The organism is Parabacteroides sp. CH2-D42-20 (genome assembly GCF_003670185.1).
Lineage (GTDB): Bacteria > Bacteroidota > Bacteroidia > Bacteroidales > Tannerellaceae > Parabacteroides > Parabacteroides distasonis.
This window is the reverse complement of the sequence record NZ_RAYG01000023.1, coordinates 1-57671: the sequence shown is the minus strand read 5'-3', so window position 1 is coordinate 57671 and position 57671 is coordinate 1. Positions and strand designations below refer to the sequence as shown.

The 57671-nt window shown below is 43.1% G+C and carries 58 protein-coding genes and 5 tRNA genes (1 of these 63 running past the window's edge); 26 read left to right on the top strand and 37 right to left on the bottom strand.

All coding sequences use genetic code 11. From position 1 onward, the window contains the following. Positions 1-840 carry the 5' portion of a FecR family protein gene (locus tag D7V92_RS14330; protein WP_121773146.1) on the bottom strand. 6 nt of this gene lie to the left of the window's left edge, so only the first 840 of its 846 coding nucleotides appear in the window; it begins with the start codon at positions 838-840; its stop codon lies off the left edge, out of view. 235 nt (positions 841-1075) lie between these two features. After that, a complete protein-coding gene (locus tag D7V92_RS14325; protein WP_057319427.1) occupies positions 1076-1672 on the bottom strand; it encodes an RNA polymerase sigma factor in 597 nt (198 codons plus the stop codon). Between the two features lie 268 nt (positions 1673-1940). Between D7V92_RS14325 and D7V92_RS14320 the strand changes: the two genes are divergently transcribed. Continuing rightward, entirely contained in the window at positions 1941-3200 is a 1260-nt protein-coding gene (locus D7V92_RS14320; RefSeq protein WP_022193167.1) for a putative DNA modification/repair radical SAM protein, read from the top strand. Positions 3201-3226: 26 nt separating this feature from the next. Beyond that, complete coding sequence (locus D7V92_RS14315; protein ID WP_008772536.1) at positions 3227-3991, top strand: TIGR03915 family putative DNA repair protein; 765 nt, start codon at positions 3227-3229, stop codon at positions 3989-3991. A gap of 245 nt (positions 3992-4236) precedes the next feature. Here the strand turns inward: D7V92_RS14315 and D7V92_RS14310 are convergent, their stop codons facing one another. The 7 genes from D7V92_RS14310 to D7V92_RS14280 form a co-directional block, all read right to left on the bottom strand. Beyond that, positions 4237-5034, bottom strand: coding sequence for a DUF1080 domain-containing protein (locus D7V92_RS14310; RefSeq protein ID WP_005858436.1), 798 nt, complete (start codon positions 5032-5034; stop codon positions 4237-4239). A gap of 87 nt (positions 5035-5121) precedes the next feature. Further along, positions 5122-5586, bottom strand: coding sequence for a preQ(1) synthase (queF, locus tag D7V92_RS14305; RefSeq protein ID WP_005868655.1), 465 nt, complete (start codon positions 5584-5586; stop codon positions 5122-5124). A 9-nt stretch (positions 5587-5595) separates the two neighbouring features. Continuing rightward, complete coding sequence (queC, locus tag D7V92_RS14300; RefSeq protein WP_005858432.1) at positions 5596-6270, bottom strand: 7-cyano-7-deazaguanine synthase QueC; 675 nt, start codon at positions 6268-6270, stop codon at positions 5596-5598. A gap of 77 nt (positions 6271-6347) precedes the next feature. Beyond that, positions 6348-7082 (bottom strand): bifunctional 2-polyprenyl-6-hydroxyphenol methylase/3-demethylubiquinol 3-O-methyltransferase UbiG, encoded by a 735-nt coding sequence (locus D7V92_RS14295; RefSeq protein ID WP_121773145.1) that lies wholly within the window; start codon positions 7080-7082, stop codon positions 6348-6350. Between the two features lie 35 nt (positions 7083-7117). Then, positions 7118-7480 carry a VOC family protein gene (locus D7V92_RS14290; protein WP_005858428.1) on the bottom strand — a complete coding sequence of 121 codons (363 nt, stop codon included), beginning with the start codon at positions 7478-7480 and terminating at the stop codon, positions 7118-7120. 98 nt (positions 7481-7578) lie between these two features. Next, positions 7579-8385: a helix-turn-helix domain-containing protein gene (locus D7V92_RS14285; RefSeq protein ID WP_121773144.1), complete on the bottom strand. Its 807-nt coding sequence runs from the start codon at positions 8383-8385 to the stop codon at positions 7579-7581. 101 nt (positions 8386-8486) lie between these two features. Beyond that, a complete protein-coding gene (locus tag D7V92_RS14280; RefSeq protein ID WP_005858424.1) occupies positions 8487-8960 on the bottom strand; it encodes an Lrp/AsnC family transcriptional regulator in 474 nt (157 codons plus the stop codon). Between the two features lie 163 nt (positions 8961-9123). Between D7V92_RS14280 and D7V92_RS14275 the strand changes: the two genes are divergently transcribed. Then, positions 9124-9996 (top strand): DMT family transporter, encoded by an 873-nt coding sequence (locus D7V92_RS14275; RefSeq protein WP_036614751.1) that lies wholly within the window; start codon positions 9124-9126, stop codon positions 9994-9996. Between the two features lie 44 nt (positions 9997-10040). On the opposite strand, the gene D7V92_RS14270 is transcribed toward D7V92_RS14275, so the two are convergent. Next, positions 10041-10113 (bottom strand) — tRNA-Phe (locus D7V92_RS14270). A gap of 206 nt (positions 10114-10319) precedes the next feature. On the opposite strand from D7V92_RS14270, the gene D7V92_RS14265 reads away from it, so the two are divergent. Then, a tRNA-Pro gene (locus D7V92_RS14265) sits at positions 10320-10393 on the top strand. 66 nt (positions 10394-10459) lie between these two features. Beyond that, on the top strand, positions 10460-11134 hold the full coding sequence (locus D7V92_RS14260) for an HAD family hydrolase (protein WP_036616098.1): 675 nt from the start codon (positions 10460-10462) through the stop codon (positions 11132-11134). 5 nt (positions 11135-11139) lie between these two features. Here the strand turns inward: D7V92_RS14260 and D7V92_RS14255 are convergent, their stop codons facing one another. Continuing rightward, positions 11140-11745: an RNA polymerase sigma-70 factor gene (locus tag D7V92_RS14255; RefSeq protein ID WP_036616101.1), complete on the bottom strand. Its 606-nt coding sequence runs from the start codon at positions 11743-11745 to the stop codon at positions 11140-11142. A 135-nt stretch (positions 11746-11880) separates the two neighbouring features. Here D7V92_RS14255 and D7V92_RS14250 point away from each other — a divergent pair. The 7 genes from D7V92_RS14250 (at position 11881) to D7V92_RS14220 (ending at position 19817) form a co-directional block, all read left to right on the top strand. Then, positions 11881-11953 (top strand) — tRNA-Trp (locus tag D7V92_RS14250). A 202-nt stretch (positions 11954-12155) separates the two neighbouring features. Then, on the top strand, positions 12156-13730 hold the full coding sequence (locus tag D7V92_RS14245; RefSeq protein WP_121773143.1) for an SUMF1/EgtB/PvdO family nonheme iron enzyme: 1575 nt from the start codon (positions 12156-12158) through the stop codon (positions 13728-13730). 19 nt (positions 13731-13749) lie between these two features. Then, on the top strand, positions 13750-15132 hold the full coding sequence (locus tag D7V92_RS14240; RefSeq protein WP_005858713.1) for a Gfo/Idh/MocA family oxidoreductase: 1383 nt from the start codon (positions 13750-13752) through the stop codon (positions 15130-15132). Positions 15133-15144: 12 nt separating this feature from the next. Next, positions 15145-16083 carry a sugar phosphate isomerase/epimerase gene (locus tag D7V92_RS14235; protein ID WP_121773142.1) on the top strand — a complete coding sequence of 313 codons (939 nt, stop codon included), beginning with the start codon at positions 15145-15147 and terminating at the stop codon, positions 16081-16083. Between the two features lie 25 nt (positions 16084-16108). Then, positions 16109-16795, top strand: a complete 687-nt coding sequence (locus tag D7V92_RS14230; RefSeq protein WP_121773141.1) for a helix-turn-helix transcriptional regulator — start codon at positions 16109-16111, stop codon at positions 16793-16795. Between the two features lie 9 nt (positions 16796-16804). Then, a complete protein-coding gene (locus D7V92_RS14225) occupies positions 16805-17386 on the top strand; it encodes a LuxR C-terminal-related transcriptional regulator (RefSeq protein ID WP_012056204.1) in 582 nt (193 codons plus the stop codon). Positions 17387-17492: 106 nt separating this feature from the next. After that, positions 17493-19817 carry a TonB-dependent receptor gene (locus tag D7V92_RS14220; RefSeq protein WP_121773140.1) on the top strand — a complete coding sequence of 775 codons (2325 nt, stop codon included), beginning with the start codon at positions 17493-17495 and terminating at the stop codon, positions 19815-19817. Between the two features lie 168 nt (positions 19818-19985). Here the strand turns inward: D7V92_RS14220 and D7V92_RS14215 are convergent, their stop codons facing one another. From D7V92_RS14215 to D7V92_RS14145, 15 genes are all read right to left on the bottom strand, one after another. Further along, positions 19986-20834 carry an NAD-dependent epimerase/dehydratase family protein gene (locus tag D7V92_RS14215; protein ID WP_012056202.1) on the bottom strand — a complete coding sequence of 283 codons (849 nt, stop codon included), beginning with the start codon at positions 20832-20834 and terminating at the stop codon, positions 19986-19988. A gap of 10 nt (positions 20835-20844) precedes the next feature. Then, positions 20845-21990, bottom strand: a complete 1146-nt coding sequence (locus D7V92_RS14210) for a biotin carboxylase (RefSeq protein WP_121773138.1) — start codon at positions 21988-21990, stop codon at positions 20845-20847. Positions 21991-21998: 8 nt separating this feature from the next. After that, the gene (locus D7V92_RS14205; RefSeq protein WP_036616143.1) at positions 21999-22598 is read right to left on the bottom strand and encodes a sugar transferase; all 600 of its coding nucleotides are present in this window, start codon (positions 22596-22598) and stop codon (positions 21999-22001) included. 17 nt (positions 22599-22615) lie between these two features. Beyond that, complete coding sequence (locus tag D7V92_RS14200) at positions 22616-23293, bottom strand: PIG-L deacetylase family protein (protein ID WP_036616121.1); 678 nt, start codon at positions 23291-23293, stop codon at positions 22616-22618. 69 nt (positions 23294-23362) lie between these two features. After that, positions 23363-24421, bottom strand: a complete 1059-nt coding sequence (locus D7V92_RS14195; RefSeq protein WP_227805602.1) for an NAD(P)-dependent oxidoreductase — start codon at positions 24419-24421, stop codon at positions 23363-23365. After that, complete coding sequence (locus D7V92_RS14190) at positions 24393-25121, bottom strand: 2-C-methyl-D-erythritol 4-phosphate cytidylyltransferase (RefSeq protein WP_036616126.1); 729 nt, start codon at positions 25119-25121, stop codon at positions 24393-24395. Before D7V92_RS14190 ends, D7V92_RS14195 begins: the two co-directional genes overlap by 29 nt. 2 nt (positions 25122-25123) lie before the next feature. Then, complete coding sequence (locus D7V92_RS14185; protein WP_121773137.1) at positions 25124-26029, bottom strand: phosphorylcholine transferase LicD; 906 nt, start codon at positions 26027-26029, stop codon at positions 25124-25126. Continuing rightward, positions 26026-26886 carry a glycosyltransferase family 2 protein gene (locus tag D7V92_RS14180; protein WP_121773136.1) on the bottom strand — a complete coding sequence of 287 codons (861 nt, stop codon included), beginning with the start codon at positions 26884-26886 and terminating at the stop codon, positions 26026-26028. Before D7V92_RS14180 ends, D7V92_RS14185 begins: the two co-directional genes overlap by 4 nt. Before the next feature lie 217 nt (positions 26887-27103). Then, positions 27104-27619 (bottom strand): DapH/DapD/GlmU-related protein, encoded by a 516-nt coding sequence (locus D7V92_RS14175; protein WP_158593839.1) that lies wholly within the window; start codon positions 27617-27619, stop codon positions 27104-27106. Between the two features lie 130 nt (positions 27620-27749). After that, on the bottom strand, positions 27750-28754 hold the full coding sequence (locus D7V92_RS14170) for a glycosyltransferase family A protein (protein ID WP_121773134.1): 1005 nt from the start codon (positions 28752-28754) through the stop codon (positions 27750-27752). 133 nt (positions 28755-28887) lie between these two features. After that, complete coding sequence (locus tag D7V92_RS14165) at positions 28888-30069, bottom strand: hypothetical protein (RefSeq protein ID WP_121773133.1); 1182 nt, start codon at positions 30067-30069, stop codon at positions 28888-28890. Between the two features lie 132 nt (positions 30070-30201). Beyond that, a complete protein-coding gene (locus D7V92_RS14160) occupies positions 30202-31461 on the bottom strand; it encodes an oligosaccharide flippase family protein (RefSeq protein ID WP_121773132.1) in 1260 nt (419 codons plus the stop codon). Between the two features lie 15 nt (positions 31462-31476). After that, positions 31477-32796 carry a nucleotide sugar dehydrogenase gene (locus D7V92_RS14155; protein ID WP_121773131.1) on the bottom strand — a complete coding sequence of 440 codons (1320 nt, stop codon included), beginning with the start codon at positions 32794-32796 and terminating at the stop codon, positions 31477-31479. A 292-nt stretch (positions 32797-33088) separates the two neighbouring features. Further along, the gene (locus D7V92_RS14150) at positions 33089-34645 is read right to left on the bottom strand and encodes an ATP-binding protein (RefSeq protein WP_121773130.1); all 1557 of its coding nucleotides are present in this window, start codon (positions 34643-34645) and stop codon (positions 33089-33091) included. A 147-nt stretch (positions 34646-34792) separates the two neighbouring features. After that, entirely contained in the window at positions 34793-34993 is a 201-nt protein-coding gene (locus D7V92_RS14145; RefSeq protein ID WP_048928178.1) for a hypothetical protein, read from the bottom strand. Between the two features lie 109 nt (positions 34994-35102). Between D7V92_RS14145 and D7V92_RS14140 the strand changes: the two genes are divergently transcribed. The 6 genes from D7V92_RS14140 to D7V92_RS22090 all read left to right on the top strand — a co-directional run bounded on the left by D7V92_RS14140 (position 35103) and on the right by D7V92_RS22090 (position 39025). Then, complete coding sequence (locus D7V92_RS14140; RefSeq protein ID WP_008772573.1) at positions 35103-35645, top strand: BT4734/BF3469 family protein; 543 nt, start codon at positions 35103-35105, stop codon at positions 35643-35645. Further along, entirely contained in the window at positions 35642-37432 is a 1791-nt protein-coding gene (locus D7V92_RS14135; RefSeq protein ID WP_121773129.1) for a DUF3987 domain-containing protein, read from the top strand. Before D7V92_RS14140 ends, D7V92_RS14135 begins: the two co-directional genes overlap by 4 nt. An 85-nt stretch (positions 37433-37517) precedes the next feature. Further along, positions 37518-37712, top strand: coding sequence for a DUF4248 domain-containing protein (locus tag D7V92_RS14130; RefSeq protein ID WP_005868558.1), 195 nt, complete (start codon positions 37518-37520; stop codon positions 37710-37712). A 101-nt stretch (positions 37713-37813) separates the two neighbouring features. Next, complete coding sequence (locus tag D7V92_RS14125) at positions 37814-38239, top strand: D-Ala-D-Ala carboxypeptidase family metallohydrolase (RefSeq protein WP_008779379.1); 426 nt, start codon at positions 37814-37816, stop codon at positions 38237-38239. A 120-nt stretch (positions 38240-38359) separates the two neighbouring features. Continuing rightward, complete coding sequence (locus D7V92_RS14120) at positions 38360-38851, top strand: DsbA family protein (protein WP_005868556.1); 492 nt, start codon at positions 38360-38362, stop codon at positions 38849-38851. A 66-nt stretch (positions 38852-38917) separates the two neighbouring features. After that, positions 38918-39025, top strand: a complete 108-nt coding sequence (locus D7V92_RS22090) for a smalltalk protein (RefSeq protein WP_022193190.1) — start codon at positions 38918-38920, stop codon at positions 39023-39025. Here the strand turns inward: D7V92_RS22090 and D7V92_RS14115 are convergent. From D7V92_RS14115 to D7V92_RS14095, 4 genes are all read right to left on the bottom strand, one after another. Beyond that, positions 38999-40939, bottom strand: coding sequence for a nucleoside-diphosphate sugar epimerase/dehydratase (locus D7V92_RS14115; protein WP_121773128.1), 1941 nt, complete (start codon positions 40937-40939; stop codon positions 38999-39001). The genes D7V92_RS22090 and D7V92_RS14115 overlap by 27 nt on opposite strands. Before the next feature lie 16 nt (positions 40940-40955). Next, a complete protein-coding gene (locus D7V92_RS14110) occupies positions 40956-41336 on the bottom strand; it encodes a hypothetical protein (protein ID WP_005858745.1) in 381 nt (126 codons plus the stop codon). A gap of 11 nt (positions 41337-41347) precedes the next feature. Next, positions 41348-42412: a transcription termination/antitermination protein NusG gene (locus D7V92_RS14105; RefSeq protein WP_005858746.1), complete on the bottom strand. Its 1065-nt coding sequence runs from the start codon at positions 42410-42412 to the stop codon at positions 41348-41350. A 506-nt stretch (positions 42413-42918) separates the two neighbouring features. Beyond that, on the bottom strand, positions 42919-43851 hold the full coding sequence (locus D7V92_RS14095) for a site-specific integrase (protein WP_121773127.1): 933 nt from the start codon (positions 43849-43851) through the stop codon (positions 42919-42921). An 86-nt stretch (positions 43852-43937) separates the two neighbouring features. Here D7V92_RS14095 and D7V92_RS14090 point away from each other — a divergent pair, with 86 nt between their 5' ends. The 6 genes from D7V92_RS14090 (at position 43938) to D7V92_RS14065 (ending at position 49416) form a co-directional block, all read left to right on the top strand. Then, complete coding sequence (locus D7V92_RS14090; protein ID WP_005858748.1) at positions 43938-44327, top strand: DUF2007 domain-containing protein; 390 nt, start codon at positions 43938-43940, stop codon at positions 44325-44327. Positions 44328-44340: 13 nt separating this feature from the next. Further along, entirely contained in the window at positions 44341-44523 is a 183-nt protein-coding gene (locus D7V92_RS22485) for a hypothetical protein (RefSeq protein ID WP_005858749.1), read from the top strand. 165 nt (positions 44524-44688) lie between these two features. Beyond that, the gene (locus D7V92_RS14080) at positions 44689-46023 is read left to right on the top strand and encodes an NADP-specific glutamate dehydrogenase (protein ID WP_005858752.1); all 1335 of its coding nucleotides are present in this window, start codon (positions 44689-44691) and stop codon (positions 46021-46023) included. A gap of 181 nt (positions 46024-46204) precedes the next feature. Then, entirely contained in the window at positions 46205-47635 is a 1431-nt protein-coding gene (locus D7V92_RS14075) for an RNase adapter RapZ (protein WP_005868544.1), read from the top strand. Next, complete coding sequence (locus D7V92_RS14070) at positions 47632-48369, top strand: nucleotidyltransferase family protein (protein WP_005858756.1); 738 nt, start codon at positions 47632-47634, stop codon at positions 48367-48369. Before D7V92_RS14075 ends, D7V92_RS14070 begins: the two co-directional genes overlap by 4 nt. A gap of 15 nt (positions 48370-48384) precedes the next feature. Further along, positions 48385-49416, top strand: a complete 1032-nt coding sequence (locus D7V92_RS14065) for an endonuclease/exonuclease/phosphatase family protein (RefSeq protein ID WP_121773126.1) — start codon at positions 48385-48387, stop codon at positions 49414-49416. Between the two features lie 80 nt (positions 49417-49496). On the opposite strand, the gene D7V92_RS14060 is transcribed toward D7V92_RS14065, so the two are convergent. Continuing rightward, positions 49497-52451 carry a PEP/pyruvate-binding domain-containing protein gene (locus D7V92_RS14060; protein WP_005868540.1) on the bottom strand — a complete coding sequence of 985 codons (2955 nt, stop codon included), beginning with the start codon at positions 52449-52451 and terminating at the stop codon, positions 49497-49499. Positions 52452-52646: 195 nt separating this feature from the next. On the opposite strand from D7V92_RS14060, the gene gdhA reads away from it, so the two are divergent. Then, complete coding sequence (gene gdhA / locus D7V92_RS14055) at positions 52647-53981, top strand: NADP-specific glutamate dehydrogenase (RefSeq protein ID WP_121773125.1); 1335 nt, start codon at positions 52647-52649, stop codon at positions 53979-53981. Between the two features lie 98 nt (positions 53982-54079). Here gdhA and ruvC read toward each other — a convergent pair whose 3' ends face one another. Next, positions 54080-54637, bottom strand: coding sequence for a crossover junction endodeoxyribonuclease RuvC (gene ruvC, locus D7V92_RS14050; protein ID WP_005858764.1), 558 nt, complete (start codon positions 54635-54637; stop codon positions 54080-54082). Continuing rightward, entirely contained in the window at positions 54634-54948 is a 315-nt protein-coding gene (locus D7V92_RS14045) for a DUF4286 family protein (RefSeq protein ID WP_121773179.1), read from the bottom strand. Before D7V92_RS14045 ends, ruvC begins: the two co-directional genes overlap by 4 nt. Positions 54949-55034: 86 nt before the next feature. Here D7V92_RS14045 and D7V92_RS14040 point away from each other — a divergent pair. Next, positions 55035-55108, top strand: a tRNA-Ala gene (locus tag D7V92_RS14040). A gap of 449 nt (positions 55109-55557) precedes the next feature. On the opposite strand, the gene D7V92_RS14035 is transcribed toward D7V92_RS14040, so the two are convergent. From D7V92_RS14035 to D7V92_RS14025, 4 genes are all read right to left on the bottom strand, one after another. After that, positions 55558-55983: a DUF5053 domain-containing protein gene (locus D7V92_RS14035; protein ID WP_036618286.1), complete on the bottom strand. Its 426-nt coding sequence runs from the start codon at positions 55981-55983 to the stop codon at positions 55558-55560. Between the two features lie 46 nt (positions 55984-56029). Beyond that, positions 56030-56197, bottom strand: a complete 168-nt coding sequence (locus D7V92_RS22250; protein WP_008772584.1) for a hypothetical protein — start codon at positions 56195-56197, stop codon at positions 56030-56032. Between the two features lie 108 nt (positions 56198-56305). Further along, complete coding sequence (locus tag D7V92_RS14030; protein ID WP_122377459.1) at positions 56306-56599, bottom strand: hypothetical protein; 294 nt, start codon at positions 56597-56599, stop codon at positions 56306-56308. A gap of 562 nt (positions 56600-57161) precedes the next feature. After that, positions 57162-57234, bottom strand: a tRNA-Thr gene (locus D7V92_RS14025). Positions 57235-57671: the final 437 nt, after the last annotated feature.

The following is a 57671-nucleotide window of genomic DNA, read 5'->3' as shown; positions in this document are numbered from 1 at the left end:
TTTCGAGATCGTAATTTGATCCCCTTCTATCTCATATCTTATAGGTCGATTAGCGGTCATGACTCGGAGTATTTGGTCTATGTTCTCTCCTCGTACGAAATCACCGGTGAAAGCAGCCTTTCTCAAGTCATCCCCGAGTATCTGGATTCTCACGTTAAAGCTCCTTTCCAGTTGCTTAGCGATTTTCTCTAGTGGATAATTGGTGAAATAGAATTTACCACAAACCCACGCCGTATAACTTTGCAATCTCACCTCTCTCTTGATAAAGCGATGCGAGGCTTTCATATATTTTATTTGCTGTCCCGGCATTATCTGGATGAGATTTTTAGTGTCAAGTCCGACACCGACTTTCCCTTCCGCTAAAGTCACCTCTATATTATCATCGTCATCATAGGCCTTCACATTAAACTTCGTTCCTAATACTTTCACCTTAACATTTTCAGCGCTAACGATAAAGGGATGCTCCTTGTCGTGCGATACCTCGAAGAATGCCTCACCGTTCACCTTTACCTCCCTCTGCCCGGAGACGAAAGCTGTCGGATAACTCAATGTCGTACCGGCGTTGAGGATCACTTTCGTGCCGTCAGACAGGACTACGGAGGATCGCATTCCCATCGGATTCACCATCTCTACCATTTGGCTGTTCAGTTTCTTGTAGCCTTCGTGGAAAGAGATATAATTGGAGATGCTGAACAAAAGCGTGACGGAGGCGGCGACCGCAGATATTCTCAACCAAAACCTTCTGCGCAAGCTGCGTTCGATACGGTTGTTGACCTCTAGGAAGATATCTTCCCTCATTGCGTCACCCATTTGCTTTATGATCTCTTTTCTTGTCTCCATATTTCGTCTTTCTTATAATGAGGAGTAAGGATCGATGAAATTCGTTTAAAGAGAAAGACGTTTTTTTTAAAATGTTTGAAATATGTCCTAGATGCATAAAACATCCAAATAATTGTCGTGTAGAAAGTCATTTTCACCTAGTATTACTCCCTTCTGTGTAGAATATATACTTTAAGTGCTATAGGATATATACTTCAAGTGCCTTGAAATATATACTTCATTGGCTAATTTGATTTTATTGGAAAATGGATATTAATATGAAAACAAACGAAATATCAGGAAAATCCGATTTCAATCGTTTTATTAACTTCTCCACCGCAATCTTCATTTGCACTCGGACCGTACTCTCTTGGATGGATAGGATTTTAGCGACCTCCTTGGTACTTAATCCTTCCTCACGGATCATCAAGAATATTAGGCGACATTTTTCGGGAAGCTCATCAATTGCCAGATTAAAAAGTTCCCGCATTTCTTGCGATTCCAACATACCCTCAGGAGTAGCTTCTTCCTCTGGTTCAAATGAATATAACTGATCCATCTGGATTTTATTGACACTATTGCTTCTTGAAATATGACGAAGCGCTTCGTTGCGTACCGTTATATACAAGTAAGTATCTATATTGTCTATCTCTTTTAAGCGTGCTTTTGATTTCCAAATGGAAAAGAACACGTCGGACACGACCTCCTTGCAAGCCTCTTTCTCTCCAAGGCAATAATACGCAAAACGGAATACCTGATCGTAATACAAATTATAAAAGCGCTCAAATGCCCCTCTGCCGTCTGAAGAAACAGAGGATAACAAGTTCATAATATTTTGTTTAGATACTTTCATGCCCTTTTATACTTAGAGAAAAAGCGGGTTGTCGCCTACACTTCGTAAGGTATCGCCAGAGACCTATGCACACGTAGACAAGCAACCCGCAGATATAGCGAGGGCTTGTGCCTTGTGTGCTGTTAAAACTGGCGATTTCAACGAAGTAAGGCACTTCCAAAATTTTCACGATACAAATATAAGGTTTTTATCACATTTAAATCTCTTTAAAGCGTACTATTGATTTCTGTGAGATCATTATCTTTGTACGAAACATATCGGTGAAATTATGGACGAGAAAGTGCTCGAGAAATTGAAAATCTTGGCCGAGTCGGCAAAATATGACGTATCCTGCGCTTCCAGCGGAACCTCCCGTTCGCATAAGAGCGGGGCTATAGGAAGTGCCGCGGGATGGGGTATTTGCCATAGTTTCGCTGAGGACGGACGGTGTATCTCGCTTTTAAAGATCATGCTGACGAATTATTGTATGTATGATTGCGCCTACTGCATCAACCGGCGAAGTAATGATTTACCGAGAGCTACGCTTTCCGTTACCGAGTTGGTGAATCTTACGATCGAGTTTTACCGGCGTAATTACATTGAAGGATTGTTTTTAAGCTCCGGCGTGGTCCGAAACCCGGATTACACGATGGAACGGTTGGTGAGAGCCATCAAGGATTTGCGCCTCGTGCATCACTTCAATGGGTACATACATATGAAGAGTATCCCCGGAGCCAGCCAAGAATTGGTAAATGAGGCTGGGCTTTACGCCGATCGTTTAAGCGTGAATATAGAGATCCCGAATGAGGCGAGCTTGCGGACTCTAGCTCCGGAAAAGGATTTTAAAAGCGTATTTGCCCCTATGCGTTATATCCAACAAGGTGTATTACAAAGTGCCGAGGAACGCAAGCGTTTCCGGTATGCCCCGCAATTCGCTCCCGCCGGGCAAAGCACGCAGATGATCGTTGGCGCTACGGCGGATACCGACAAGGATATACTTCGTCTATCATCCGCCTTATATCAGAGACCTACGATGAAGCGTGTTTACTATTCGGGATTCATTCCGGTAAATGCGTATGATAACCGTCTTCCGGCACTTACCACGCCTCCGCTGGTCCGTGAGAATCGTTTATATCAAGCGGATTGGTTATTGCGTTTTTATCAATTCAAGGTAGATGAGATTGTCAATGACGCATATCCGGATCTGGATCTAGACGTGGACCCGAAGTTGGCTTGGGCCCTGCGGCATCCGGAGGTCTTCCCGGTAGATATCAATAAAGCGGATTACGAGATGCTTCTTCGGGTTCCGGGTATTGGCGTGAAATCGGCAAAGATCATAATCGTTTCCCGGCGTTACGCTAATCTCGGTTCAGAGCAGTTGAAGAAAATAGGAGTGGTCATGAAAAAGGCTAGCTATTTTATTACTTGCCGGGAACTCCCGACGCAGACCGTGAATGAGGTCAGCCCTGAAACCGTCCGGCAACTATTGACGAGAAAGAGCGGAAAGAAAGTAGACGATCGGCAGCTTATACTGCCTTTTATAGATTAACGCCTGTTTTATAAGAAGGATTGATAATGATTATATTTGTTTACGACAAGACTTTTGAGGGATTGCTTACCGCTGTATTCGATGCCTATTCCCGTCGAACTTTTCCGGATTTGTTAGTAACCGAGGGTGAGCCATTTCCATTGTTCTATGATGAGGCGATCCGGATTTATACGGACGACCGGAAAGCAGAACGGGTATGGAAAGGGCTTGAGAAGAAAATCTCCAAGTCTTCTCTTTCCGGGTTGACGGTAACTTGGTTGTCGGAATTACCGGAAGTAGACCTGTTGTTATTCAGATATATCCGCAAAGCGATCGACGCTCCAGCCACGATTGAGTTCAATCTTGGTGACCCGGACATATTGGAAACGGCCAAGATCTGGAAGAAAGTAAACAACGAACGCTTGCGAGTGATGCAATTCTTTCGTTTCCAAAAAGCGGCGGATGGAACTTACTTTGCTGCCATCGCACCTATATATAACGTATTACCTTTGGTATTACCTTATGCGCAAGACCGTTTCGCTGATCAGCAATGGCTCATTTACGACTTAAAAAGAGAGTATGGATATTATTATGATCTTAACGATACGATAGAAGTCCGTTTCGAAGAAAAAGATTCACATTTATTGACCGGATCGCTCAGTGAGGATATCATGGATAAGGATGAGAAACTTTTTCAAAGTATGTGGAAGGAGTATTTTAAGTCTATCGCTATCAAGGAGCGTTTAAACCCACGGCTTCATCGCCAACATATGCCGGCTCGTTTTTGGAAATATATGCCGGAGAAGAGATAATAGTATAATTGCTATTAATCAGCCAATTACAGTTTTTGTTAATTTCATTATCGAAAAACTAAAGTTTTTTCAGCAGGAAACTAGAGTTTCTCCATTGGAAAACTTTTGTTTCATCTAAGGAAAACTAAAATTTCGTGCTATAGAAAAAAATGTTTCTCTCATATAAAACCAGCCTGTTATTTAACGAAAAAGGGATGAACTTAATATCAAGTCCATCCCTTCTTATTACAATCAACACGTTTCTCTTATAGCTCACGAATCCAGATATTACGGAAGCTGATCGGCTCGCTAGGATCGCCATGGCTCTGCAGGATGATAGGGCCTGCGCCATGTTTCTTCACTTGCGGGAAACCGATCCACTCTGTCGTACCCAATATCGTCGTATGGTTCTGCAAAACCACGCCATTCTGGATAACCGTTACGGTTGGATGCGTGCGATAAGAACCATCTTCCTTGAAAGTGGGGGCGGTATAAATGATATCGTATACGTTCCATTCGCCCGGTTTACGCATGGCGTTGGCCAAAGGAATGGATTGTTTGTAGATACTACCAGTCTGGCCGTTCACGTAAGTCGGGTTATTGTAGCAGTCTAACACTTGAACCTCATACATCCCTTGCAGGAAAATACCGCTGTTACCTCTCGACTGGCTCTCACCGGTAATATTCGTCGGGACCTGCCACTCGATGTGCATCTGGAAATCGTTGAATTTCTGTTTGGTCTGGATATCACCCTTCTTCTTGTTTACGGTAAATACGCCATCTTTTACATCCCATTCGGCAGCACCGCCCTTTACGCTCTCCCAAGCGGAAAGATCCTTGCCGTCAAACAAAACGATAGCGTCGGAAGGAGCCGTGAAACCTCCACCTTTTAAGTCTGTACCCGGAGTGACAACGGGAGGAACCGGTTCGTAAAACTCGGACATCTCATGCGTGATACCGGCATAACCTGTAGGCATCTTGAACTCTTTTTTCTTGTCTTGAGCGACAACGGTAACGCAACCCGCTAAAGCGAAAGCCGCAACTGTAAGCAATCTTTTGTTCATGGTCTAAAATGATTTATTAGTTAGTTAACATTTCTTGCTGCAAATATACCGTTTTTTGCCGAGACTGATAACGATTTGTCAGAAATCTTATTGATTATGATCAAATAATCTTTTCTCGGCCAACTGCTCAAACTTGGTGTTCGGACGACCGTAATTGCAATACGGATAAATACTTATACCGCCTCTCGGTGTGAATATACCAGTAACTTCGATATATTTCGGATCCATTAATTTTATCAAGTCCTTCATGATAATATTCACGCAATCCTCATGAAACGCCCCATGGTTGCGGAAGCTGAATAAGTAAAGCTTCAAGCTCTTGCTCTCTACCATTTTCACGTCGGGGATATAATCGATATGAATCGTAGCGAAATCCGGTTGTCCGGTAATCGGGCAGAGACTGGTGAATTCCGGGCAATTAAACCGTACCCAATAATCATTTCCTTGATGCTTGTTCGTAAATGCCTCCAATACCTCCGGAGCGTAATCCTGTTTATATACGGTAGAGCCACCTAATAAGTGCAACTCTCCTTCTTGTTTTCTCTCGTCCATTTCTTTCATTTACTTTTGATTCTCTTCTTTCCTTTTCAGGTATTTCTCCAATCCGTCCTTGCGAAGTTTGCAAGCGGGGCAATGCCCACATCCCTCAGCCATAACACCGTTATAGCAAGTCAGCGTCTGTGTACGTACTAGATCAAAGACTCCCAGCTCGTCCGACAATTCCCAGACTTCGCTCTTATCCCGGTCCATAAGCGGGGTATGAATTACGAATTGCTCATCCATCGCCAGATTTAATGTTACGTTAAGAGAACGCACGAACGTATCCCGGCAATCCGGATAACCACTATAATCAGCCTCGGAGACACCCGTTACCAAATGATAAATCCCCTTACCACGGGCTAAGATAGCGGCGAAAGTAAGGAATACCATATTACGGCCGGGCACAAACGTATTCGGATAGCTATCCTCCGGCTTCTCTTGATCCATCTCTATGCTCGCATTCGTAAGCGAGCAATTGGGATCTAACTGGCTGATAAGCGATACGTCCAATAACTGAAAAGGTACGTCCGCATCCGCAGCGATCTTTCGAGCGACCTCTATTTCCAAGGAATGTTTCTGTCCGTATGTGAAGCATACGGCCTCTACACGTGAAAAATGCTTCTTCGCCCAGAAAAGGCAAGTCGTGGAATCTTGTCCACCCGAGAAGCATACCAAAGCGGCATCTTGTTGTTTCATATCTTTCTTGTTTTTAATACGTGGTTTAGCAAGCACACGGAAAAGACATCTTTTCAGCCACAAAGATACGCTTTTTTTTAATTCTTTCGAGCGGCGATAAGTAACATCATCGGACGGCGAAGTTCGTCTCGCATCCCGGGAACCGTATCCAGCATCGATTCGTCCGGTTGAGGCTCCACCAGATGGGTGATACAGAAACCCGCCTTGATCAATCCGTTCACGTAAGTCGTAAGTGTCTTATGATATTTGGTTACATCCTCTCCCAAAAAACGAGCATGCCGGACTCCCTCTTGAAAATAATAATCCACCGGCCAATGCGCAGGTTTCCCTTCCGAATCGTAAATCCAATCTTGATTGCCATAAGCAGTAAAAACGGGATGTTCCACAGAGAAGACAAAGACACCCTCTTGCGTTAAACATTTATATACCTCTGTACAAACCGTATCGAACGACTCGAGATAATGGAATGTCAAGGAGCTGATCACGATGTCAAAAGAATTTGGAGCAAAATCAAAATCCTCGATTGCTATTCTTTTATATTCGATCAACGGGGAGGGATTTATCTCCCGTGCCTTGTCTAACATCTTCCCGGAAAGGTCAATGCCTAAAGCGAAGGTCGCCCCTCGCTCTATGGCATATCGACAATGCCAGCCAAAACCACACCCTAAATCCAATACACGCTTTCCGTTAAAATCAGGCAACATCTTCTTTAGCTCATGCCATTCTCCTGCTCCTCTCAGCCCTTGTACAGAGCGAGACATCTGACTGTATTGACCGAAAAAGCGTTCATCATCATACTTATTTTCTTTCATATTATATATTGTAGGGATATCTTGGCCGAAGATACTTATTTTTCGTAGATACCGACATGATTTCCTTCGCTATCTTCTAAAACGGCGAAGTATCCTTTATTTTCCGCTTCAATCTTTGTCTTGGGTATAATAATTTTACCCCCTTTATCCAATACTTTAGATAAAGTGTCCTCGATATCTTGGCTATTAAAATGGATTAAGATACCATCCGGCGAAGGTTGATAACTAGGAGCGTAGAACAAAGCCCCAACCACTTCTCCTTGCTCGATAAAACAAGCCATCTTCTCTGTCTCACACTCGAAAACCGATAGTTTTAACCCCAAAATAGTTTCATAGAAATTGATCGCTCGATAAAAGTCTACAGTTGGAATCTCGAAAAAAGCAATTAAATTGTTCATTTTGTTTTCTTTTTATAGTTACTGTTAATGTCCTCGCGAAGACATCACAAAAGTAGAGCGTATCGTATCTATAGGATAGAAGAAAAAGGACATCTTGATCACTCCGAGAAATAATCAGAATAAGGAGCGCATAAGGAAAGATACTCTGTGGGTGTATAGCCGGAAAACAGCTTAAACTCTTTTATCATATGTGACTGATCTGAAAACCCACATTCATAAGCTAATTGAGCGAATGAAATGGATGGATTCTGTTGTACCTTAAATAAAGCCCGTTGCATCCTAACGATACGAAGAAACTCTTTGGGCGTAGCTCCTACATAATCTAAGAAAATGCGGTTGAACTGTTTAGAACTTAGGCATGCGGTTTCAGATAACTCAGAAATATTAGTTTTCGCTTGTTCATTTATTTGATGGAGGACTGCGGATATTCGCTTTAAGTTATATTCATAGCCTTCAAACCTATAAAGACGGTGAATCAAAAACTGCTCGATCAAGCGGATGCAAGTTTCATGATCATCAGCCTCTATCACTTTTCTGGATAATATTGATAATTCCAAATCTGCTATAGCATCCACCGCTATAAGTTCTCCATAAAAGAACTTAAGGGGGAGTTGAAGGATGGCTCTTGCCGCGTACGGCTGAAAAACAATCGTGATCATTTCAATCTTTCCGGCTGACATCACATCTGAAAAGTTGAGGCATTGCCCACAGATGAACGCTTGAGGCTGCGATTCTTTTTTTCCTACTAATAAAAGCCTTTTACCCCTATGAAATACTAATTGTATGCAGCCCGTTGGTAAAGTCCGTTCAGATACAGAAACATCCGCGCCATCTTCCAGTATCCAATAATATCTCACATAAGGAGTTAATATATGAATAGGCTTTATTATTTTAAATGACTGCATCTTATAGAATTTAATTTATCGGGGCAAAGGTAAATAACCCCTAATCAATTCTATAGTAAAAAAGAGACATTTCATATTAATACTGCGACATTAAGCTTCAATCAACTATTTTTGGGTATATTCAAAACTGTAGTATGCTTGATTTCATTAAGCACAAAAGAGCTTTGCATCTTCACGATGCCATGAACCTTGGTTAATTTCTCGAACACAAATTGATTATAGGCATCTAAATCCTTAAGAACCACTTTGACAAAGAAATCATAAATACCTCCCGTCGAGTAACATTCCATTATTTCATCGATATTCCGTATTTCTTCTTTGAAGCGTTCGATATGCTCATCATCGTGTACAGCTAAAGATACATTACAGAAAATGATCAAGGGTAATCCTATTTTTTTATTGTCGACCAATGCCACATATCCTTTTATATATCCTTCGTTTTCTAAACGTTTGATTCGTTCGTAAATAGGAGTCTTGGAGATATGAAGTTTCTCAGAAAGCTCTTTTGCATTGATCTTCGCGTCCTTTTGCAAAGAATGAAGAATTTCAATATCTGTCTCATCAAGTAGTGCCATAGTTTTTTTTCCTGTTTTATTTGATTTAATATCCCCGAATTAGAATTATAGAATGCAAAACAGGACAAAAATAGGAAAATTATCGTATTTAAGCTTGACGTATAGGAAAACAATCTTCTTTAAATAACTTTGCAGCAAATAAAAATCTAATTCTAACACAATTATGTTTAAAAGTAAAGATCTTCTGTATCATAGTATCGCCATATTGACAGTCATTATATGGGGAACAACGTTTGTCTCCACAAAAATACTGATTAATACAGGATTATCACCGGTTGAGATATTGTTATACCGTTTCGTGCTTGCGTATTTTTGTATTTTGACTATAGCGCATCGACGGTTGTGGGCTAATTGCGTAAAAGATGAATTCTTATTGTTCTTGTCTGGATTATGTGGTGGTTCCCTATACTTCATAGCGGAGAATACGGCACTGGGCATCACATTGGCTTCCAACGTTTCATTATTGATTTGTACAGCACCGATCATTACAACGGTATTGTCTCACCTATTTTATAAAGAATCTCTTAGGAAAGGACTGTTATATGGATCTTTAGTTGCCTTATTTGGAGTCGGATTAGTTGTTTTCAACGGCAGTGTTCTTTTAAAAGTAAATCCACTTGGTGATTTTCTCACTTTAGTTGCCGCTACGATGTGGGCTTTTTACTGCCTTATCCTAAAGCGTTTGAGTCGTTCTTATCCCACCTTGTTTATTACACGCAAAGTATTTTTCTATGGGATACTTTCTCTTTTCTTCTATTTTGTGATCTACCCTTTAAATATCAAACTAGAGTTATTGAAACTGCCAGTCGTATATTTAAATATATTATTTCTGGGTGTCATCGCCTCAATGCTTTGTTATATCATGTGGAATACGGCAGTCAGAGCCCTCGGAGCATCAAAAACAGCCAATTATATTTACATTGTCCCTCTGGTCACCTTGATAACTTCTGCGATTTTTCTATCAGAAACTATTACGATAGCTTCTGGTATTGGCGCTTTAGCCATTATTAGTGGAGTTTATATCGCAGAGAGGTAAAAATAAAGAAGGGTTACTCATATGAGTAACCCTTTGATTTTCAGTGGTGCCACCAGGAATCGAACCGGGGACACAAGGATTTTCAGTCCTTTGCTCTACCAACTGAGCTATGGCACCATCATGTCGTTTTGTATATCGTTGTTTCGATTACGGGTGCAAAGGTAGGTATTATTTTTAATCCAGCAAATGTTTTGAAAGAAAAATTCACAGGACAGTAAATTATCTATTTTTCCTGCAAAAAAATCCACTTTTCTCTTGCAAGTTCAAAAACAATGTGTACCTTTGCACCCGTAATCGAGACAACGATACAACAAAACAAAAAACGGGATGTAGCACAGTTGGCTAGCGCGCCACGTTCGGGACGTGGAGGTCGGAAGTTCGAGTCTTCTCATCCCGACTCATCAAAAAGGCAAGAATCTTGAAAGAGATCTTGCCTTTCTTTTTTCAATCCTATTAATATCTAATGAATAACAAAAGGTATCAACATATATTGTTCGATCTGGACGGTACATTAACCGATCCTATGATTGGTATTACCAGTTCTGTAAAGTACGCCCTCTCCTATTTCAATATAGAAGTAGAAGATTTACGATCTTTATGCCCTTTCATCGGGCCACCATTAAAAACATCCTTTAAGGACTTCTATCAGTTTACAGATGAGCAAGCAGATGTAGCCATTGCTAAATACCGGGAATATTTTTCAAAACAAGGTATTTTCGAGAATACCCTGTATCAAGGTATTGATGAATTACTCCGTTTGCTTACCGAAAACGAAATGAAAATCTACTTAGCCACCTCAAAGCCGCAACCCTTCGCTCAACAAATTCTAGAATATTTCCACTTAGAATCTTATTTTACATTTGTTGGAGGAAGCACATTCGACGGAAGCCGTTCCGAAAAAGCGGATGTAATACAATATGTATTAGACAGCACCGATATAAAAACACGGTCTGACGTAGTCATGATCGGTGATCGTAAATATGATATAGAAGGGGCCAAAGCGAATAACATAGATTCAATAGGAGTCCTTTACGGCTACGGGGATGAAGAAGAACTAGCGAATGCCGGAGCAAACAAAATCGTTACTGATATAAAAGAACTATCATCTTTCCTTCTAACAGGGAATATCCCCATATAGAAAGCTTAAGCAGATCTATAAATCACATTAAAAATAAACATCAGCAATAAAGAGAATGAAATATTTGGAAAGCTCGGCTTCAACCGGGCTACCAATTTTTCTATAGCGATCTTCATCTGTACACGAACCGTACTCTCTTGAACCGATAATATTTCCGCGATCTCCTTCGTTTTCAATCCCTCCTCACGAGACATCAAAAACACAAGACGGCATTTCTCAGGAAGTTCGTCAATCGCTTTATCAAGCATCTCTCTCATCTCTTTTAACTCCAAATGCTCCTCCGGAGAACCCTCATCTTCCTCTTCCATTAATGGCAACAACTCATTTAAAGAAACCCTATTCAAGTCTTTATTCCTTGCTTGAAAACGAAAAGACTCGTTACGTACGGAAATATATAAATAAGTATCTATATTATCAATCTCCTTTAATCGTTTCCGAGATTGCCAGACCGAGAAAAAAACATCTGTCACAACTTCACGGCATGCCTCCTTCTCGCCTAAACAATAATAAGCGAAGCGAAAAACCTGATCATAATATAAATTATAAAAACGTTCGAAAGCTCCCCTGTTATCTACCGACACAGATTCAAGCAACCCTTTGATATCTCGCACAAAAACTCCCACTCCTTTTTCTTTGATTTGGCAAACATACTAAATATAATCTAAATGCCTTTTTAAAAAGCAGACTATTTTTTCTCATATTTTACTTGCATATTCAAATTATTAAACTACTTTTGCACCCGCAATACGGAAGTAGCTCAGTCGGTAGAGCACTGGTCTCCAAAACCAGGTGTCGGGAGTTCGAGCCTCTCCTTCCGTGCGTGAGCGGCAACACTATGAATATGTGTTGCCGCTTTTTATTATTCTCCTTCTCTTCCCATTGCGATAAAAAAGCGTAAATAAGACAACATTTTTCGTTAAAGAGACTATTTTTTCTTTCAATATATAAAGGAATATACTACTTTTATTGCCGATTTTAAATCTAATTGAGACTTAGTGTAAATCGTATACCATAGAAACAGATGACAACTAACAAATTTTCAAATCGATACTCGTCTGAGAGGAAAAAGTATTTTTTCAAAAGTAAGGCGTTTATCCTGTTCCTCGGATTATTTTTGGGAGCTGGGATTATGATCGCCCTTTATAAAACATCTGTATATTTCTCGACAGATGAATCTTGTATGATGTGCCACGTGCATCCTCACGTAGAAAACAGTTGGAAACTTTCCAAGCATGTAAATAATGGAAGTGGCGTTAAGACACATTGCGTAGCTTGTCACCTCCCACCCCAAACAAATACTTGGAAACATTATAGCGCAAAGGCTAAATTGGGTATGAAAGATGTTTGGTCATACTTGACTAAAGACAGTGCGGATTTCAATTGGGAAACTAAGTCCGAGTTGGAACACGCCGTTAAATATATCCCCAATGAATCTTGTAAGGAGTGCCATCAGAACTTATTCCCCGAAGGAATTACCGATGATGGTGTAACGGCACATTTATATTATGATGAGAATGAGAAAAAGCTAGATCTACAATGTATTAGTTGCCATTTGGATGCAGGACATTACAATCCGAACTACAATCACTCCAAGATGGTTGGTATACCAGGACAAAATACATCCGGGGCATCTTCGGATACCAGCTTGTTTTTTAAGGAACCAACTACAGTTACCTCTTTCACCGACTATGTAGAACAAATTCCCGGAACAATGGTCTCATTCAAGATGATTGCTATCCCCGGAGGTTCATTCAAAATGGGTAGTGAGGAAAAAGAGGCATTTCATAAAGCAGATGAGTCGCCTGTACACAACGTAACTGTCAGTCCGTTTTTCATGGCTGAGATCGAGGTGACTTGGGATCAATACTGGGCTTTCTATGGGAATACGATGAGTGAGGGCCGTACCCCTCCAGAGACCGTATACGCAAATAACAGTAATCCGAATGTCGATGCCATCTCCGGTCCGACACCTCCGTTCGGTTTTCCGGATCAAGGCTGGGGTGGTGGAGATCGCCCGGCTATTACAATGACTCATTATGCGGCCGAGACTTTCTGCCAATGGTTATCCAAGAAAACAGGAAAGACTTATCGTTTACCGACCGAGGCGGAATGGGAATATGCGGCACGTGGCGGCACGGAAACGCCTTATTTCTTTACGGGCAATCCAAAAGATTTCTCCGATCAAGGCTTTTGGCGTAAATTTTTCGACGCTAAGACTGATAGTATAGGTTCTTATGTGATTTATAGCAAGAACAGCAAAAACAAGACGCAAGAACCGGATTTAGTAAAAGCCAATCCCTTTGGTTTAAAGAATATGTTGGGTAATGTCATGGAATATTGTGCCGACAAGTATGATCCTGAAGCTTACGCTAAAAGCGGAAGTAGCGCCACAGATCCATTGGTTACCGAAGGTACTGAGTGGGTAGTGAGAGGCGGTAATTACACCTCCGATGCGGCAGATCTTCGCTGCGCTTCCCGTGATTATACCAAACATGAAGCTTGGTTAAAAACCGATCCGCAACAACCGAAGAGTATCTGGTGGTACTCCGATATCAGAGGAATCGGTTTCCGTGTTGTATGTGAACCTAATAAATAGTGTCTAAAAAAATAATATCATGAAAAAAGAGAACAGCATTAGCAGAAGATCATTTCTGAAAAGTTCAGCCCTAGCGGGTGCGCTTGGAGCAATTGGAACAGGTAGTACAGTTGGTGTATTAACTTCTTGTGGTGGAGGTGAAAGTGCGAACGCAATAAAGCCTTTGAAAGAACCCGGTACTTATTACGTGCCCGAATTACCAGATCTGGCGACTGATGGAAAAGAACTAAAAGCTGGTGTAATCGGTTGTGGCGGACGTGGTTCCGGAGCCGCTTTTAACTTCTTGAACGCTGCAAACGGCGTTACGATCGTGGCTTTAGGAGATACGTTCCAAGAACGTGTCGATGATTTGGCAAAGAAATTAAAAGATGAGAAAGGAATTGATGTACCGGCTGATAAACGTTTCGTCGGCTTGGATGCGTACAAACAAGTGATTGATAGCGGCGTAGATGTAGTGATCGTCGCCACTCCTCCCGTATTCCGTCCAGTTCATTTCCAATACGCCACAGAAAAGGGCAAACATTCCTTCTTAGAGAAACCTATATGTGTTGATCCGGTTGGTTACCGTACCATTATGGCTACCGCAAAACAAGCTGCGGCAAAGAACTTATGTGTCGTAACCGGTACTCAACGCCATCACCAACGCAGTTATGTCGAGTCTTACAAGAAGATCATGGAAGGATTGATCGGTGAGATCACGGGCGGTACGGTTTACTGGAATCAGAATATGCTTTGGTATCGGGATCGTCAACCGGGATGGAACGATTGCGAATATATGATCAAGGACTGGGTAAACTGGAAATGGCTTTCCGGCGACCATATCGTAGAGCAACACGTACATAATATAGATGTATTCACTTGGTTCAGCGGCTTAAAACCAGTCAAGGCTGTAGGTTTCGGTTCTCGCCACCGTCGTATCACTGGCGACCAATATGATAACTTCAGCGTTGATTTCACAATGGAAAATGGTATCCATATGCATAGTATGTGCCGCCAGATAGATGGTTGTGCAAATAATGTAAGCGAATTCATCCAAGGAACCAAGGGATCATGGAGCAGTGACACGATGGAGATCAAGGATTTGGCAGGAAACGTTATCTGGAAATATGATAGCGAGGCCGAAAAAGCGAACTTCAAGCAAACTGACCCGTATACATTAGAGCATGTAAACTGGATCAACTGCATCCGTGGTGGTAAACAAATCGAGCAAGCTTCTGAAACTGCTATCTCCAATATGGCCGCAATCATGGGTCGTGAGTCCGCTTACACGGGTGCCGAGACCACTTGGGATGCCATGACTGCCTCTGCATTGGATTACACTCCGAAAGATTTGAACTTAGGAAAGATGGATATGAGCGGCTTCGTCGTTCCTGTTCCGGGTAAACCAATCGACAAGAAATAATCCAGACTGTTTATGACATTAAATAGAAGAAACTTTTTAAGAACCTCCTTATCCGGCGCTGCTTTAGCGGTAGGAAGTACGGCCTTGGCCTCCTGCTCTTCCAAGCCGGCAAACACTGCCGAAGGAGAAAAAGGAAGCGACAAGCCCGGCAAGGACCTTGAATTAAAACTTTCTTTCCAAGAGGGAATCGCCCCGGGTGAAAGTTTGAACGAGAAACTTGATTTCATGGAGAAATTGGGCGTTGTAGGTTTTGAGCCGGGTGGCGGAGGATTAGCCAGCCGGGTAAACGAGATCAAGCAAGCCTTAAACGGACGTAATATCAAAGTGAGTGCCATTTGCGCCGGCTTCAAAGGCTTTATTCTTTCTACCGATCCAGCCATCCGCAAGGAATGCATGGATACGATGAAAGAGATCATCGCCGCAGCCGGTGAATTAGGTTCTACGGGCGTGATTATCGTCCCTGCCTTTAATGGTCAAGTCCCCGCCTTGCCTCATACGATGGAGACACGGGATTTCCTTTGCGAGCAATTCAACGAGATGGGAACTTTCGCCGCCCAGCATGGGACTAGCGTCATCTTTGAACCTTTGAACCGAAAAGAGTGTTTTTATCTACGTCAAGTAGCCGACGCCGCCTCTTTATGCCGGGATATCAATAATCCGGGTGTACGTTGCATGGGCGACTTCTGGCATATGACATGGGAAGAGACCTCTGATATGGGAGCCTTTATCTCCGGTGGAGAGTATCTCCAACACGTACACGTGGCCAGCCGCAAACGTCGCAGCATGCCGGGTGAGGATGGAGATGCCGATAACTATATCAATGGCTTCAAGGGATTGAAAATGATTGGTTATAACAACTACGTAAGTTTCGAGTGCGGATGTCAAGGAGACCGTAACGTGGTAGTCCCCGCCGCCGTCAAGTTATTACGTGAACAATGGGAACAAGCTTGATAAGATGCCTTTAGTATACCCAAATATGCAATTGAGTGAGGTGGTGGAAGAACACCCCTCACTCATTCCCGTAATCAACCGGTTTGGGATTCGTCTCGGGCTTGGCGACAAATCGGTGAAGACGCTCTGTGAAGAACATTTGCTGGATACGGACTTTTTATTGACAGTGATCAATACCTTCCTCAACGAGGAGTATTTTCCGGAGAAGAAGTTACAAACTTTCCATACATCGCAGATCATTGATTACCTGACAAAGACGAACCAATACTATTTACGTTATCAGCTTCCCAATATAGAACGCCATCTAGGTTCCTTTATCTCGATGAGTACGCCCGGCAATCCTACTCTTGGGTTGATAGGACGCTTCTTCTCCTCGTTCAAGGAAGAACTCATCGCCCGCATTGAGAAAGATGATAAGATATGGTTTCCCTACTGCATGTCGTTAAGTAAAAAGCTGGGAAAAGAACCGGCGGGAACGATCGATGGATTGCAAATCACCTCCGAGCAACGTACGGAAGATACCATCGAGGCCCTTTTAGCCGACTTAAAAAGTATCATGGTCAAGCATCTTTCGGGAGATTACGACGAGAATTTATGTTATGCCGTCCTCTTCTCCATCTGTAGTCTGGAGAAAGATATCAAACAACACAACCGGATCCGGTATCGAATCCTTACCCCCATGGTCTCGGCCATGGAAAAATTATGTATCTAACGATCTGAAATGCATCGAAACAAACAAATAGCGATCATACTGTCTGATACTCTAAGAAGTATTGGGCTGCAAAGCTTGCTGACCGACTACTTCCCTCCGGTAGAGGTTTGCTATTTTCCAAATTTCGAGATGCTTTCCTCCACAGGAAGCGACACCTACGATTACTATTTCACCGATTCAGATACCCTTGTGCTCAACGCAGATTTCTTCCTCCCGAGAAGGAACAAGACCGCCATCCTCATCGACAGCACCGAAGAACACGGGGCACTCTCGTCTACGAACCGTATCACGTTACGTTCCTCCCAAGAGACCATTATCGAGCAATTGCAACAATTATTTACGAGCGACAGCTCCGGCAACACCACTACCGAAAACAACAAGGACCTATCCAGCCGTGAGGTAGACGTACTTCAACTGATCGTAAAAGGCATCACGAATAAAGAGATCGCCGATAAGTTGAACATCAGCCTGAACACCGTCCTCACCCATCGTAAGAACATCACCGCCAAGCTGGGCATCAAGACCGTATCCGGCCTCACCTTTTACGCCATCATGAACGGGATCATCTCCGGCGACGATATCGAACTATAGCGAAGCCAACAAACCAGCTTTCAAAATCACTACATCTAGTGATTGACCATCCTGTTTCTTTACCGTTTCTTTGCGATTGAAAAAATATACTAACAAAAGAAATTCGATGAAGAGACACTACTTAGGTATCATCGCCCTAGGTGCGTTGGGGCTGCAAAATGTATACGCCGAGGACATCAAGGCTAACGAGAACGACACGATAAAAACCTATAACATGGGTGAGGTAATCGTGACCTCATCCACGAAGGAGACAAATAACCTCCGTACGTTACCCGGTTCCGTATCGATCCTTTCCCCGCAAATGATCTCCGGTAGGCAGATCGACGCATTAAAGGATATAAGTTCTTTCGTCCCGAACCTATACATGCCGGATTATGGGGCAAAACTAACCTCGGCCATCTATATCCGCGGTATCGGAGCCAGAAGTAGCGGACAATCCGTGGGCTTATATGTAGACAACGTGCCTTATCTGGATAAAAGCACCTTCGATTTCGAGCTGACCGATATCCAACGCATCGAGGTATTACGAGGGCCGCAAGGAACCTTGTATGGTCGTAACGCCATGGGGGGCATCGTAAATATCTATACCATCTCCCCGTTCGATTACCAAGGAAAGAAACTCTCCCTATCGGCCGGAAGCTACGGGCAATATAAAGTCAAGGCCTCCCATTATGCTAAGTTGAGCGAGACCATCGGATTCACCGCCGCTGCTTACTATGACCATAGCGACGGTTTCTACACCAATGCCTACGATGGGAAAAAGATCGATAAAGAAGACAATGTTGGCGGTCGCTTCAAGTTGGAAGGTCGCTTCAATCCGAACTTCCGTGCCTCCTACTCCCTTTCCGTAGATTATACGGATCAAGGAGCGTTTCCATATGGCATGTTCATCGGAACCGGAAATACCGATCACAAGTATGTAAATCCTATCAATATCAACGATCCCAGCTCTTATAAACGGACTGTTATCGCCAATAACCTGTCCCTCGAATACCGAAATGAGCACGTGATACTGAGCAGCACCACCGGTCATCAATATTTCAAGGATGACATGAAGATGGATCAAGACTTCTCCCCTCTCTCGATCTTTACCCTCAACCAAAAGCAAAAGCAAAACGCTTTCAGCGAGGAATTGGCGATCAAGAGCAACACGAGGAATAATTACCAATGGTCCTTCGGACTCTACGGTTTCTACGATGATCTACATACGGACGGTCCGGTCGATTTCAAGGAAGACGGAATTAAGACCGTTCTCCAGCCCGTATTCGATCAATTGAAGAAAGATCACCCTAAGATGCCCTATCTAAAAATACTGGACGATCATCTTTATATTCCGGGTTCTTTCGACACCCCTTCTTATGGCCTTGCTTTGTATCACCAATCCACTTATAACAATCTGTTCACGGAAGGCCTGTCAATTACCGCCGGTATCCGCTTGGATTACGAGAAGCAAAAGATGGATTACAATTCTGAGGCTAAGATGAGAATGGGGTTCGGCTTCGTAGAAAACGGACCGGTTATCGACATCGAGAAACTTTTCCCGATCCCAACCACCGTGATGGACGCCAGTGTCTCCCAAGACTTCTGGCAAGTACTTCCGAAAGTCTCTTTAAAGTACGAATGCTCGTCAAACACGTTCACCTATGTATCAGTAGCGAAAGGTTATAAGACCGGGGGCTACAACGTACAAATGTCGGCAGACGTGATGCAAAGCCAGATGCAATACGATATGATGAGCGCTTTCAAGGACATGATGCCGATCGAAGTCAAAGAACCTACCCCCATCGAGGAAGTAGCCTCCTACAAACCGGAGAAAAGCTGGAACTACGAGATCGGTATCCGTAGCGAGTTGCTATTCCAACGCCTAAGCGCAGAATTGACAGGTTTCTATATGGACATTCAAGACGTGCAGTTGACCAAATTCGTGAACAGCGGCAACGGCCGTATCCTCACCAACGCAGGGAAAGCCAAAAGCTACGGTATAGAGGCCTCCTTGCGTGCCCGCATCATCGATGGGCTAACCGCCGACGTTAATTACAGTTTCACCCATGCTACGTTCCGGGATTACAACAATGGGAAAGAGGATTTCAAGAACAACTTCATCCCATATACCCCACGTCATACCTTCAACGTAGGACTGCAATACACCCGCCTGTTCCGTAACGCATGGATAGACCAATTCTCCGCCTCCGCCCAATTCAGCGGTGTCGGAAAGATCTTCTGGACCGAGCGAAACGACATCTACCAGAAATTCTACGGAACGGTGAACGCAAAGGTAGGCGTACGCAAAGGTATCGTCAACGTAAACCTATGGAGCCGTAATATAACGAACACCCATTACTCTGCATTTTATTTCGAGTCATTCGGGAATCCGTTTATCCAACTAGGTAAGCCCTTCCAGATCGGTGCGGAGGTGGCGATCGCCTTTTAAGCGCAAGCATTCAATAGAAATAAAAAACGGGAGAGCCGGTTCTTATACCAACTCTCCCGATAACATTATTCTTAGTCTTCGACAGCCTACAGAGCAAGAGCTATAATACGTCTCTTCTAGTAAACGAATCACCCTATATATATTCCATCCTTAGCCTCGAATATAAAACTATACAGATCTTTTTATAGATTCCTCAAAAGAAACCACATTATATTTTCCATCAAAATCATTACTTAATGACAAATCATAAGCATCATCATCAAAAGCACGTTGTACAAAACGAATCAGTTTTATACCTAGCCATACGAAAGGATTTAATAATGTAGTCAACCATATTTTATGACCACTATATTTCGCTATAGCATTTACCATAACAGAAGTGGAAGCGTACTCTATATTCTGCGGACAAAAAATCCCCTTAGAATTATTATCAATCAACAGTCTGATAAATTCACATAGATTATCAATAAAAATCAAGCTCTTTCTCTGCGGATAATCAGGAAACACAGGCAACTTTTGCCCGTATTTCACTAGTAAAGGATAATTCCCTTTGCAACCTTTACCATATATCGCTGGTGGACGAACACTGCATACCGCAAACGAATCGTCATTCATGGATTGAATAACTTTATCCGCCTGCAGTTTACTATCTCCGTAAAAGCTAGAAGGATTCTCATTATTCTTATCTGTGACAATACCACAATCATCTCCATAAACGTTCATTGACGACAAGAAAATGAATTGCTTCACTCCTGACTCTCTTGCTGTTTGGCATATATCAATCGTCATATCCCGATTAATCGAATAGAACAAATCCCTTAAGTCTTCCGTAATTTTTATATGAGCAATACCAGCGACATCTATCACTACATCAAAAGAAGAGAAATCTGTTTTCTTCCATTCATTATTTATTGTTCCAATAGAAGCAACTTGGTATTTTGAGGGGAATCGGTTTAACCAGTTTTCTATATTTGTCCCAATATAGCTACCGGCTCCTGTTATCAGCACTCTTTTCATTACTCTTATATCATTTGAAACTCTCCCAATCTCTTATAACAGCATCCCATGGTCCTCTATCCTCCTTGTCATATATATACACACACTTTGCATCTTTAAAATCACGCAACCATTCAGCTATAGAACATAAACCACCTTCTACACGCTTACTATAATCGATAATTTCACTCATGGAAGTAAAAGGCTCGAACTCTTTACGATCATTCGGATCAATATATCCGTTCATCATACCTTTCACCCAAAGATAAGGTAATGGCATTCCTGCAAATTTACAAGTAGGATTCCATGCCGATGCGCGGAAGTTTGTTTCCATGAAATAATAGGTTCCATCCTTATCAATCAAGAATTCCACTTCAAATACTCCTTCAAAGCCAATCTCTTCAAACATGGCTTGCAGCCTGATTTCCATATCTTTATCAGTAAACATACAGACATCATGAAACGGACTATAATATCCTTGAATCAGATATTTCCACTTCATCTGTGTAATAATCTGCATTTCCTTACCATTATTGATAGTATACCCCTCAAGTGCCATTTCATTTTGCTTATCGACAAAATGTTGCAACATAATGAGTGGACATGTTATCTTTTCTAAAGCCTCCACAAGTTCCTGTTTATTCTGACAAATAAATACATCAGATTTCCAACTACCCAAATTAGGAGAAATATCTTTAGTTATAATAGGATACCAAAGCCCATCTGGTACAGGATCTCCCTTTTTAATAACATACGAATCAAGTACATTAAATCCGTGTCGTTTTGCACACTGTTGAATTTCATACTTATCCATGAATTCATTAATACGTCCGTTACGTCCTGCATTGTAAGTGATAAACTTATCTTTCCACTCCTCAAAGTGCAAATCAAAATAACCTACAGATTTATCATCTGAAAACAGGATATAAGGTTTTTTTCCTGTTTCTTCAGATAGTCTTCCATATTGATTTATCAATAGTAGAAAACCATCTTCAACCGAATCTACACAGTGAAGCTTCGAGATGTATTTACTTTTCGTAGCCACCTCATATCTACGTTTTACAGAAATATATACAGGATTAATTCCTTGTTCGCCAAAAGCACGGATCATATTCAAAGGATTGTAATGCTCCAACGCAAACACAATAACCAAATGTCCATTATAGCTATTATTCATTATTACAATTATTTATTTCTATATTTACTTTCATTTTTATAAACACCTTCTCCTGTAACTACAACCTTAATAACTCCGAAGAAGGTCTTGAAGTCCAACCAAAAGCTCTGTTGCTCCGCATAATCAGCATCAAGCACCATTTGAACATCACGCTCTGCCGCTCTGTCATAGACATCAACAGTACAAAACATGCCAGGCGTAACATCATAACGTTTGCAGAATCTAGCATTGTTCTTATATGGATTGAACTCAAAATCTAAAATCGGTCTCGGGCCGATAATAGCCATCTGACCAAGTAAAATGTTAAACATCTGAGGAAGCTCATCCAAACTTGTTCTTCTCAATACAGCACCAACTTTTGTAATACGAGTATCATCCGCACTAGTTACAACTCCACCTTTCTCAAAAGCACCATCACACATAGTACGAAACTTATAAATCCTAAAAGGTCTTTGTCCTTTACCAAGTCTTACTTGGCGAAACATAATGGGGCCTTTGCTGTCTAATTTAATTGTAATAGCAATAATAATCATAGGGATACAGCAAACCATCAATCCAAAAAACGAAAGTAATATTCCAATCAGTGGCTTAAAAAAGTTCTTATACATAAACAATGGTATTAACACTAAATTCTCCTCAAAGTACATTCAAAAGCTTCCGCATAATTCGTTCCCCACTGGCTACCCCTAACAGTGGCAAGACCTGTAATATATTCGACACTACGAGGATGCGGATAAGGGCGCATCACACCTCTGTACATTCCCAATGCCGTAATCTTGGCATTCACTCCTTCTTTACCAACTTCCACGTAACAATTAGGACGGAACAGATTCATAGCGTTATTAATAGCCCATTCCGTGCAACTTGGCACCTCCATATACCAAAATTCATTCACTCGTTTCACCTCGGGCCTACGTTGGAACAAACGGATAGCTTCCTGACAAGCCATAGAAGTCTGCAAATGATCATTGTTTGTATCAGCGGGATGATGAGTAATGACAATATCTGGCAGACTCTCTTTGATAGCACTTTCAATAAACTGCACCAATTTCAAATGCGGCACCGTATTCATCTCTATATTAGGGAATACTCCTTCATATATTTTGTTTATTCCAAGAAATTTGGAAGACGCATTCAAGTTATTGTTTAATTCCTTATCCTCTGGACGGAAAGCCCTCGCTCTAGCTTCTGTACACATTAGACATACATCCACTATATGTCCCTCTCTAGTCCATTTGTAAATGGCCCCACCTGCACCTAAAACTTCATCATCAGGATGTGCTGCTACTATTAAATATTTCATAAGTATGGTACAATTAAATATTTTGAAATTTCCTTGGTTACATATGTAAAGAATCTACAGATTAAACCCCTAATCTTCTAATAAAATCGATTTTTTTAGATTATCTAAAATCTGACAAATAGAGTATTTTGGCTTCCAACCAAGAGCACATAATTTATTAGTAGACAACCTCAGTTTAGTTTCTGGAGCATATCCCATCTCGTTGTTAATCTCCAACTTAACTTTAATATTTGGATTGATTTTTTTTTGTATATATAATGCCAAATCTTTTGCAGAAATATAACTATCTTCATTTGCAACATTATAAGCTTGACCGTTATTTCCATTAAGAAGAATATACAGAATGGCACTTATTGCGTCCATAGTATAACAATATGGCCTAGCTGCATTTCCTGAAGAATGCAAAATAATATCTTTATCTTGAACAGCCAATCTACAGAATTGAACTATTACACGATTATCATCATTAGACACTCCAGCTCCTGTTGTTTGAGTTAATCTTGCTACTTTTACATTTACGCCATATTCCGAAGCATACAAACAGCAAAGATTTTCCGTAGCTCTTTTTGCCATAGGGTAACTACTACGTACAGCCATTGGTTCTAAATAGCCTTGAATATCTTCAGTTACAAGTATAGAATCATCCGTAATAGTCCCATACACTTCTAAAGAAGATAAATATACGAAACTCTTAACTTCCGACTTTCTAGAAAATTCCAAAAGATTACGAGTTGCTTGATAAATAATATCAAAAGTTTCTACCGGATGCTCTACAAAAAATTGGCTAGATGTTGGGGCTGCGCAATGAACTATATAGTCAATTGTACCAATTTCACTATAATCAAACTGACTTAGATCACACTCTATAAAATGAATATTCTTTAATTCAGCCTCATCAAACAGATCCACACCTTTCTTAATATTTCGTACTGGTGCTATAATATCAATATCCTGTTTTATTGCAAGTAAAGAATGAGCTAAGATAGAACCTATTAATCCTGTACATCCAGTAATCAAGAATCTTGAATGAGATAATCTATGTGATAGCTCAAATGATTGTGTAAAATCTCTTATATTCTGTTGAAGAACCACATTCATACTAGAACCCAAATATTTGTTGATTTTCATGAACTTCAACCATAGCCCTAAATATAAAATAATCAGTAGGTGTTGTTATTTTAATATTTTCCATAGGCCCCATTATTGTATTCATTTTATAGCCCATAGAACTCATTAAGGTACAAGAATCTATATAATCATGCCTATTCCTTTCTAATACTTTCTTATGAGCTTGCAATATATCATTCAATCTAAAGCTTTGAGGAGCACGGGCAATTTTAGAATGCTCCCGAGAAGGAATATCTAACGAACCATCATCTTGCGTAACAATAAAAGTCTCAGTTGCAGGAATACAAGTTATGCAATTACCCTTATCGTTAACCATGTTGATATTATCTGTTATAGTCTGCTGTGTTATAAGAGGTCTTACACCATCATGTATCAAAACATTAACATCATTCGCTTTTAGTTCTTTTGCATATTTCTCGGCAGCACAAAGACCATTATAAATACTATCTTGTCCAGTTTCACCTCCTGGCACAATACTTACGACTTTTGTGATCTCAAATTTCCTCAGTTGCTTTTCTAAGAAAGGAATCCAAGCTTTAATACAAACCACACAAATCGCATCTATATCAGGATGAGTATCAAATAATTCAAGGGTATAAATAATAACCGGTTTTCCTCGTAGTTCAAGGAACTGTTTGGGACGAGATATAGTGTTCATTCTTTTCCCCGAACCACCCGCAAAAATAATAGCAACATTCATAGTCATTCGTTTACATCTACTAGATAATATATTCCTCTATATTTTGTATAAGGCTCATTTAAATCAATAAATTTTATAACTTCATATCTTGAAGACATATCTATTGATATATCTTTAGGAAGTGACATATAGTCTCCATAAATACACTTCATATAATAATCATATCCTGCTGGAATTTTAACCATATGCCCTTCAAATACCGCATCTACAGTATTAAAAATATCTCTATCATACAATCGGAATAATCCCTTAAATGATGATACAGTTTCTTTCACATATTTAGCTGTAAAGAAATCATATTGAGTCATTTTATCTTGATGTTTCTTCCAAATCTTATAACGGCTTTGTGAAGATCTAACAAGAGATAATAGAATTTTAGTAGGCAATCGCAAAAAAGAGCCTTGATTATCAGGAAGTCTTTGAACATTAAACACAGAAAACATTATAGAGTGATATATTTGTAAGGCTCTCTCTACTTTAGAGCTCGGACATCCTTCAAAAGGAATCACATCTATATAAATTCCATGATATATATCTTCATTCACTGAATGTCTGTTAACATAAGTAGTCCGTACATCAACTAAATTCATTGCTGCATGATGATAATTAACTTTTTCATCTGTACGGACAAGTACATAATGGCTGGTATCTGCTACTTGATCCCAAATCTCATACAATCGTTCGTAATCTTTTCTTGGTAAAAAGACATCCAAATCGTCATCCCAAGGTATAAATCCTTTATGACGTACAGCGCCCAGCATAGTCCCACCACCACACCAGTATGTAAGATTATTCTCCTCGCATATTTTTTTGAAATACAAGAAGATTTCCAAAAGCTTTAACTGCAATTGACGTACGGTGACTCCCTCAGAGAGCTCATAGTCCCTATATCTCTGATATTGGCTCATAACGATTTCTTTATAAATGCTTCAATACTTTGATAAAATCGATACCACAAGACCTTTGATAACGACACATGGAACGGCATGATTTTCATTCGCTTATAATCTTTTACTATTTTTCCCCAAAGCAAGCTAGGATCATGGAATATTTTATGAATATCATCTTTATAACTATGACTAAAATTTGCACCTACTACATTGGTTCCGTGTTGACGATATAAAATCGTGCTCTCATCTATATAGTCATATACACCCTTCTTAATGAGAATATATTCAACCCAATTATCATGAGCTCCCATAGTACCTTCAAATTGTCGGTAAGGAAGGAGTAATTTCTTAGCCGCAAGATTGAACATCTGTGTACAGCCATACGAGGCATGTCTATTTGTCCATTGTTTGTAAAAATCATATACAAAATCAGGATTACGATTATCCCCTTTCCAAAGTGATGGCATCAATACGGTTAAATCAGCGTCAACAACAGTCAAGTCCGTAAAGACTCCAATAGCTGTATTTTCACCATATTTTTGCTCCAATTCTCTAAGATATGAATAGGTTCGCTCTATTTTATTTTCCATCCATACATCATCTTGATCACAGAACATATAATAATCAGCATCTACGACTTTTAATAAATACATAAATGAACGTCCAGCTCCCATATTCATAAACTCATCACGTAAAAGATGAATCTTATTCGGATTTTTCTTTGCATATTCTTGCAAAATCATCCTTGTATCATCTGTAGATCCATCATCTCTGATATATAGTAACCACTCTTTATTTGTTTGTTTCAATATAGATTCTATTTGCTCTTTAATAAATAATGAGCCATTATAAGTGGACATTAGAATTGCAATCATAATAATTTGTTTTTATAAAAAAATAAGAACATGAAAAACATGCATAAACGCTAAAAATCAATACACATCATATCCAAAGATATAAATACAATCTCATTCAACAATAAAAAGGTTAAGAAGCTATATACCTTATCTAGAACCACTCTTCCAACTCGTAAAGACAATTTTCATTCGCTCCTCCACTATCTTTTCCTTATAACCAAAGCAAACATCCTCATTATTTCATAGTTTTCAATACTTTTGCAGGTATACCTCCTACTACACTATAAGGTGGTATATCTTTTGTCACCACCGAGTTAACACCGACAATACATCCTTTCCCTATACGTACTCCAGGAAGGATAGAAACATTATCGCCTAACCATACATTATCTTCAATTACTGTACCTTCTTTGTAAATTAAAAGTCGATCTGCCGGCGGTATATCATCAGCTACAGATCTACCATGTGCATTGTCTGTAATCAAAACATTACGTCCCATAAGTACCCCATTTCCGATTTTGATGGAATAAATAGCTGTAATTTTAGCATTCATCCCAATATGACAATTATCGCCTATTGTAATAAAAGGATAAAAATTCTTTTGTACTCGATAAGAATTGTATGCTGTGAGCTCCATATTCTTATCTAAGAAAGTATTCTTTCCGATAGAGATATATTGGGCACCTTTTAAATAACAAAATTTAGGATTAATAAGACTTCCCGAGCCAAATGATTTAAAAAATCTCTTCATTACTCCCGTATAAAAACATCTCCAGAGAAATGGAATGAGACGAAAAATAATACTATAATTACAAACATAAGATAAACATCGCCCTATATTTACAAGTAATGATACTGTTATTTCTTTTATATTTAGCATTCTATTTTCTATAGAAAAAATAATAACGAAACAAGACGGGAAAAAAACAAAAATCGAGTAATTTGTTTCTAATCCCATATTTTCTACATAAAAAAGCATAAAATCGAAAACGAATAATCAGCATATTCCCCCCTTTAAATCCTTGAACAATCTCCTCTAATCTCCGTAAATAAGGGAGAGCATCATTACCACCTACTATAATCTTTCTAAAAAAGAAAATAGAACGATTCTTCAACACATATTCATAGGATTTGCCACAATAGGTTCGTACTTCATCTATATTCTTTTGATAGAAATAAAGATGAGATTCAAAGTGTGATATATCGGTAATACATTTACTTATTGAACTTATATCGGCCAACACACGATAATAATAATCAGGCTTTACCTTTTCATAAGAAGAAGCATAATCATACTTTAATCCCAACATAATACTTTGGATATTAAAATCAGAATCTTGTAGAGATTTTAACCGTTCATCCCACTCTATACCATATTTTCGTAAGGAATCACTCCGATATATATTATTCCATACTACAAAAGGAAGATGAGGCAGTAAAAATAGCAACAAATCATCTTTAGTCTTAGGTGGTAAACCATAACGAATCGTTCCATCATTGTACTCCCTCTGAAAAGTAGCTGCTGGAAATATAGAAAAATCTAATTCGGAATGAGCTTCCATAAAACAAATCCGCTGAGAAAGACAATATGGAGCTATATAATCGTCCGAATCAAAAAAAAGAATATAACAACCTTTCGCTTGTTCGAAACCTATATTTCGACAAGTCTGGGCACCCTTTGGCAAACGATTTCGCTTAAAAAAACGAATTCGCTTATCTGATTTTTGAATGTGCTGCAATAAAGTGAGCGTTTTCTCATCAGAGCCATCATCAACCAATAGTAATTCCCAATCTTGATAATCTTGAGCTAGGATGCTATTTATCATCGTTTGTAACAATTCCCCTTTATTGAATACGGGGATTACGATAGATGCTATAGGAACCATTACGATATATTTATTAAATTGCCTTTTACCTTATAATTCAATAGATAAAAAAGCGTTACCAACAGAATGACAAACACTTATCATATTAACTTTAGATTGATCAAAAATATTGGAAGAATAGATAAAATTCATACTATATATTTTTGTCATAATAAAATATAGATACCGCACACAAAAACACCCATGATTCTATTTCTAAAAGCCAATAAGGACGTTGCCAAAACGACATAATAAAAAGAAGAAACATTCCAAATGCTAATCGTGAAGGAAAAGCATAAATCACAGACAAGAAGAACAAAAATAAAAGAGACAGACCAATAAACCCATTAGCCATAATGAAATTTCGGTAAGAGCTGTTAGCCGTATTCGCAAATTTTTCATTCATAAAAGTACTTCCTTTTCCTACAAGATACTCAGAAGTACTCAATTTGTCATATGTCTGCATAAAATCGTAAGTATTTCTGTTATTGCCCTGTACACCTTTTTCTTCATCATAGGCCAATCGATTTATAATCAAATTCTGGATAATTCCATCTGGACTATAGGAGAGATAGCACCAACCTACACAAACAAACAAAACGATCACTAAACTCATCTTACTAATTTTGCGAAAAGAAATCTCTGGTATCAACTCATATATGAACCACCCTGCTACCAATAAAACATAAGCAGCTAAAGAAAAACTAAAAATTAACGAAATTAACATTATTACGTTCCGGAAATCCTTCATGCTATATCTATTAATATAAAGCAACAGAGCACAAAACATCCCCAAATGTCCTGGTTCAGTAAAAATACTATGGAAACGTAGAAAATCACCATATGCCGTTATAAAAAAGTAATAGTTAAGAAATGGAGGATACCATGTATTGATTGGATGCCTAATCTCCATTGGCTGTAAAGGGAATTCCAAAAAGATGATAAAGACATATGCTACAAAAGAAATAAAAAGAATCAACGAAATAATATTGATAGTAAGATCCTTGAGACGTACTTTTTCTTCCTTTTGCATCGAAACAATAAAGAATAACGGAAGAATACGCTTGATAAGCTGAACAACAGGAGTTTGAAGCTGTTCTGCTTGATAAATCCCCATCCATAAGTAAAATAAAAACAGAAAAAAGGCTGGCAGTCTATAACGATTTGAAATCTTGCTCCTTAACAAAATACGACAAACAAGGAACAACATAATAGAGATGTTACCAACCAGTATATCCCCCCACAAAAACCATGGATAACATGATTGAAAAATAACAATAAACGCAAACAGAACACTACACTGCGACAATATATGTTGTGAAGTATATTTTTTCATAATTTTTATTCTACCAATAAGTACTATTGTCAATGCCTACAAAATGACAAACAAAAGAAACAAAATATATTCCATTACATATGATTCCAGACAACGCAATGAAACTTAATAAATTAATAGACCGATACCTATTTATCTTTTTATCCCTAGTAAACCAAACCGTTTGTTTCTATAAATCAACGATATAAAGCAAAAAACTTCCACTGCCACAGCCATCACCGTCACTGTGTACATATTAATATTTTCTATCACCCACAACAAGCCTATTCCTGCCAAGAAAAACAAACAATTACTGACCATTACCCGCATATAAACCGATGAATATCCAAATGGGACAAGGCGATTACCTCCCATAAAAACATTAAAAGAGACAAAAATCGCAGATACGCCCAATAATCGCATAATGACAGACGACTCCTTTATATATTCACCAGAGAAAAAGCGTACGATCCATTCACTTCCGGCAAACAAAGCGACATAAGCCAACGTAACAACCCCTGCCACCAAAAACATCACACGATTAACAAAACTAACATTACGTTCACGAGAAATCTTCGGGAAAACTGCTTGCGCCATCATGGAAATAGGTAACTTCATCAAATATAACATTTTATCCGCCATATCATAAATAGAAACCTCGGACATTCCCAAGAAGGAACCAATCAGCAATTTGTTTACGTTCACATAAATCTGGGTAGACACGATTGACACAAACAAAGGAGCACTCTCCTTATAAGCTAATTTTAAATCCCTTATTGGTATTACCGATAAGTTTATCCTCTCCTTTCCCAAAACGATATACAATGACAAACAACCCGCCAACATAGCTCCGATACCATTCAACAATGGAACCCATAAATAATCCTCCCGCTCACGAACAAACAAGAATATAGCCACCACGAACAACAAGCGGGCAGACAGGTTCACGATAGTGATATACTTCATCTTCTCGATCCCTTGGAAAAACCAGATGGGTAGAAGAAGCTCATTAAATGTCAATAAGAAAGAGAGAACATAGACCCAATAATAATCCTTGAAAAACGGAACTAAACTTATAATCAATAAATATACGACAAGGCAAATAAGCCATAATATCAATTTACATAAGTAAGTAGATGATACAATTCTAGATAAAAGCACTTTATCCTCCTTATAAACCGCCACTTTCCTCGCCCCAGACATATTGAATCCGAAGTTTATCACCAACGAGACATAGTTTATAATAGCTTGAGCAAATACGATCACACCATACAATTCCAACCCTATAACACGCAACAAATAAGGATAGGTCAACAAGGGGAATAGGATCGTAAATACCTGCAATATACTTAGGTACGAAAAATTCGCTAATACGGTTTTATTCCTACTTAGTTTGTCTTGAAAAAATACCATCTTATTAAATACGGGCTAATCCCTGAAAAAAATATCCCTTGTATAAACCTTCCCCGCTACATCATCCAAACAATTGTTATAACGATTAGCTATGATAGCATGGCTCATCTCCTTAAATCGGGCTAAGTCATTCACGACCATACTGCCAAAGAAGGAAATTCCATCTTCCAAAGTTGGCTCATAGATGATAATTGCCGCCCCTTTCGCCTTGATACACTTCATCACACCTTGGATAGAGGATTGACGGAAATTATCACTATTCGATTTCATCGTCAAGCGATAGACTCCGATCACGCACTCCTTCTCCTCTACCTGCCGGAAACTGTTCCGGTCGCTGTAACCGTAATAGCCGGCCTTGCGCAATACCTGATCTGCAATGAAGTCCTTACGAGTTCGGTTACTCTCCACGATGGCACTCATCATGTTCTGAGGTACATCTTGATAATTAGCCAATAGCTGCTTGGTATCTTTAGGCAGGCAATAACCTCCATATCCAAAACTGGGGTTGTTATAGTGCGTACCGATTCGTGGATCCAAACCTACACCTTGAATGATCGCTTGCGAATCCAATCCCTTCACCTCCGCATAGGTATCCAACTCGTTGAAATAGCTTACTCGCAAAGCTAGATAAGTATTAGCGAATAATTTCACAGCCTCTGCCTCTTTCATTCCCATGAACAGGGTAGGTATATCCTGCTTGATGGCTCCTTCTTGCAACAAGGCCGCAAATGTTCGAGCCGCCTCTTCCAATGCCGGTATATCGGCAATTTTGCTTATCGCCTCGTTCTCAGCGTTGAATTGTTCATCAGCTATCAGCTTCGGCGTTCCCACGATAATTCGGCTTGGATATAAGTTGTCGTATAACGCCTTGCTTTCACGTAAGAATTCGGGAGAGAATAGTAGATTCAATTTCGAAACTCCCCTATTGGCATATTTCAAGTAAAGGTTCCGACAATAGCCTACAGGAATAGTCGATTTAATGACCATTATGGCCTCCGGATTAACACTTAGCACTAAGTCTATCACATCCTCTATATGATGCGTATCAAAGTAATTCTTCACCGGATCGTAATTCGTAGGAGCTGCGATGACAATGAAGTTTGCCTCCCGGTATGCGGAGGCTCCATCTAACGTTGCCGTAAGATTCAGCTCCTTCTCTGCCAAGTATTTTTCTATGTATTCATCCTGTATGGGAGATTGCTTACGGTTAAGCATCTCTACCTTTTCTGGAATGACATCCACTGCTATTACCTGATGATGTTGTGCCAACAAAGTGGCAATACTTAGTCCTACATAACCGGTTCCGGCTACGGCTATCTTGATTTCTCTATTCATTTGATTATTTTTTCGTTAGCACCAAACATTTCTCATCTTTCTAATTTTCAAAAAAGATGAAGTATTTATCAACCTACTCCTCCCAAACTCCGGCCTGTTTATCCCAAAGCTTAGTATTTGTACTAGACTGGAAGACTTTTTTCGGGGAAGATACAACAGGATTCACAGTTAAGTCATTTGTTTTATATCGGGAGAGACAGGAAGTAAGTGTTCAAATTAGGATATACTTCTTAATTAGGACACTTTTGAAGTGTCCTAACTGAGTTTGGTAAAAAAATTTCGTTTAGGTTCTTTATTCGATAACCCAATCCCCCAACGTATGCCGCCCACTATCAAAATTAATCCCAACCTTTACGATCGGCAACCCACAAAGGGCGAAGCGCTCCGGGTAATTGCGCAAATTGATTTGCTCAAGGGCTATATCCGCAGTCTTGTTTAACTTCAATTCCACGACATAGAGTGTTGTCGGTGTGCGCATCACCATATCCACACGGCCTTTCGGGGTACGGACTTCCACGTCCACATACATTCCTAGCAGGCTGAAGACCGTGTAAAGCAAGGACTGGTAATGGCCCTCGTAATCCGTATTGTCACATTGGGGGATGGTGGACAGGAAGGTCTGCAATAAACGCAGGGCATCGTCCATCCGCTCTCCAGAGATCGCCTCGAAAAGAAGGGCTACTGTAGTAAGTCCATCCGCTGTGTATTGATGCAAATAATTGGGCAATAAACTCTTCATCAATCCCATACGTACCTCCTTGTTTGGGATGTCGAGCGTGTACAAATTCGTGAGCGAGGAATAATCCTTTATCGTGATGTAACCGCTCTGATAGAGCAATGGCGTAATATCGACCATCCGTTCCGTGGGTGCGTCAAACGACTCTGCCAAAACCTTGCGTGCGCCTATTTGCTGGGGTTTCACGTGATACTTGTTCAGCATCTCGATCAAATAGGTGGGCGTACCGCTACCGAACCAATAGGAATTTAGTTTACTGTCGGCCAAGGCGTTCAACAGGCTGAACGGATTGTATATATCGGGCGAGGGCCACGTGAAATGGTAACCGTCATAATTCGATTTCAAGGCACCCAAGGCACCCTCCGGAGTAACGCCGAGGTTGTCGGCCAAACGACCGATATCCTCGCCCATCTGCTCACGCATTTCCTCCTCCGTGATGCCACAGAGCGAAGCGTACTCCGGGAGCATGCTGATATTCTTGATATTGTTCAACTCGCTGAAGATGCTCAATTGAGAGAACTTCGTGATACCTGTCAAGAATACGAAACGCAAATAAGGATCGCAGGCTTTCAGCGGACTATAGAAGTTACGCATCACGTCGCGAAGCTTCGGCAGCTCCTTCTCCTCATGCACCACGTCCAGTAAGGGAGCGTCGTACTCGTCAATCAAGACAACCACCTTTTGACCGGTCTGGGCGTAGGCACGTTTGATGAGACTTTCCAGACGTTGGTTCGTATAAATAGCGCTCTCATCACGTCCGTATATCTGCTCGTAACCATACAATTTCCTCTCCAGCTCACTCAGAAGCCGATCCTTGTCCATATGCTTCGCCGTGCTCATGTCGAAATGAAGCACCGGATACCTTGTCCACTCCTTCTCCAGGTGCTCGATGGCCAAGCCCTCGAACAATTCCTTTCGCCCCTCAAAATAACTATGGAGCGTAGAAGTAAGCAACGACTTCCCGAAACGGCGGGGACGGCTCAAGAATATATAACCAGACGCGCCGTGTGTCATTCGGTAGACCAATTCCGTCTTATCTACATACACATAATTCCCCTCTCTCAATTTGGAGAATGTCTGTATCCCTATCGGATATAATCGCCGCCCTTCCATCTTCGTCTCTGTTTATTGGTTCGTCAAGACAAATATAACGTTATTTCCCTAAACGATCAATTTTCAACCCTCTATTTTTCCATTCCACGCCTCATCGCCCTATACACCTCCTTGAGCGCCCCGGCCCCATACCCCATGAACTCCGGTTCATCCATCTCTACGCATAGTTCTTGTACCAAGCGGGTCAGACTCTGGGGATTGATACTCTTTTTTTTTCGCTTTGCTGTAGGTGGCGGTGCCTACGTGGGCCTCCGTACAAAACTCACGGATAGAGATTCCTAACCGCTTACGTGGAAATTCCACTAACTCATCAAATAAAATCTGGTTCAAATCTAAATTTTCCTTCATACTATGCTAATTTTTATTAAGCAATCATCCGATATTTCAGCCTATAGGCTGAAACGCAGAATCAATTATTAGCAATAGCTTTAGAAAATTAATCTGAAATCCTATTGATATGGACCAACAAATGTCTTACTTTCTTCCTCCCATCACCAACACGCTTCCTACCGGGAACTGTACACTACGGGAAGTGTACCGATGGATCACCGAGGATAAATCTCTCGAAACGGTTACCAACGAATTACGCACCTTCATCCGGGAAGGCAGGGTAGCGGAATACCGCCAGCTCAAGCAGCGGCAACTGCCGTTCGTAACGCCCCACGGCGTTTTTTCCCGTCGTAAGAGCGACGCTCTCATCTCCGCCTCGGGGTTGGTAGTGGTCGATATCGACCATCTCGCCTCTCTCGAGGAGGCGGAACAACTCCGGGACCACCTCTTCGAGGACCCCTATCTCGGGACCCGCCTCGCCTTTGTCAGCCCCGGAGGACTGGGAGTGAAGCTTTTCATACCCGGAGACGAGACCGTTCGATGGGCCATGAGTTACATACAGCTCCTGTATGCCGACACCTTCAAGGGTGAGGTGGATACCTGTGGCAAGGATATCGCCCGCTGCTGTTTCTTATCTCACGATTCTAACGCTAAAATATTCATACCATGAACAACGATCTTTCCAAACTAGTAGAAGCGGTACGGGCGGCCCATGCCGACATCGCCCCCACTTACGCCGAGTATGTACAATTGGCTTTCGCCATCGCTACCGATTGCGGGGAGGCAGGACGTAGCGACTTCATCAGTCTCTGCGAGCCATCGCCCAAGTTCAACGCCCTACACGCCAACAAGCTTTTCTCCAGTGCCTTGCGCACCGGAAACCAGAATGTCCATCTGGGCACCGCTTTCCACTTGGCCAAGCTGGCGGGCGTGGAAATAGGTTTCAAGTTTCAAGGTTTCACGAAACCCTTTTCCTCACACACACGTGTGAGTACATATAATACAGCCGATACGGTAGATCAAGCCCACGAGACCAGCGATCGGGAAACCGAGGCAAACGACGCCCCACTCCACATCGGCAGCGAGCCTTACACCTCCCTGCCACGGCTGGTACCCGGCTATCCATGGCCCTCGTTGCTACAGGACATCCTCGGTTTCACCGATAATGCCGAGCAGCGGGATATCCTTTTGCTCACGGCTCTCACCGCCCTAGGCGCCACCTTGGGCAAGACGGTGCGTTGCCTCTATGGGATGCATTGGATCTATCCCTGTATCCAGCTCTTCGTGATCGCTCCGCCCGCATCGGGTAAGGGCATCATGGCGTGGCTGCGTAAGTTTATCGAGCCTATCCACCGGGAGATCCGCCAACAAGTGGACCTAGCGATGAAACAGTACCGCCAAGATTTGGCGGCCTATCATGCCTTAGGCAAGGAGAAAGCCAAGATGGAGATGCCCCAGATGCCTAAAAACAGTATGTTTATCATCTCCGGCAACAATACCGGGACGGGTATCTTGCAAAATATCATCGATTCGGACGGCACCGGTATCATTTTCGAGACCGAGGCGGATACCATCACCACCGCTATCGGGGGTGATTACGGGCATTGGAGCGATACGCTCCGTAACGCTTTCGACCATGCCGGGCTCTCGTTCAACCGACGGACCGATAACGAATACCGGGAATGCGATTCCACCTTCCTCTCGATGGTGCTCTCGGGTACGCCCGGACAGGTAGCGCCGCTTATCCCCTCGGGCGAGAACGGGCTCTTCAGCCGTGAGGTCTTCTACTACAAATCGCAGATCCGGGAATGGATCGACCAATTCTCCGTCGACGAGGTAGACGCCGAGAAGGAATTCCACCGGATGGGCTACGAGTGGAAGGCCACGATCGATCAGCTCAAGTGCCGGGGTACCATTACCTTGCGCCTCGACGAGCGGCAACAAGCCGCTTTCAACGACAGCTTCGTACGTCTTTTCCTGCGTGCCCGGCAATCCAACGGGCAGGAGATGAACAGTTCCGTGGTACGCCTCGCCATCAACCTCGTACGTTTCATGGAGGTGGTAGCCATGCTTCGTGCCTTGGAACAACCGGAATTACTGCTGCCGGCCCAAGGCATCAACAGCGACAACCTAAAGGACAAGATCATCGGAGGCTGGGAACTCCATATCACCGACGATGACTTCGCCGCCCTTCTGACAATGGCAGAGCCGCTCTACCTCCACGCCACCCATATCCTCTCATTCCTGCCTACCGGCGAGATCACCAGCCGAGGCCTCTCGGAAAAGGACAGTCTGCTCAGCTCCATGCCGGACGAGTTCACCACCGTCCAATGGATGGAGGCCGCCGAGCATGCCAACATCCCCAAGAACACCGCCAAGACATGGCTACGCCGACTATGCGACTCCGGAGCCCTCCTGCATGGCGAGCATAAAGGGATTTACTTGAAACCCTTATAATGTACGTACGTGTGTGTGAGGAAAGAGGGTTCATGAAACCTTGAAACTTGAAACTCTCCTATAGTCATTTTAAAATTCAATACAGATGAAAAAAATAGATCTCGCCCGTCAATATTGCCTGACAGGCACCCCTTCGAACGCTTTGCATAAGTTGAACCGATATATCCGTGACGTGAAAGGACTGAAAGAGGCCCTTATCCGTCATGGTTATCACTCGAAAGATCGCTCCATCACGCCGAAGCAAGTACAGATATTCTATGATTTTTTAGGGGAACCCTAAAATTCTTCTCCTAGAGCGAATAGGTGGAAACAAATGGTATATCCGGGCTTTCCGCCTATCGTATCTTTGCTACAGAAACAAAAACATCAACCTTGTCCCCTATGCGCTACTTTAATTATCAAGAGTTTGAAGACTCCGCCACGGCCCGGCGAGACGGGATCGACAACAGCCTCACCCCGGTGGCCCGGAGGATGGTCACGATCCTAGTGGAAATGCTACTAGACCCGCTACGGCGGGTCTGGGGCAGCCCCATCGTCATCAGTAGCGGCTATCGCTGCCCCGAATTGAACATCCTTATCGGGGGAGCCAAGCACAGTCACCACCTCCTCGGTTGCGCCGCCGACCTGATAGCCGGCTCTCCAGATGATCATCGCCTCTTGTTCCGACTGATACAAGAGACGCACGAGCTGTGCGGACTCGAGTTCACTCAGCTCATTCTAGAGCCCGGCGCCCGATGGATCCATATCTCTTACGTACCCGGCAACCTTCGCTGTCAGGTTATCGATAAAGAAAAGTCGCCTAATTGACCTAAGTCTTTCAAACCGAAGACTTAAATCAAGGAGCACGAAGAGCCAAGTCATCAAGCGTGAGGACTCAACTCATCATCCCCCAAGTTCCTTATGTATCACTTAAAATATCTTACGATTATGTCATTAAACTATTCCATTGCCATGATGGGCAACCCGTTGAAAAAAGAGGAACCCAAGAAAGCCTACGCCAAGGCGCAAACCAACGGCGAGCTCAGTCTAAAAGAGCTATCTACCCTGATAGCGAGTAAATGTACGGTGCACCAAGCCGACGTTTCGGCCGTGCTCATCGCCACCACCGAGTGCATGCTGGAAGGTCTGAAAGCCGGTAAGCAGGTGAATTTCGGCGATCTGGGTGCCTTCCGCCTCCAGATCAATTCCGGGGGAGCGCCAAGTGCCGACCTGTTCACCTCCGACTATATCAAGGGGGTGAACATCCAGTTCGTCCCCGGCGAGGAACTTCAAGTCATCTTCCAAGGCCTCAAGTTCAACCTCGTCCCCACCCGGGCCGCCCAAGCCGCCGTCATCAAGGCCCAGAAGGCCGGTAAGACAACGGTGGATATCTCCGGTAAGAACGGCTCCTCGGACAGCGAGAGCCCGGATGAGATATAATGGGGCACGCTTCGGCGTGCTCACTGATACAGACTTCGTATTATCAACCTTATAAAACAAATTTAAATGAGTGAAAAGAAGAAAACCAACGTTTGGAGCGTAATCATCAAAGTAGTCATCGCCATAGCCACCACCATCGCCGGGGCCTTAGGCATCAGTGCTTGCGCTTTCTAGCGCCTTATCCAAGACCTCGTACTTGGAGTGCCGGCTCTTGAACTCGGGGACGATCGCCTTCATCTTGCCTACAATGGCCATATCGTCCCTCGAGCGGCCTAGGCCGACGAGTTCATCTATATCTTGGCAAACCGTATCATAATCGTACTCCCGTACCTTGGCGATCTTGATCTTCGGATGGAAGGTAGGCAGCGTGATCTCCTCGTCGTTCAGTACCTCCTCGTACAGCTTCTCGCCGGCACGAAGACCCGTAAACCGGACCTCTACGTTCTTGGCGCCCGAAAGCTGAATCATACGTTTCGCCAAGTCGATGATACGCACGGGTTTGCCCATGTCGAAGACGAAGATCTCCCCACCGTTACCCATCGTACCCGCCTCCAATACCAACCGGCAGGCCTCCGGGATCAGCATGAAGAAACGGATGATATCCGGATGCGTCACTGTCACGGGACCGCCCTTGGCAATCTGTTCACGGAACAATGGGATCACGGAGCCGTTAGAACCCAGCACGTTGCCGAAGCGGGTCGTAACGAACTGCGTCACGCCTTCCACATGGCCCTCCTTGATCGCTTTGTCGAGGCTCTGCACGTAAATCTCGCAGATACGTTTCGAGCAACCCATCACGTTCGTGGGATTCACCGCCTTGTCCGTGGAGATCATCACGAACTTCCTCGTGCCATACTTCACGGCCAAGTCGGCGATCACACGGGTACCGTCCACGTTGTTACCCACACTCTCACAAGGATTATCCTCCATCATCGGAACGTGCTTATAAGCCGCCGCATGGAACACGTAGGCGGGGCGATGCTCCGAGAAGATCTCCTCCATGCGAGACTTGTTAGCGATGTCCGCCACCAAGGTATAGGCGTTGATATCCCGCCAATCCCTCGCCATCATCAAGCGGATGTCGTGCAAGGGAGTTTCCGCCTGATCTACCAAGATCAAGCGATCCGGAGCGAACGAGGCGATCTGGCGCACCATCTCGCCACCGATGCTGCCGGCGGCTCCCGTTATCAGGATGCGTTGACCACGAAGCAAGCGGCCCACCGCCTCCATGTCTATCTCTATCTTTTCCCGGGGAAGCAGATCCTCGATCTCAACCTTCCGGAGTTGTGTATGCGTCAAATCGCTCCTGCCATCCCATTCTTGCGCCGCCGGGGTCACGTAGATCTTGATCCCCGCCTCCGCCAAACGGGCCACCATATCCGGCTGTTCCCGGATGGAGTCGCTCTTCAAGGGGGAGACGAAAAGGATCGTCGCCCGCTCCCGGCGCATCGCATCGATCAGCTCCTCATCGAAAGGGTACACACGCACTCCCATCAATATACGATTCTGCATGTTCCCGGCCTCCGAGACGAAGCCTGCCAGCACGTACTGTGCGGGATCTTGGTTCTGGATGCTCTTCGCCAAACTGATACCGCCCTGCTTCACGCCGAAGATAAAGGCACGCTCAGCCTTCGACTGGCGAAAGGTCGTCACGTAGAAATACTTCACGAACACACGCATCGCCCACATCAAGCTCATCGCCAGCAGGGAGGATAGCACAAGGTCTCGTTTACGGATATACACCAAGTAAGGCGAAAAATCCGTAAACTCTTGGAAGGTCACCACGCAAACCACACCGAACAGCACGGCGAAGCCCACCCGTTGCAAATCCACGAAGGAAGAGTAACGAATGATGCCCGAATACGTACGGAACAGCCTAAAGCCCACCAGATAAGGCACTAGGCAAACACCCCACGTGAGCGACAGGTGCCAAAAGATGCCCATCGTGGCGAAGATCCCGTTATTCAAGGCATATACCAGCAAGCCTGAAAACAGGATCACCAAGCAATCCAACAGGATAATGCTCCAATACGGCAACGCTTTCCTTGAGAAATACCACGTTGAGAGTTTAGAAAAAAGGTTCATCATGAATAAAATTTGGGGTTCATGTAAGCTGGGGCAAGCCCTCCACCTCACCGGCATGCCATCTTCGGTAGTCAGTCAAGGAGGATTCGGGGACGGTCAGCACCACGTAATCCGTCTCGTCCCGCCTCAAAATATGTTTACGGGCGTACGAACGCAACGAGCGATCCGTCACGGACACCATCACGATCGGGAACGGGTAGGCGAACAGGCGCAGCGGCGTGATCTCGCTATCCGGGAAGGTGAGACACAACTGATAGGCAGAACGCTCGAAAGCCACCCAATAAGGACCCGTACAATATAAATGGATCGAGGTACGGTTCGTACGCTCACGATCCATGATCTCGTTCAGATGCTCGTTTAGTAACGTAACCAAGCGTATGCCAGAAGGAAGAGAAGGCATGTTTTGAATTTTTAATTTTCAATTCCCACGTGTTTTAGCCAGCGGTCGTAGTCGGCTAACCGACGGATCAAGGATAATTTACTCTTCTTCGGGGAGGATTCCCGACTCCACGGATCGATCAACTCGTGCGCACGATAATAATAGATACTGCTATCCGTACAACCATAAAGCGTAAGTAGTAATAATGCCAACGACTGCTCCGCACGGATCAAGGGTAAGAACGAGACGATCGTTCCGATCAACGACTTTTGCCGCTCCTCGTCCCCTAGTATCGTATAGGCGGGCAACAAGAGGGAATAGAGTTTGCACCGCATCACGGCAGAATCCAGCTGTAACTCTCCATAGGCACGCAAGGTCTCAGTCGCCAGCTCACGATCTATAGCCGTAACGCCACCATCCCCCCAATGACGGCCCAACGCCTCATGAAGACCATTTTGTATCCGGGAATTGTCCAAACGGGTATATACATGCTTGCCTTCCTCGGCCAAGCTGATCACCTCATACTCGCCCGGCTGAACACGCAATAAAGGAACCCACATCCAGTTGTCCACGCATACCATTACCTCCCGCTCGCCAACACCGGGCTGTATTACTACACTTGCCTCAACACCTTTGAAACGACCATCCGTGATGCGTATCCGGTCACCTTTACGCAAATAACCCGCTTCCGGCACATACACCGGAAGCTCATCCGAATAAGAACGAGCCACCCAACGCAAGTTTTCCATCTCACGATCGGAGACAAAAGGATATGAGCCACGGCCATCCACGCTAGGCAGGAAATTATACAAGGGAAAATCTCGTTTCAAACGAAAGATCTCATACACAGAAGAGCGGATAAACACATAATTGTAGAGCAACGGACGGTGAGTCTCCACCAAACGCCCCTCACGGCGATGCATCTCCACGAAAGAGGGGGCGAAAAAATCGAACGTAGGCTCACCCAAACGCACCCTGCGATCTAACTCCTTCCGTAAACCCTTGGCTGGACCTTTGTGACAAGCGGGAAGAGATAACACATACCATCTTACGGTGTGGACATCACGCAATGGTAAAGGGGGAAGATCATGACCCATAGATACTTCAATGCCATATCAGCACATTCTATTAATACGCTGATAATCTAATACTTAAATCAAACATTCTTTTCTATTCCCGAAAATTTTAAAGCAATAGAAACCATGTCAATATCTCTTCTATCGGGACGTGGAAGATCGGCTACTTGGGAAGTAGCGTAAAAGATAGGAAATGATATTACCCAGTTGTAGAGACGGAGCACGCTCCGTCTCCCACCGTCTGGCAATAATTTAAAATACCCATTTGAGGGGATGAGACGGGGCGTGCCCCGTCTCTACACGATGTTCGTACGATTTTTTTTGGAGACGTGATGATGCAGGAAATATGAGGTCGTTTCGTCTCCATTGTCGTGCCCATACACCACGAATAGAAACGAAAAATCGAGGAAAGATAAATTCAGAAAACAAACAAAGCCTACACAAAGCCTAAAAATTGTTTGTTATTCGGTGTTTTTTACTAAATTTGCGGCGTGGAAGATTACGCTACTTCCCAAGTAGCCGATCGCCTACCCCACCTTTGATACATTATTATATATGCTCTCGAAGCAAGCCTTGTTCACCGCAGACATCTTATCCAAAGAGAAGCTCTTCAAATAGATTTGCGTCGTCTTGATCGATTGGTGTCCCAGCAATTCGCTGATCATCTCGATCGGTACACCCTGTTCCTTCAAGGTCGTGGCGAAAGAGTGACGGATTGAGTACGAGGTAACCATTTCCGTCACACCACAGGCATTTGCCAGTTCCTTCAAGGAACTGTTGAAATCAGCCAAGGCAGAGGTATATTCCCGGAAGGCCTCTTCACCCGTTTTCGTCCCACTCAAGAAAGTGAATAGATAAGGAGAATCCCTAAGCGTGTCGGTCATTAACGCAGCCAACAACTCCTTGGCCACAGGCTGTATCTCGACCAACATCGGTGTACCCGTCTTCTGGCGGTTATACCTCAAGACACCATTCCGGATATCACTCTTTTTCAAATGAGCGAAATCGACAAACGCCATACCGCAAAACAAGAACATCAAACACAATGCCCGCTGTGTTTTCCGCAGCCCCGAATCATCCAACGGAGCGGTCATCAACAAACGCAAGGATTCCGTAGGCAACGCCTTCTTCTGTTTGCTTTTCACTCCCATGAAAATTCCCTTGAACAAATAACGGGGAAAAGGAGCCTCCCCATTCTCCATCGCCAACCCATACACACGGCGAATCCTACGCATATAGGTAGACACCGTATTCCACGAGCATTCCCGGTCCCGCAAATAGTCTTGATACCTCAAAAGCATTTCCCGGTCGATACGGGTATAAGGAATCACCTCCTGCCCACAAAAACGCAGGAATGAATTCAAGGCATCTTGATAACTCTTGGCGGACGAATAACGTCCTTGCTCTCTCAATCGGGCTATATACATCCGCATACCCTCCGCTAAATCATACTGTTTCATATTTTCACGTATAAAAAAAGTAAATTACAATAAAAAACACGGTTAATTCGTGATTGTCTACTTACATTTGCAGAAAAACAAATACCATGGACAAGATCGTAGAAATAGCCCGGTTCACCTATCCGGCGGATGCCCAACCGCTGATGGCCCTGTTGAGGTCGGAAGGGATAGAATGTTATCTCCGCAATGAGTTAAGCAGCCAGATCATGGCCGGTTACGTAGACGTAGGCGGCGCACGGGTGGAGATTCTGGAAAGCGACGTTCCCCGAGCCATGAAGATCATGGAGGAAGGCGGTTACGACCTGCCCCGGGAAGACGAGCAAGCGGAACCGGTAGAACAAGTCGCCGGATTCGCACGTCATATCCCTTTTCTACGAAAATATCCCTTAGAGAAACAAATCATGATCCTATTCGTCATCATAGCTGTCTTTTTGGCTTTGGTGATTTACTTCGGATCGCTTATTTCCTCAAACTAAACAAATGTAATCAATGGCACGCAGAAAGATAACAAATAGTCAAGCCGTATGTATCACCTTACTATGGGGTGTCTTATGCTACATGCTGCTTGTATACAGCGAAACGATCAATTTCGACGTCATATTTGCCCTTGTAGCCTCCGCTATCATTGTGTTCGTTCCGATCTATAAGAATTTCAAGCATAGAGATGAATAACATTTCGTCGTTTTTTCAAACTTAATATATCTAAATGATATTTTTTACGCATTTTCTCTTTCAATTATTTGCTAGTGTCAAAAATTAGCTTACCTTTGCCACGTCGTTAAACAAACGGCATACGGATAACAAAATGGTATAACATTCTAAATATAAAATTCAGTCATGAAGGCAAGTGAAGTTTTAGACAACTTGAAAAGAAGATTTCCGAACGAACCGGAATATCATCAAGCAGTATCAGAGGTTTTAGGGACTATCGAGGAAGCTTACAACGAGCATCCGGAATTTGAGAAAAGCAACTTGATCGAGCGCCTTTGTATCCCCGATCGCATTTTCTCTTTCCGTGTAACTTGGATGGACGATAAGGGACAAATCCAGACGAACATGGGTTACCGTATCCAGCACAACAACGCTATCGGCCCGTACAAAGGCGGTATCCGTTTCCACGCTTCCGTAAACCAATCGATCCTTAAGTTCTTGGCTTTTGAGCAAACGTTTAAAAATTCACTGACTACATTGCCGATGGGTGGTGGTAAAGGAGGTTCCGACTTTAGCCCGAGAGGAAAGTCAAACGCTGAGATCATGCGTTTCTGCCAAGCCTTCATCCTTGAGTTATGGCACCATATCGGTCCGGACACGGATGTTCCCGCCGGCGATATCGGTGTAGGCGGACGTGAGGTGGCTTATATGTATGGAATGTACAAGAAATTGGCTCGTGAGAATACGGGTACATTCACGGGTAAGGGTATCGAGTTCGGAGGTTCCTTGATCCGTCCGGAAGCTACAGGTTACGGAAACGTATATTTCTTGTTGCAGATGCTGAAAACCCGCAACATTGATATCAAAGACAAGGTAGTTTGTGTATCAGGTTCCGGAAACGTGGCTCAATATACGGTAGAGAAATTAATCAGTCTTGGAGCGAAAGTTGTCACGATGTCTGATTCCGACGGTTATATCTATGATCCGGATGGTATCGACCGTGAGAAACTGGATTATATCATGGAGTTGAAGAACTTGTATCGTGGCCGTATCCGTGAATACGCAGAGCAATACGGATGCAAATATGTACAAGGCGCTCGTCCTTGGGGAGAGAAATGCGACATCGCTATGCCGAGCGCAACCCAGAATGAGTTGAACGGCGACGATGCCAAGACTTTATTGGCCAACGGTTGCTTCGCCGTATCCGAGGGTGCTAACATGCCTTCTACACCAGAAGCTATCGACGCATTCCTTGAGGCCAAGATCCTTTACGCTCCGGGTAAGGCCGCTAACGCAGGTGGTGTATCCGTTTCCGGTCTTGAGATGACTCAGAACGCACAGAAGTTAAGCTGGAGCAGCGAGGAAGTAGACCAGAAACTTCAAAGCATCATGGAAAACATCCACGAGCAATGCGTAAAATACGGAAAGCAAGAGGATGGTTACGTAAACTACGTGAAAGGCGCCAACGTAGCCGGCTTCATGAAGGTAGCTAAGGCTATGATGGCACAAGGAATACTCTAGGTAATTGAAAATTGAGAATTGAAAATTAGTTAGAGAGGAGAGATTGATGATCATATAAGCGAGGGGGATAGGCTTTGAGAGGCTATTCCCCTTTCTTATTTCCGACGAAGTCCCAATTTTCAATTTTCAATTCTTAATTTTCAATTAAAAAGCGGTATCTTAGTGCCGTAAATCGATAAGTATGATAACAGAAGAACTTAGGAAGCTATACCAATCATATACCGGATCACCGGCAGAGGAAATAACGGAGTTACCGTCATCCGGCTCTAATCGCCGGTATTTCAGGATAAAAGGTCCTGAGACGTTGATTGGAGTTAGTGGCACTTCTATTGAGGAGAACGAGGCTTTTATCTATATGGCAAAACATTTCCGGGGGAAGGGCTTACCCGTACCGCAAGTATATGCCAGCTCGGACGACCATTCATTTTATATCCAAGAAGATTTAGGAGATACGCTTCTTTTCAACGCCATCGAGAAAGGCCGTAAAAGCAGTGTATTCGACGAGGAGGAACGCCGTTTATTACACAAGACGATCACCAAACTCCCCGACATCCAGTTCTTGGGGTCCGACGGTTTCGATTTCTCGTATTGCCATCCACAAGCCGAGTTCAACCAACGGTCTATCCTTTGGGACTTGAATTATTTCAAGTACTGTTTCCTAAAGGCTACCGGGATGGAGTTTCAGGAAAATCGTCTGGAGGATGATTTCTTGAAGATGAGCGACGTATTGTTACGCAGTTCATCCGCCACGTTCCTATACCGTGATTTCCAGTCACGCAATGTTATGGTAAAGGACGGAGAGCCTTGGTTCATTGATTTTCAAGGTGGACGAAAAGGCCCGGTTTATTACGACGTGGCTTCCTTCCTTTGGCAGGCGAAAGCGAAATATCCGGAGGATCTGAGGAATGAATTACTATCGGATTATATCACGGCCCTACGTAAATATATCCCGGTAGACGAGGCTTACTTCCATAGCCAGCTGCGCCATTTCGTCCTGTTTAGGACCTTGCAGGTATTGGGGGCTTATGGTTTCCGGGGGTATTTCGAGAAAAAGCCTCATTTCATCCAAAGCGTCCCGTTCGCGATCGAGAACCTGCGGCAGTTATTGAAGAATGACTATCCGGAATATCCCTATTTATGCTCCGTCCTTCGTGAGCTTACCGGGTTGAAACAATTCACGGATGATATCCAGAAACATATGCTGGAAGTAAAGGTCATGAGCTTCGCCTATAAAAAAGGAATCCCGAACGACCCTAGCGGGAACGGAGGTGGATTCGTATTCGATTGCCGTGCGATAAACAACCCCGGTAAATACGAGCGTTACAATCATTTCACCGGTTTGGATGAGCCAGTGATCCAGTTCTTGGAGGATGACGGGGAGATCACGAACTTCCTCGAGCATGTCTACCATATCGTAGACGCCTCGGTAAAACGATATATGGATCGTGGATTCACCAATTTGATGATTTGTTTCGGATGTACGGGAGGACAGCACCGTTCGGTCTATTCCGCACAGCATCTGGCGGAACATCTTAACACCAAGTTCGGAGTAAAAGTACATTTAGTACATAGAGAACAAAATATAGAACAACTCTTTAACCCTACATTATGAAAGCTATGATTTTCGCGGCCGGTACTGGTTCCAGACTGAAGCCGTTAACCGATCACACGCCAAAAGCGCTTATACCTATCGGGGGCAAACCGATGCTAGAACACGTCATACTGAAACTGAAATCCTCCGGTTTCGACCAGATCGTGATCAATATCCACCATTTAGGCAACCAGATCGTGGATTTTCTGGAGGCGAACAACAACTTCGGTGTCCGGATCGAAATCTCGGACGAGAGCGATTATCTGCTGGATACGGGAGGAGGAATCAAGAAGGCCACTTCTCTTTTATGCGGGAACGAGCCTTTCTTGATACATAATGTCGATATCTTATCGAACGTGGATCTCAAGAAACTATACGATACCCATGTACAAACGAACCCGTTGGCTACCTTACTCGTCAGCCAGCGCAATACCTCACGTTATCTATTATTTAATAAGGAGAATAGACTGTGTGGTTGGCGTAATCATGAGACCGGCGAGGTAAAATCTTACTATCCCTATTTTGACCCGGATCAACACAACGAGTACGCCTTTAGCGGAATCCACGTACTCTCGCCCAAGATATTGGAGCTGATGGAAGAATGGACCGGAAAGTTCTCTATCATTAACTTCTATCTGGCTATTTGCGCCAAAACCGATATCAGGGCTTATATGGCGGATAACCTAAAACTATTGGATATCGGCAAGCCGGAAACCTTGGCCGCCGCCGAGGAATGGCTACGACAAAACATCTAACAAAATATTTCACACATGAAAAAAACTAGTTTTATCTACTTACTCTTGTTGATCGCGCTGGGCCTCAGCTCTTGCCAGCAAGAGAAGACTTTCAAGGTTCTTCAATTCAACATCTGGCAGGAAAGCGCTGTCGTAAAAGGAGGCTTTGACGCTATCGCTGACGAGATCGTAAGAAGTAACGCCGATTTCGTTACGTTAAGCGAGGTACGTAATTATCATCAGACCCGTTTTTGCGACCGGATCGTGGAAGCGTTGCAGCAAAGAGGACAAACGTACTATTCTTTCTACACCGAGGATTCTGGTCTGTTAAGCCGCTACCCGATCACGGATAGCACGACCGTCTATCCCTTGAACGATGACAGGGGTAGTATGTACAAGGCCATTACCCACATCGGCGATGCCGAGGTAGCTCTTTACACCGCCCATCTGGATTATCGCAATTGCGCTTATTACGATGCCCGTGGATACGACGGAAATACATGGGACGAGGAACCTCCTGTCACCAATCTGGACACACTCCTATGGTTGAACGAGCAATCTGTCCGTGACGACGCTATCGCTTGCTTCCTAAAAGAGGCGAAAAAGGATCGGGAAGCCGGACGGATCGTTATCCTCGGAGGAGACTTTAACGAGCCTTCCCATCTGGACTGGACCGAGGCGACCAAAGATATGAGAGACCACCAAGGATTGGTTGTTCCTTGGCACGTATCCGTCATGCTGGAGAAAGACGGCTTCAAAGATACGTACCGTGAGATCTTCCCGAACCCTGTAACTCATCCGGGACTTACCTGCCCGGCGGACTGTAAGGATATCGCTTTAGAGAAATTGGTTTGGTCGCCGAAAGCGGACGATAGAGATCGCATCGATTTCATCCATTACGCTCCATTCGAGGGATTAACGCTTACAGATGTATGTATCATCGGTCCGAAAGGTGACATCCTCCGTGGGCAAAGAGAGACGGAAGAGACCTCCGACCCGATCATGACTCCCCTTGGAATCTGGCCTACCGATCATAAAGCGGTTCTTGCCACTTTCCACTTGAAATAAAAAATGGATTCGCGAGCCCCGTCTTACCGGCTCGTCTCGCAAATCCACAAACAACTATCTTCTCTTGAAACGCTATCTTTTTATGGTTTCAATACCACGCCAAGACTTTTCTTCCCATCCATCTTAATCGTAATCGGAGCATCAAAACGTACATGACGAAGATATTCCGTCTCCTCTACGGCAGGTTGCGCATTCAAGAACGCCTCATCGAACCAACCATCTCCCTTAAATGGATTAACCGTAAAATAACCCACTCCGAACGAAGTCAGGTTCTGGAAGAAATGGGTACCTTGACTCGGGTCTACCCGATAATTCTCCAATCCGCATTCCACGATCACCCGTGCGTTACTGATATGCGGCCATTTCACCGGAATACCCAACCAAGAGTCGCTGCTCCCCCATCGGCCGGGGCCGACTAATACGTATCCTTTCTCCTGATCGGTAAACGAGCGGTTCATCTTCTCGATCTCATAAGCGATCAACTGATTATTGGATGAATTAAAAGCGCCCGTCTTCACATAGATAATATCCTGTACGTCGCCAACGATACCATGTCCCAAAACACTGGTAGAAGAAAGGATGGTTTCCTCGTTCTTCACCAAGCTCAGATCCTCGTCCATAATCTCTTTATTATCTACGATCGGACGGATTTGCAACAGATAGAAAGTCGCCCTTGTATGATCCGACGGGTCCATGTTGACAGCGAACTCAATCTCTACCGGACGGCCCATTTCCTGCTGCCCGATCCGTAAGATCTGATCCAACGTATCCGCCAGCGGGAACACGTCATGCTGTAGGATATTCACGAAAGAAAGGATCTTACGACCGCCCGGGTAATAACCGTCACGGATAATCTGATCGTACGGATCGTATGTAGAGACAATATATTTCAAGGAGCCTTCAGCGTCAGCATCCTTCAAGCCCAGCTTCACCAAGTTAAAGGCATCATCTACCGAGAAGGCTTCCGCCATATTCTTCAAATCCAAGGCATAGAAACGAGTCTGCGTCTCCCTAAGAGCGAAATCCATCGTACTCATCTGCAAGATACTATGGGGATGTCGGGGAGAGAAACGCAAGGTTTGCCCGCCATCGACGATATATTTACCCAATCCCAAGGCGATATTCGCGATCCCATCCTCCGCCTTCTCGTTACCGATCGGATAGAAATTCAAGGAACGGGCCACGCCCGACATCGTCGGATAGAAATGATCATTATAACGGGAGCCCACCACTTCTTGCAAGACGATAGCCATCTTCTCCTGATCGATCAAGTTCGAGGTAGCCGTCATATACGCCTTACTATCCTTATAAAAGACAGAGGCATACACCGCCTTGATAGCGTCGCTCACCGTACGGAGCATATCGTATTTCTCCTCGATCTTAGGTACCATATACGTAGAATAGATCCCGGCGAAAGGTTGATAATGCGAATCTTCCAGCAGGCTGGAGGAACGCACGGCGATCGGGCTTTTCACCACATCGAAGAAAGCCATCAAGTCCTCGATTAAACGGGAGGGCAAGCTGGCCCGCAAGAAATACCGGAGGATCGTCTCGTCGTCCGCATCGCCCAGCGCTACCGGATACAACTCGTTCGTCTCCATGAACTCGTCGAAGATATCGGTACAGATCACGACCGTCTTCGGGATATTCACAGCAAAATTATCACTCTCCAGCTTAGGGTATCGCTTCACCATCGCACCGATAAAAGCAAGACCTCTACCCTTACCTCCCAGCGAACCGTCGCCGATACGGGCAAAATTACTATACTCATCAAAACGATCCTTCTGATAAACCGCCACGACACCCGTGTTCTTCATCCGGCGATATTGCACGATCAAGTCGAAAATCAATTTCCGGGCCTCATCCATATCCTTATAGTCACTCACGTCCACATGCTTCAAAACCTCGGCGGGCGGAAACATGGCACGGGAATAAAAGAAACGGGAGAAATGATTCCGGGAGAGATGGTAAACCAGCGAGTCGTCGGGAATCTGAAAGACTTTCTTTTGAAGGTCTTTCAAATCCTTGATGCGCATGATCTCCTCTTTCGTATGCGGATTCAAGATCACGAAATCGCCGAAACCGAAACGCTGCATGATCTTCTTTTTCAAATCCTGCGGATAACTCTTGGAATTCTTATCGATAAACGAGGCGTTCAGTTCCTTCGCGTACACATGGTTGCTGGCCTCCGAAGATTCCAGTACGAAAGGAATGATCAAACCCGTTTTCCGTACATACTGTCCGAACTTATAACCGGCATACGGATCTTTCACGCCATTGTGCATAAAACTCATATCCGAGATAATACCCAACATATTATCCCGATACTGATCAAAAATACGTACCGCCTCCTCGTAATTCCGGGCCAATTTGATCTTCGGACGGCCACGCATACGCAACGTACGCTGGTGATCGTTCAACGCCTCCTTCGCGAACATCTGGCTTTGCTCCAGCACGAACTTATATAAATGAGGCAAAGCGGACGAATAAAAACGAATGGAATCCTCCACCAACAAGATGATCTGTACGCCCACGCTGGCCGTATCGTCCGGAGCGTTCATCTTATCCTCGATCAACTTGATAATCGCCAGTAACAACTCCGAGTTACCCAACCAGCTGAACACATAATCGATAGCGCTCAGATCCTCGTTGGCGATCCGCTTAGACACCTCTTTCGAGAAAGGGGTCAATACAACGATCGGGATATTCGGATAATGCACCTTTATCTCGCTCGCCGCCGCGAATATATCCCGGTTATCCATATTCGGCATGCAAATGATCAATTCGAAGTTCCGGTTCTTCAACTCATTCAAAGCCTCTTCCTCGGTAGTCACCTGCGTAAACCGGGGTGGGTAACGGAGGCTTAAGGAAGTATATTCGTTAAATATCTGCTCATCTACACGCCCGTCATCTTCCAGCATGAAGGAATCATATTTCGTAGCGATAAGCAATACATTATATATACGCTTATTCATTAGATTGGCAAACGGGGTGTCTCTGAACACCAAGTCTTTTAAGTTCGGTATACCGCTCATAATAGATTCTGATAGAATTATTCGAGTCAAATGTAAGGAAAAATAATAACTATTGAAACATGAAAGTACGCATTCTGACTCTAACTGAAGATTTTTAGGCTTTCACTGATAAAAAGTAAGCGAAACTCTTGGCCATTCCAAAGAATTACCTACATTTGCCAACAGAATGTTATCCTTTTAAAGAATATAAATGCTATGAAGACTGAAGTTATTTTATCAGCGCTAGAGGCAAAACATCCGGGAGAAAAGGAGTATTTGCAAGCAGTAAAAGAAGTGCTTTTATCAATTGAGGAAGTGTACAACCAACATCCGGAATTTGAGAAAGCGAAAATCATTGAACGCCTAGTTGAGCCGGAACGTATTTTCACTTTCCGTGTGCCTTGGGTAGATGATAAAGGTGAGATACAAGTTAACTTGGGATACCGTGTTCAGTTCAACAACGCAATCGGCCCGTACAAGGGAGGTATCCGTTTCCACCCGTCCGTTAACTTGTCTATCTTGAAATTCTTAGGATTCGAGCAAACATTTAAAAACGCTTTGACAACCCTTCCGATGGGTGGTGGCAAAGGCGGTTCCGATTTCGCTCCGAGAGGAAAGAGCGACGCCGAGATCATGCGTTTCTGCCAAGCGTTTATTCTTGAATTATGGCGTAATCTTGGTCCGGACAGGGATGTTCCGGCAGGCGATATAGGTGTAGGTGGCCGTGAGGTTGGTTATATGTACGGTATGTACAAGAAATTGGCTCGCGAGAACACAGGTACGTTCACGGGTAAGGGCATGGAGTTCGGAGGTTCTATCCTTCGTCCGGAAGCTACCGGCTTCGGCGCTCTTTATTTCGTACATCAAATGTTGGAGACTCACGGAATCGATATCAAGGACAAGACGGTCGCCATCTCCGGTTTCGGCAACGTGGCTTGGGGTGCCGCTACAAAGGCAACCGAGTTGGGCGCTAAAGTGGTTACTATTTCCGGTCCTGACGGATATATCTATGATCCGGCGGGTATCTCCGGCGAGAAGATCGACTATATGTTGGAATTGCGTAATTCCGGAAATGATATCGTAGCTCCTTACGCAGACGAATTCCCGGGCTCTACCTTCTATCCCGGCAAGAAACCTTGGGAACAAAAAGTAGATATAGCGTTGCCATGCGCTACCCAGAATGAGTTGAACGAGGCTGACGCTCGTAAGTTGATCGAGAACAAGACCTTGTGCGTAGCTGAGGTTTCTAATATGGGTTGTACGGCTGAGGCTGTAGACTTGTTCATCGAGCATAAGCAGTTATTCGCTCCGGGTAAGGCTGTCAACGCCGGTGGTGTAGCTACTTCCGGATTAGAGATGACTCAGAACGCTATGCATATCTCATGGACTGCCGCCGAGGTAGACGCTAAATTACATCAGATCATGAGCGCAATCCACGAACAATGCGTAGCTCACGGTAAAGATGGCAAATATATCAATTATGTAAAAGGCGCGAATATCGCAGGCTTCATGAAAGTAGCGAAAGCTATGATGGCGCAAGGTATCGTATAAGAATAAGGTCAGTTTAGGCTAAATAAAAACATAGTTATGAATTCTTTGAACCTTAGTTATGGTTTGAGAATTTCATAACTATGTTTTTTAAGCTCATATCAGCGGACTTTCCCGGGGTTCTTAGCGATAAAATCCTTCCATCCCGTATACTTCTTTTCCGAGATCGGATTATTGGTTTGGAAATAATGACAAACAGCCGCCGCCAACCCATCCGTAGCGTCCAATTGCGGAAGCATAGACTCATCCGGTATCTTCAGATAGCGTTGTAGCATGCCGGCCACTTGTTCTTTCGCCGCATTTCCATTCCCCGTGATCGAGAGCTTGATTTTTAGAGGGGCGTACTCGAAGATCGGGATATCCCGCTCCAAGGCCGCCGCCATCGCTACTCCTTGTGCCCTTCCGAGTTTCAACATACTCTGTACGTTCTTCCCGAAGAAAGGCGCCTCGATAGCCAACTCATCCGGATGGTATTGATCGATCAAGGCCAAGACCCGTTCGAATATCTTACGCAGACGGAGATAATGATCCTCATATTTATTCAATTGCAGGATTCCCATAGCTTCCAGCTTCGGTTTATTCCCCTCGATCTTCAAGATTCCGTATCCCATCACGATCGTACCGGGGTCTATGCCTAATATAATACGGTCCTTGATCATTTAGGTAGCTCTATATCTTCCAACAGGGTAGAGAATCCTGCGATTTTCTCTTTATAACGTCCTATCAAATCTTGCTGCAAGGCTCCGCCTTCCTTACGCACCCACTCATTCAACGAATCGATATCCCTCGTATAAAACTGTACGGAAAAACTTTCACCTTCCTCATTCCGCGAATCCAAGATCCGTCTCAAATAAGGACTATAAAGGATACCGCTCTCGGAGGCTTTCGGTATATAACTATTCTTCAAATATTCCAGACACTCATCCACGATATCCTTATGGATATGAAAAGTCGTATTATAAACTATCATCTTCTTTCCTTTCTCTTGAAATTTCTTATACAAAGATAGCGCATATATCAAGAAAAGCCTTATATTTGCACATGAATTAACAAGACGGGGCATTAGCTCATCTGGCTAGAGCGACAGACTGGCAGTCTGTAGGTGATCGGTTCGAGTCCGATATGCTCCACAATTTAGCATATATCAAACATTTAGGGAATATCCAGCAACGGGTATTCCCTTTTGTCATTGATACTCTCTATGAGGCTTAGCAGGTATTGGTGTATTAGGTATCAGCCAACCTCTTGTCATAGTCACATATTCTGGGTAATCAGTTAAGACATGCGGTATTTAGTTTAAAACTCTTCTATACCCACACATTTATTTATTTTTTGTGAAGGAGGAATAACTCTTGAAACAGAAGGCTGTTGTGTATAGTTTTGCATAAAGGTTATTTTTAAGGGAAACTACAATATATTATTAATCCTAGCCCAATAAAATCAAGGCCAATTGTAATTGGTTTACAACACCTAGAAAATAATATTATGCAATGTAAAAATGAGGAAACCTTACGAGAAAAACAAGAAAGCCCCACTTTAAAATAAAGCAGGGCCAAAATTATTGTCAAACACTTCGAGCTTAAGCAAACTTAAGCGCAGTTTCATTTATCCTCTTACTCAAATCTAGCAGAGCTTCCGCAAAACGTTTACGTTCCTCTTCCGTAAATTGAGCGGGTTTACCATTAACCTTATTTCCATTTAAACGCTGGTAAAGCCAGTTCTTACTTTTTCCAAAATAAGCCTTCGCTATATAACTCAAAGAGATTGCATTCGCGATATCTCCTAATTCCAAAGCAAGTTTAACATCCTGCAATTCATTCTTAATCGCACGTAATCCTTCACGAGTAGAATCGACAAAAGCCTCACGTTCTTCCCCGGGCATTGATTCCATCTTACGGGCACGCTCTTCTTGAAACATCGCACGCTCCTCGGGAGACAGACTTTGGAACTTTTCAAAATCAGCCTGCATGTCCGCAGTTGGTAAAAATTTTGATAAGTCTCTCATAAATATATTATTTTTATCCCCCAAAAAGAGGGGTCTTGTTTATTACTCAGTTTTTTAGTTTTTCTTCGATCTCCGCAATCATATCCAAAATATCATTGATATATTGCTCGAACTCTGGATCTCCTTTTATTACTCGATTCCCTGTATGGAATTCAAAAAGCAACTTTAGGTTTTCCATTTGTTGAACGAGCTTCTCTCGCTCTTCTTTTGTCATCGACTTAAAATTTATCGTTAATACTCGTTTGGGTTGACAGCACAAATCTAATAATCCAAAGATTATTATACAAATAATCTTCGGATTATTTTCTGCAGTTTTATAGTACTAACAGATCATACCTGCACACCAACATTTGCTGAATGAATCCAGCTCTTCCCTCACTATTAGCAAGAAGGAATATAGGTCGTTATCCCTGCCTTGAATTGGTATGATAACGCTCAGAGCCGCATCTAGCATCTTATCGCCTTTACAGGATAAGGCTTGTACCCTTTTCTCCACCTCAAGGCATAATTCCACCTTGTCTGGCTCAGAACACCTTTGAAGTTTCACCATCAATTTCATAATGGCTCTACAATCGTACAATAAGGAAATTCGTTCTACAAAAGTGAATAATCCCATAAGACAAAATTTAAAGTTGCTTACCAGTTCCCTCTGGTAAGCTATTAAACACAAAAAAGGCGCAGGAACTACTGAATACTACCATCGTGAGGCTCTCGACTGCCCATCTCTAAGTAATAAACAATAGCCCTACGCCCCTATGGAGTATATTGTCCTTTCACAATGTGGAAAGGTATATAACAACATAGCGAGCGAGGACGTTCTTGCCTATTATCCTTAGAGATTGAAATTGTCGAGATTTCACGATAGGATAATATGTCAAACGCACTTCGTTAACTAAATATGTCCTCCATCAGTGACCTAACGCCTTAGGTGTGACGGACTACAATGCAAAGTTACTAAATCGTTTGAATTGGAAAGAACTTATGGCTTATTAAATGCAAGGTAAACTTAATGAATATATCTAGGGGAGGGGGTAGACATGAGGTCGTTCTTCTGTCCGGAATTAAAGGTAGGACATCTAAACTTGGAGCCCTATCGAGGAGTTAATTGTATGTAAATGGTATGTATTATCAACACAAAAAAAGGCAGCTACCATTACGATAGCTACCTTATCATGAAGAGCCGAAAGCCGGACTTGAACCGGCGACCTACGCATTACGAATGCGTTGCTCTACCAGCTGAGCTATTTCGGCAACACTCAATATAACATATTGAATTATTGACATTTACAATTCAATTCTGTTATCTTTCTGATTTTATGTAATTTCTGGTTTAAGTGTTAGTTTAAACAAATGTTAGATTAATACTATTGTTAATTATCTCATTTTCAATTCAAATATACGCAAGATCACCCAAGTAAGCAAAAATACTCTTTGTTCGCTTGGGTGATCTTTGTTTATATCCTTGCTACTGGGTGGGGGCTTTAAATAAGAAAAAGCCTATTCTGCAAGTATATACTTCAGAAACAAACCTTTCATTTTACTCTTTCATAAGTATATGTCTCTGTCCACCACGTTTCAGATCCATCCAGATTTTTAATTTCCACTTTTTTTACATAACCGTCTTCATCCAATTCGTAATGAAAGGTTAGCTCCACGTTATCATCTGGAGAAGTACCATATTCTATACA

What these genes read in the sequence shown, in the direction of transcription:
- D7V92_RS14325 (WP_057319427.1), bottom strand. Translation starts at nt 1,672, where the DNA reads ATGAAAGTATCTAAACAAAATATTATGAACTTGTTATCCTCTGTTTCT.
- D7V92_RS14320 (WP_022193167.1), top strand. Translation starts at nt 1,941, where the DNA reads ATGGACGAGAAAGTGCTCGAGAAATTGAAAATCTTGGCCGAGTCGGCA.
- D7V92_RS14315 (WP_008772536.1), top strand. Translation starts at nt 3,227, where the DNA reads ATGATTATATTTGTTTACGACAAGACTTTTGAGGGATTGCTTACCGCT.
- D7V92_RS14310 (WP_005858436.1), bottom strand. Translation starts at nt 5,034, where the DNA reads ATGAACAAAAGATTGCTTACAGTTGCGGCTTTCGCTTTAGCGGGTTGC.
- queF (WP_005868655.1), bottom strand. Translation starts at nt 5,586, where the DNA reads ATGGACGAGAGAAAACAAGAAGGAGAGTTGCACTTATTAGGTGGCTCT.
- queC (WP_005858432.1), bottom strand. Translation starts at nt 6,270, where the DNA reads ATGAAACAACAAGATGCCGCTTTGGTATGCTTCTCGGGTGGACAAGAT.
- D7V92_RS14295 (WP_121773145.1), bottom strand. Translation starts at nt 7,082, where the DNA reads ATGAAAGAAAATAAGTATGATGATGAACGCTTTTTCGGTCAATACAGT.
- D7V92_RS14290 (WP_005858428.1), bottom strand. Translation starts at nt 7,480, where the DNA reads ATGAACAATTTAATTGCTTTTTTCGAGATTCCAACTGTAGACTTTTAT.
- D7V92_RS14285 (WP_121773144.1), bottom strand. Translation starts at nt 8,385, where the DNA reads ATGCAGTCATTTAAAATAATAAAGCCTATTCATATATTAACTCCTTAT.
- D7V92_RS14280 (WP_005858424.1), bottom strand. Translation starts at nt 8,960, where the DNA reads ATGGCACTACTTGATGAGACAGATATTGAAATTCTTCATTCTTTGCAA.
- D7V92_RS14275 (WP_036614751.1), top strand. Translation starts at nt 9,124, where the DNA reads ATGTTTAAAAGTAAAGATCTTCTGTATCATAGTATCGCCATATTGACA.
- D7V92_RS14260 (WP_036616098.1), top strand. Translation starts at nt 10,460, where the DNA reads ATGAATAACAAAAGGTATCAACATATATTGTTCGATCTGGACGGTACA.
- D7V92_RS14245 (WP_121773143.1), top strand. Translation starts at nt 12,156, where the DNA reads ATGACAACTAACAAATTTTCAAATCGATACTCGTCTGAGAGGAAAAAG.
- D7V92_RS14240 (WP_005858713.1), top strand. Translation starts at nt 13,750, where the DNA reads ATGAAAAAAGAGAACAGCATTAGCAGAAGATCATTTCTGAAAAGTTCA.
- D7V92_RS14235 (WP_121773142.1), top strand. Translation starts at nt 15,145, where the DNA reads ATGACATTAAATAGAAGAAACTTTTTAAGAACCTCCTTATCCGGCGCT.
- D7V92_RS14230 (WP_121773141.1), top strand. Translation starts at nt 16,109, where the DNA reads ATGCAATTGAGTGAGGTGGTGGAAGAACACCCCTCACTCATTCCCGTA.
- D7V92_RS14225 (WP_012056204.1), top strand. Translation starts at nt 16,805, where the DNA reads ATGCATCGAAACAAACAAATAGCGATCATACTGTCTGATACTCTAAGA.
- D7V92_RS14220 (WP_121773140.1), top strand. Translation starts at nt 17,493, where the DNA reads ATGAAGAGACACTACTTAGGTATCATCGCCCTAGGTGCGTTGGGGCTG.
- D7V92_RS14215 (WP_012056202.1), bottom strand. Translation starts at nt 20,834, where the DNA reads ATGAAAAGAGTGCTGATAACAGGAGCCGGTAGCTATATTGGGACAAAT.
- D7V92_RS14210 (WP_121773138.1), bottom strand. Translation starts at nt 21,990, where the DNA reads ATGAATAATAGCTATAATGGACATTTGGTTATTGTGTTTGCGTTGGAG.
- D7V92_RS14205 (WP_036616143.1), bottom strand. Translation starts at nt 22,598, where the DNA reads ATGTATAAGAACTTTTTTAAGCCACTGATTGGAATATTACTTTCGTTT.
- D7V92_RS14200 (WP_036616121.1), bottom strand. Translation starts at nt 23,293, where the DNA reads ATGAAATATTTAATAGTAGCAGCACATCCTGATGATGAAGTTTTAGGT.
- D7V92_RS14195 (WP_227805602.1), bottom strand. Translation starts at nt 24,421, where the DNA reads ATGAAAATCAACAAATATTTGGGTTCTAGTATGAATGTGGTTCTTCAA.
- D7V92_RS14190 (WP_036616126.1), bottom strand. Translation starts at nt 25,121, where the DNA reads ATGAATGTTGCTATTATTTTTGCGGGTGGTTCGGGGAAAAGAATGAAC.
- D7V92_RS14185 (WP_121773137.1), bottom strand. Translation starts at nt 26,029, where the DNA reads ATGAGCCAATATCAGAGATATAGGGACTATGAGCTCTCTGAGGGAGTC.
- D7V92_RS14180 (WP_121773136.1), bottom strand. Translation starts at nt 26,886, where the DNA reads ATGATTGCAATTCTAATGTCCACTTATAATGGCTCATTATTTATTAAA.
- D7V92_RS14175 (WP_158593839.1), bottom strand. Translation starts at nt 27,619, where the DNA reads ATGAAGAGATTTTTTAAATCATTTGGCTCGGGAAGTCTTATTAATCCT.
- D7V92_RS14170 (WP_121773134.1), bottom strand. Translation starts at nt 28,754, where the DNA reads ATGGTTCCTATAGCATCTATCGTAATCCCCGTATTCAATAAAGGGGAA.
- D7V92_RS14165 (WP_121773133.1), bottom strand. Translation starts at nt 30,069, where the DNA reads ATGAAAAAATATACTTCACAACATATATTGTCGCAGTGTAGTGTTCTG.
- D7V92_RS14160 (WP_121773132.1), bottom strand. Translation starts at nt 31,461, where the DNA reads ATGGTATTTTTTCAAGACAAACTAAGTAGGAATAAAACCGTATTAGCG.
- D7V92_RS14155 (WP_121773131.1), bottom strand. Translation starts at nt 32,796, where the DNA reads ATGAATAGAGAAATCAAGATAGCCGTAGCCGGAACCGGTTATGTAGGA.
- D7V92_RS14150 (WP_121773130.1), bottom strand. Translation starts at nt 34,645, where the DNA reads ATGGAAGGGCGGCGATTATATCCGATAGGGATACAGACATTCTCCAAA.
- D7V92_RS14145 (WP_048928178.1), bottom strand. Translation starts at nt 34,993, where the DNA reads ATGAAGGAAAATTTAGATTTGAACCAGATTTTATTTGATGAGTTAGTG.
- D7V92_RS14140 (WP_008772573.1), top strand. Translation starts at nt 35,103, where the DNA reads ATGGACCAACAAATGTCTTACTTTCTTCCTCCCATCACCAACACGCTT.
- D7V92_RS14135 (WP_121773129.1), top strand. Translation starts at nt 35,642, where the DNA reads ATGAACAACGATCTTTCCAAACTAGTAGAAGCGGTACGGGCGGCCCAT.
- D7V92_RS14130 (WP_005868558.1), top strand. Translation starts at nt 37,518, where the DNA reads ATGAAAAAAATAGATCTCGCCCGTCAATATTGCCTGACAGGCACCCCT.
- D7V92_RS14125 (WP_008779379.1), top strand. Translation starts at nt 37,814, where the DNA reads ATGCGCTACTTTAATTATCAAGAGTTTGAAGACTCCGCCACGGCCCGG.
- D7V92_RS14120 (WP_005868556.1), top strand. Translation starts at nt 38,360, where the DNA reads ATGTCATTAAACTATTCCATTGCCATGATGGGCAACCCGTTGAAAAAA.
- D7V92_RS22090 (WP_022193190.1), top strand. Translation starts at nt 38,918, where the DNA reads ATGAGTGAAAAGAAGAAAACCAACGTTTGGAGCGTAATCATCAAAGTA.
- D7V92_RS14115 (WP_121773128.1), bottom strand. Translation starts at nt 40,939, where the DNA reads ATGATGAACCTTTTTTCTAAACTCTCAACGTGGTATTTCTCAAGGAAA.
- D7V92_RS14110 (WP_005858745.1), bottom strand. Translation starts at nt 41,336, where the DNA reads ATGCCTTCTCTTCCTTCTGGCATACGCTTGGTTACGTTACTAAACGAG.
- D7V92_RS14105 (WP_005858746.1), bottom strand. Translation starts at nt 42,412, where the DNA reads ATGGGTCATGATCTTCCCCCTTTACCATTGCGTGATGTCCACACCGTA.
- D7V92_RS14095 (WP_121773127.1), bottom strand. Translation starts at nt 43,851, where the DNA reads ATGAAACAGTATGATTTAGCGGAGGGTATGCGGATGTATATAGCCCGA.
- D7V92_RS14090 (WP_005858748.1), top strand. Translation starts at nt 43,938, where the DNA reads ATGGACAAGATCGTAGAAATAGCCCGGTTCACCTATCCGGCGGATGCC.
- D7V92_RS22485 (WP_005858749.1), top strand. Translation starts at nt 44,341, where the DNA reads ATGGCACGCAGAAAGATAACAAATAGTCAAGCCGTATGTATCACCTTA.
- D7V92_RS14080 (WP_005858752.1), top strand. Translation starts at nt 44,689, where the DNA reads ATGAAGGCAAGTGAAGTTTTAGACAACTTGAAAAGAAGATTTCCGAAC.
- D7V92_RS14075 (WP_005868544.1), top strand. Translation starts at nt 46,205, where the DNA reads ATGATAACAGAAGAACTTAGGAAGCTATACCAATCATATACCGGATCA.
- D7V92_RS14070 (WP_005858756.1), top strand. Translation starts at nt 47,632, where the DNA reads ATGAAAGCTATGATTTTCGCGGCCGGTACTGGTTCCAGACTGAAGCCG.
- D7V92_RS14065 (WP_121773126.1), top strand. Translation starts at nt 48,385, where the DNA reads ATGAAAAAAACTAGTTTTATCTACTTACTCTTGTTGATCGCGCTGGGC.
- D7V92_RS14060 (WP_005868540.1), bottom strand. Translation starts at nt 52,451, where the DNA reads ATGAGCGGTATACCGAACTTAAAAGACTTGGTGTTCAGAGACACCCCG.
- gdhA (WP_121773125.1), top strand. Translation starts at nt 52,647, where the DNA reads ATGAAGACTGAAGTTATTTTATCAGCGCTAGAGGCAAAACATCCGGGA.
- ruvC (WP_005858764.1), bottom strand. Translation starts at nt 54,637, where the DNA reads ATGATCAAGGACCGTATTATATTAGGCATAGACCCCGGTACGATCGTG.
- D7V92_RS14045 (WP_121773179.1), bottom strand. Translation starts at nt 54,948, where the DNA reads ATGATAGTTTATAATACGACTTTTCATATCCATAAGGATATCGTGGAT.
- D7V92_RS14035 (WP_036618286.1), bottom strand. Translation starts at nt 55,983, where the DNA reads ATGAGAGACTTATCAAAATTTTTACCAACTGCGGACATGCAGGCTGAT.
- D7V92_RS22250 (WP_008772584.1), bottom strand. Translation starts at nt 56,197, where the DNA reads ATGACAAAAGAAGAGCGAGAGAAGCTCGTTCAACAAATGGAAAACCTA.
- D7V92_RS14030 (WP_122377459.1), bottom strand. Translation starts at nt 56,599, where the DNA reads ATGGGATTATTCACTTTTGTAGAACGAATTTCCTTATTGTACGATTGT.